Source organism: Polaromonas sp., from assembly GCF_031411155.1.
In the GTDB taxonomy this organism is placed as follows: Bacteria; Pseudomonadota; Gammaproteobacteria; order Burkholderiales; family Burkholderiaceae_C; genus Polaromonas.
In genome coordinates this window covers 1-46,080 of sequence record NZ_JANOAL010000242.1, presented here as the reverse complement: position 1 = coordinate 46,080, position 46,080 = coordinate 1, and the positions used below count along the sequence as shown (strand labels likewise).

Below are 46,080 nucleotides of genomic sequence, written 5' to 3'. Positions count from 1 at the left end.
CAGGCTAACTCGATAGCTTCTTTAGCTGGTACCTGATTTTAAAGGCACAAAGTGAACGGCTTCCAGCACGGTCTGCCTGATGCCATGAGGAGTTTTGTCCACCACCACCAGCGCCTGGGCGCCACCGGCGGTTTGCAGCGGGGCGACCAGGCGCCCGCCGATGGCCAGCTGGTCTATCCAGGCAGGCGGAATGGCCTCGCCACCGGCCGCCGCGACAATGGCGGCATAGGGCGCGCCCCTGGCATAGCCAATCATGCCATCCCCAAACAGCAGATGCAGATTGGGCAGCCGCAAAAAGCGCAAGTTCTCGCGGGCTTTGTCGTGCAGGCCGCGCAGACGCTCAATGCTGTACACCTCGGTGGCCAGGTGGCTCAGCACGGCGGCCTGGTAGCCGCAGCCGGTGCCAATCTCCAGCACGCGGCCCAACTTGCCCGCAGCCCCCTGGCACAGCAACTCCAGCATGCGCGCCACCACATTCGGCTTGGAAATGGTCTGGCCCAAGCCAATCGGCAGGCTGGTGTCCTCGTAGGCCTGGTTGACCAGGGCACTATCGACAAACCGGTGCCGCTCGACCTGCCCCATTGCCGCCAGCACCCTGGCGTCTGACACGCCCTGTGCGGCAAGTTTGTGCACCATGCGCGCGCGCACCGCCTGCGAATCAAGGCCGATCCCGATCCCGCCAATGACACCGCCGCTGCCGCCGCCAGCGGGGGCTAAAAGCGGTTTTTTAGTGTCATTTTGGCCTCTAGCCCTTTCTAAATGCGCGCTGGTAGCTATTGATTTAGTAGCAGATGGCACGCCCGTGCCAGGCTTGAGACGCACCGGAAACGCCGGACGGGCCGCCGCCGCAGGCGCTTTGGGCGTCGGGTTGAACGGCGGTTTGAGGCTAGGTTTCATGAGCTGGCCTGCCCTGCCTGGGTTAGCATGGCCGTCGTCTGCGTCCAGTAGGGCAGGCGCTCATGGTCGGTCAAATCCACCTGCAGCGGCGTGATGGAAACACAACGCTGGCTGGTGGCATGAAAGTCGGTGCCCTCGCCCGCTTCCTTGGCGGGCCCCGCGCCGCCAATCCAGTACATGGTTTCGCCGCGCGGACTGGTCTGGGTAATGACCCGCTCCGCCGCGTGGCGGCGCCCGAGCCGCGCGACCTTGTAGCCTTCGATCTGGTCGTCCGGCAGGTTGGGAATGTTGACATTGAGCAGCCAGGGCGCCAGCGCGGGATGGTTTCCTTCGGCCACCACTTCCAGAGATGGCAGCAACTGCTGAACCAGGCGACAGGCGCGCTGGGCCGCCACGTCGATGTGGGCCCAGCCCTTTTCGGTTTGCGAAAACGCCATCGCCGGAATGCCAAACAGATAGCCTTCCATCGCCGCCCCCACGGTGCCGGAATAAATCGTGTCATCGCCCATGTTGGCGCCATTGTTGATGCCCGAAACCACCAGGTCGGGCCGGTAACCGAGCAAGCCCGTCAGGGCAATGTGCACACAATCGGCCGGGGTGCCATTGATGTAACGAAAACCGTTGGCCGCCGTCTGCACATACATCGGCGAGTGCAGGGTCAGCGCGTTCGATTTGGCGCTGTTGTTGTGCTCGGGGGCCACCACCTCCACATCGGCAATGGTCTTGAGCGCTTCGTAAAGGGCAATAATGCCGGCGGCCTGGTAACCATCGTCGTTACAAATGAGGATTTTCATGACACGATTTTACGGTCACAGCTGTGACAAGGCGTGTCCATTTGGTGCCCGGAAAACCCTTGGCTGTGCCTATGATGCGGGCTTCAGCATTCTTTTCTTCCACCTTCGAAAGACCGCCATGCAAGCCTGGCTCTGTGAAAACCCCACCGGTGTCGACGCCCTGACCTGGAAAGACCTGCCGACACCGCAACCCGGCCCGGGCCAGGTGCTGATCGAGATCAAGGCGGCCAGCCTCAATTTTCCCGACCTGCTGATCGTGCAGAACAAATACCAGATCAAACCACCCCTGCCCTTTGTACCGGGCTCCGAATACGCCGGCGTGGTGCAGGCGGTGGGCGACGGGGTGAAACACCTGCAGGTCGGCCAGAGTGTGGCCTGCCTGTCGGGCACCGGCGGTTTTGGCACCCATACGCTGGCGCCCGCCGCGCTGTGCATGCCGCTGCCCGCCGGCTTCCCGCATGTCGACGCAGCCGCCTTCATCATGATTTACGCCACGTCCTGGCATGCGCTGATGGACCGGGCCCAGCTCAAGGCCGGTGAAACCGTTTTGGTGCTGGGGGCGGCGGGCGGGGTCGGCACGGCCGCCATCCAGATCGCCCGGGCAGCCGGTGCGCGAGTGATTGCCGCCGCATCAACCGATGAGAAATGCGCGCTCTGCACCTCGATAGGCGCGCAGGCCACCATCAACTACAGCCGCGAAAATCTGCGCGAAGAAATCAAGCGGCTCACCGACGGCAAGGGGCCTGACGTGATTTACGACCCGGTGGGTGGTGATTTCTCGGAAGCCGCGTTTCGCTCCATAGGCTGGCGCGGCCGCTATCTGGTGGTGGGCTTTGCGTCCGGACCGATTCCCTCCCTGCCACTGAACCTGGCCCTGCTCAAAGGAGCGTCCATCGTCGGCGTGTTCTGGGGCGACTTCGCCAAACGTGAACCCAAGGCCAATGCCGCCATGATGGCCGAACTCGCCGGCTGGTATGCCCAGGGCAAGGTCAAGCCGGTGATTGACCGCACCATGCCGATGGCCGAGCTTAAAACCGCCTATGCCCATATGGGCTCGCGCAACGTGATGGGAAAACTGGTAATGGTGAACTGAGGATTTTCAAGCCGTTTACCCGTTCACCAAGCGACTGAATGACACAAAACGCCAGGCGCTTTCAAGGTATATTCAATCATCTTTACCAAAGAGCGACCTATGACCTTACCCACGATGCTGGTGGTGGACGACAACCCTGACCACCTCGAACTCACGCTGACCACGCTGGTGGAAAATGGTCTCACACACAACATCGTGACCGCCCGCGACGGACTTGAGGCGCTCGACTACCTGTTTTGCGAGGGCATCCACCAGGACCGCAACCCGGACGATCAACCCGAACTGGTGTTGTTGGACCTTGGTATGCCAAGAATGAATGGGCTGGCGGTGATGCAGCGCATGCGGGACGATCCACGCACATTTTTTGTCCCGGTCGTCATGCTGACCTCGGCCAGCGAACAGTCGGAAGCAGTGCTGGCCTTCAAGGGCGGGCTCAACAGCTACGTCAGCAAGCCGCTGAATTTTCGCGATTTTGAGGAACGGCTGGCGCAAGTCAGGGACTACTGGCACACCTCCAACCTGGCGCCGCTTGGCTCCTGAAGATTCAAAAACTGGCTCGCAAATGAAAAAAAAGCTCCCGCAAGTGGAGCTTTTTTATTGGGCCGGCCAGTTAAAGCGTAAAACGCGGCAACTGGCAGGGTCTAGATACTGGGGTGGCTCACAGAAGTAAACGCTGATGTCGGTGGCCAATGTGAAACGCTTGTGGTCAGCCATTTCTTTGCCCCGATCCCAAGTCAACGACTTGTAGAGTTCCTGGGGCAACTTGCGAGCGTTTTTGATAAGTGCATTGATGACCGTCTGGGTATCTTTACTTGCAACCTTCACCAGCATCACGTAACGCGTCTGCCGCTCAACCAGTGTCGCAATCTGGGTGTTAAGGTTACCAAATAGCAAGTCGCCTTCCCAGTGGCCCGGTACGGCCCGATCCTCCACCGAGGCTGGACGCTCGCTGATGGACACGGCGTTGGTGATCTGCCGTGGTTGTCTGTCTTCTGGGGGTGGCGCGAACGGCGCATGGCCCTGGTGCGTCTCAAATGTTGCAGTAGTTCCTTCTTCAATGCGCCTCGGGCTTGAATGAACAGACTGCGGTAGATGGTTTCGTGTGACACGTGGTAGTCCTCGTCGCACGGGTAAGTATGCTTGAGCCATCCTGCAATTTGCTGGGGAGCCCACTGACGTTGGAGCTTGCCTGCCACGACGCGCGCCAAGATTCGGTTCTGAGCCAGCTTGCAGCGTTTGGGACGATGTGCTCTATCCCATGCAGCCTGGTCGGCCTGGGTCGCACGGTAGCTGCCTTGGCCACCGTTGCGCTTGATCTCACGGCTGACGGTTGACGGAGCTCGCCCAAGTTGGGAAGCAATTGACCGGATCGACTGTCCCGCCACCAATGCGCGTGATATCTCTTCCCGTTCGGCCAAGCTCAAAGCAAATTGGGAACGACAGCGTTGTGCCGGGCGTATGCCACCAGTCTCAGCCAGGATGCGACTGACAGATGAGTGGTTTCGATCAAACAACTGGGCAATCTGTTGAAGGGATTCGCCCTTCTTCCAGCGTTCCCACATCAGAGCCTTCTGGCCCTCTGAATAGTAAAGCCGCCATGGCCACCCAAAAAGCGAAAAAAACTGCGACATGAGCCAGAAAGCAAAAAACCCGGTCAACCGGGTTTTTTGCTTTCTGGACGAGATAGCTTCCTTCATCAGAACTGACTACCAGAAGAACACTAATGTCGCAATTCACTCTTGCGAAATGATATTACAGGCGCTATCATTAAAACCATGAACACGGCTACAAAACTACTTAATGCAATGCGCCAGAACCCGAACGATTGGGTCATGGCAAAACTGCTCACAGTAGCCAAACAGCACGGTTTAGAGGTGCGAAGCACCGGGGGCAGTCATCACGTTTTTACACATCCTTCAGTAAAAGACCCATTGTCCGTACCTGCTCACCGGCCTATCAAGGCCATTTACATCAAGCGCTTTGTGGCGCTGATCGACCAGATTCAGGAGTAAGTCATGATCGTTAAGACCATTGCCAAAGTAAAGCCCGCTTTCCCCTTCGAGGCCTACAGCCATATTGTCAGCCCCATTAATGCGGCAGACGGTGGCGGATTCATGTTCACCATACCCGACATTCCAGGCGTGATGGCAGATGGCGCAACCGAACTGGAAGCCATTGCAGATGGACGAGAGGCCTTCATTGTCACAGTCAGCGCTATGGTGGACATGGGGCAGGAAGTCCCTGCACCAGCGTTCAATGCGGATGATTTCACGCCCGCATCGGCATCCGGCAAAGTCCTTGCACGACTTCCCCGCTCCATGCACCTGCAACTGACAGCCAGGGCGAAAACTGAGGGCGTGTCACTCAATTCTTTGGTGCTGGCATTCATTGCCGAGGGTTTGGGACGACGCGGTGCAGCGCGCACCTGAATTCATTGATCTAAAAGGTGCAGAGATGCGCCTTGAAATGCGCACAAGAGGGACTTAAAACGTCCCAATGGAATACCCAAAGTCATGCTTGCCAGTGCCATCAGCTATCTCCAGACAACAAAAAGCCCGGACATGCCGGGCTCTTTAATTTTAAGAACGTGCCCGGCGCGTGCCTGGGATTCTTAAAACATCGCTAAGCTGTTGATGCTTAACGCTTTATTTGGGGTGGCTGATGGGGCTCGAACCCACGACAACAGGAATCACAATCCTGATTTTTTACTATTCCATTGTGTTGAGTAATACCCTACAATCAATATAAATCAACAGCTTACAAGCGTAGCACTGGACAAGTGAACAGCTACGGTGTTGATTGATATTCCCCAAAATGGGGCAAAAGTGGCTACATGGTGGCTACATGGAATGACCAACGGGTCAGCAAGGGGTAATGGATGGCACGACCGCCTAAAGACAAAGCGCCAGACCTGAGCGCAGCGCAGGACCTGACCGCCGGGTTAATCGAGCGCCTGACATGCCCCAGCGACAAGGCCCAAGCCTTCATGCGCGACACCAAAACGCCCGGCCTGCGTGTGCGTGTAACTGCCGCCGGCGCTAAATCGTTCGTGTTTGAAGCAAAGCTGAACCGGCAAACCATACGCCGCACGATTGGGGACGTTCGTGCCTGGAGCATTGAAGCCGCCCGAGCCGAGGCAAACCGCCTGCGCGTGACCTTGGACGCTGGCACAGACCCCCGCGAGGTAGAGCGCGACCGACAAGCCGCCGCCGTTGAAAAGAAGGCCGCAGCCGCTGCCAAGGTGGAAGCCGACAAGGTGGCCGCACTGAACGTGGGCGAAGTGTGGGCCGTGTACCTTGCAGAGCGCCGCCCGTTTTGGGGTGACCTGCACTATCGTGACCATATCGACAAGGCAAAGGCCGGGGGCTTGCCGTCTGGCCGCCGTGGTGGAGGCAAGCAATTGACCAAGCCGGGGCCGCTGGCCGCGCTGATGCCGCTGGCGCTGAAAGACCTTGACCAAGTCACGATTGAACGCTGGGCCGCCGATGAGGGCAAGACCCGTCCCTCATCGGCCCGGCTGGCCTGGCGGCTGCTGACCGTGTTTTTAACCTGGTGTGGCGAACAGCCCGCTTATGCCGCCCTGCTGCCTGCCAAAAACCCAGCCAAGACCAAAAAAGCCCGCGAAGCCTTGGGCAAGGCCGGAACTAAATCGGACGTGTTGCAGCGTGGGCAATTAGCCGCATGGTTTGCCGCAGTGCAACAGGTTCCAAATTCGGTCATCGCCACCTGCCTGCAAATGATGTTGCTGACGGGCGCAAGGCCGGGCGAAGTGCTGGCGCTGCGCTGGGAGGACGTGAACACCCAATGGAGGGGAATCAGCATCCGCGACAAGGTGGAGGGCACCCGCGAAATACCGGCCACGCCCTATATGCTGCACCTGCTGGCCGCCCTGCCCCGTCGTAACCAATGGATTTTCTCAAGCCCAACCAGTTCGACCGGCTGCCTGACCGAGCCCAACAACCCGCACACACGGGCCTGCAAAGCCGCCGGGCTGGAGGGGCTCACCCTGCATGGCCTGCGCCGTTCATTTGCCAGCCTGACCGAGTGGCTGGAAACGCCAGCCGGGGTGGTGGCGCAGATACAAGGCCACAAGCCCAGCGCCACGGCTGAAAAGCACTACAAGGTGCGCCCGCTGGAACTGCTGCGCGTACATCATGAGCGAATCGAGGCGTGGATTTTGGAGCAGGCCGGGATTGTGTTTGATGCCCAGGCCGCGCCCGGTGCGCTGCGCGTGGTGGCTGGATGACTGCATTCCCATTCAACAGCGCCCCACTTGCACAAATGGGTATTAATGTGTACCATACACACAAATGACCAGTTCCGACCTGATACGTGACATGCAGCGGGCCGGATGGCGATTGGACCGGGTGAACGGTTCGCATCACATCTTCAAGCACCCGAGCCGCCCCGGCATCGTAGTGGTGCCGCACCCCAAAAAAGACTTGGGGCAAGGGCTGGTCAAAGCCATCCGGCGGCAGGCCGGTATCTGAAAGGACCACCTATGCGCTACCCCATCACTATTGAGCCTGGAAACGACACGACCGCTTGGGGTGTGATTGTTCCAGACCTGCCCGGCTGCTTTTCCGCTGGCGACACGCTGGAAGAGGCCATGATTCAGGCGGAGGACGCCATCACCGGCTGGATTGAAACCGCCATTGATGCCGGGCAAGACATCCCCGCGCCGTCCCACATCGAAGCACTGCGCACCGCCCATCCTGAATTTGAGGGCTGGCTGTGGGCGCTGGTGAAGGTTGACCCCGCCATGCTCGACAACACACTGGAACGAGTGAATATCAGTCTGCCGCGCCGCGTACTGCACCGCCTTGATGCGCGCGCCCGCAGCGCCGGTGAAACACGCTCTGGGTTCATTGCCCGGATGGCCGTTGAAGGACGCGAGCACGCCGAGCACGCATGAAATACCCGCGAAGCCCTGGCGCGGTTTACCCGGGGCAAAAAAGACGGGGCCGGTAGGTGCGCAAACACCGCGCCAGCCCCTGACCATCAACGAAAAGGAAGTTCGAGAATGGCTGACAACACTTTAAACCATGGTTTTGAAACCCAAGCGGAGATAGAAAGCGCAATGCACATTAGCGTGCTTTTGAGCTGGATTGAACGTGCGCGAGAACTGTCCGACACTTTTGACCACCTGATTCAATATGACGAAAAGTTCAAGAAACGATGCAAAGAAAACAACTGGTTTCCCGTCCCGTGGGAAGAATCAGAATCTCGGGCGCTGGTTGAACTCGTAGGCATTCAAGAAGGTTGCATAAGAAAAGTGATTGCTTGCAACGAAACCCAAGCCTTATTAGCAAGGGCGTAGCCTACCGCCGCATAAAACGCCAGTTTTGCCCCAGCTAGTCCGGCCTCGAAGCCCGGACGAAAAGCAGGACACCTTCACCGGCCTGCTGGGGCGCCTAATTGAAGTGACACCTTGAAGGGGTGCCAATGGAAAAAGCAAACAATCCGTACAACTATTCGCCTGCAACCCTTCGGGCTCTTGAGCGATTCGGGCCGGACAAATCATCGAATAAAAGTCCAGAAAATAGGCCAGAGCCTTTGCCGCCGCCCGGTACTGATTGGGAATTGTGGGCGCACATGCCCAAGGCAACGTTGACGGAAGCTGTAGCTGTGAGCCTCGGAATTGACCCAAGCGCAATAAAGACGCGAAGTGGTTACGCTGAACCGGGGAAAGATTTCGACCGCCGCTTAAAACTGGCCTGCGCTTATGTGAGCCATGCAGGGCCGTTAAAGTCACTGGACGCATTACCGCCCATGCACTTGATGTATGGGCCCGCAACTGCAACCGTTAGCCTGCCTCAGTTTGCCGCGTGGGCGTTAAGCATGGGGTGGGAACTGCCCGATAAATTCCCCCGTTTGAAGGCTGCGCCCCCCCAGCCCGCGACAGCTAAGACCGCGCCAGTAGTGCCGACAAAGCCCCAGGCCCGGCCCGTGGTGACTGAGAGCGCACCCGATGGCATGAAGCCTACCCCCAAGGTCGGGCCGGTGAGCGAAAAGCCGTGGCTAGTGATAGACCCAAGTGACCCCAAAGCCATTCAACCCTGGTACACACCAGCACGTTATTTTGCTCGTCAACTCGTAATAGAAGATTCAACACTGCTCCAAAAAAGGAGCGTGTTAGCCGGCAAGGTCTCCAAGTCGTTAGCTGATACTGGCTTTAAAAAGCGGGGCGGGAAGCTAGCGCTTAACAGTGAGACGGTACTGAAAGCATTTTCAAACGTGTTTTTGGGATAAAGCTCTCAAACTTTCAGCGAAAGTTTTAGCATGAATCGGCTTGCAGGCCAATGACCACGGGGGTTTAGCCAAACTCTCACGGCATATTGCAAGCGTTTAACGCACGCAAAAAATTGTGAACCTCAACAGCGCAAAACGCGCAGAAAGGTTCACAAATGCAGACAGCAACGCCGCAACAGTTCCCCACGCTAGCACTGGAAACCCGCCCCGCCGTCGATACAGCCACCGCCGCCCATTGGCTTTTGAGGAAACAGCAAACCTTGAGGGGCTGGGCCTGCCTTGAGAATGGCCCGCTTCGCCCGGTGCGAGTGCATGGACGCCTGGCGTGGCCGGTGTCTGAAATACGCCGTGTGTTGCAGGTGGCAGCATGAAAAAAGCCCCCGCACCGACCAAGACGCAAGGGGCTTTTAAGAATCACGAAACGCAAGCGGAGTTTACCCCGCCTGTCCGATTCACGGGGACAGACAACCCGCGACACCTGCGCGTGATCCCGGCACTGATGACACGCCCCCGACGCCGTGAGGACGTGGACGGAATCGCAGGCTGTAGCAATGGCCCGGATCTCATCGCCGCTCTGCGCGGACTTGGGCTAGAGGTGCCATGCGAGAGGATCCGGTTTTTAGACCGTGATGGCAATGTATGCCGACCTGGCATTTATTCGTTCACTCTGCGCGACCGCCGCAAGGTGCTGGCCTGGCAGGCCCGCAAAGGGGGTGGCAAATGAGTGCAGGCCTGCACCCGACAGCCGCGCCAAAGTGTGCACGCGTGCACCAGACGGCGCAACAGATATGCGATGAAGCCGGCATATCGAGGCGAATGTTCTTCCAAGGCCAGAAGGTAAGGCGGGACGGCTGCGCGGAACTTTGGGCGCTTATCGTGTCCGGGGACGTGCCGATGAGTCTGGCGCTTGCGGTTGCCCAGTTCGACCATGCATCGCAGCGACTGATTCTGGCTGAGTTCCCCACCATCAAGTCCCGCAAACGGGCCGAGTTTTTGGAGCTCGTCAAGCTGGCGCATGCGCAGGAACTGGCCAATGGCGAACGGGCGTAATCGCGGCCAGAAGGGCGACTCAGGGCGCGATTCGGGCGGGTTCATTGCCCTGCCCTGGTCCGTGCTCGATTGCCCCGCCTACGCCCGTCTAAGCCATCCGGCAAAGGCTTTGCTGCTTGAGGTGGCGCGGCAGTTTGTGCGGGACAACAACGGGCGCATGTTGCTGTCTCGGGTTTACATGACGGCACGCGGCTGGAAGTCGGCTGACGTCATCGACCGGGCGAAACGGGAGCTGCTTGAATCGGGCTTTATTTTCCAGACTGTCATGGGCCACCGCCCGAATAAGGCGAGCTGGTTTGCGGTGACCTGGCGAGCACTCGACAAGCTGCCCGGTTATGACGCAGGCGTTGAAAAGTGCTTTGAGCGTGGCGCATACCAAAAAGGCCAGCCAATGAAAAACGCAAGCCTTAGTCCGTCTCGCGGAACAGGGAGGCCCCTGATAGCTCCGCCTCACGGAATAGGGAAGCCGCCCCCTGTTCCGCCTCACGGAGCTATCAGGCCTGTTTTACCCCTCCGCTCTGTTCCGCCACACGGACACCATCTAGAGATGCCATCTCCTGCAACTCAAACCACACACTGAAAGACAACACCATGAACGACAGCATTCCCGACTTGAAGATTGAAATGATGGATGACGGCCAAGGCGACGGCCTGATTATGCTAACCCAGGACGGCAGCGGCAACGTTGACCGCGTGGCCGTTCACCCGCTGCACCTTCGATACATGGCAGAAAAAATGGGGCTGATGGAATCGAACGACCCGCAAGCCGCAAAGACCATCGCCACACTGCAACGGCGCATGGCGCTGCTGCGTGACCGCATCGACAATCTGCACAACTACCTGGTCAACCACTCCGACCACAAGCATGCAGACCTCTCCTACGAGGTGACTTATGCCACCGCCTGCATTGACCTTGCAGATGAATTTTGCGCAGACTTCCCTTCACCGGTCAGCCCGTCCGCACTGGATGCGGACAAAGAGCCGACACCAAGCGGACAAGGCACGGACGTGACAGGGAGCCCCAGCGCATCGGCCCAATTAGCTATGGAGCTGTGAACATGACCAAGCCACAACGCAATAAGCGCCCTGGCGAGCCCATCAAGGCCGCAGCAAAAGCGCCGGCGCCAAAACCGATAGACAGGAGGGCAATCAGCATTACAGCAAGCAGTGAGGAACAAAAATATGAGGTCATTGCCAGCACCCTCACGCGGCCCGAGATTGGAGCCGCCGCTGTAATTGAGGCCTGGAGTCCGGACACCCACGATGTGAACGTTCTGGCGACTGAGCTTGCCGCCCAGGTCAAAGCGGTAAATCTGGGAGACATGCAGCGAGCCGAGGGCATTCTGATTTCACAGGCCCAAGCACTTGACGCCATATTCGTCAATCTGATGCGTAGGTCTGTGAATCAGACAAACGCAGCGCATTGGGAGATGTACATGCGAATGGGCATGAAGGCGCAAAGCCAGTGCCGTGCGACCTTGCAAGCACTGGGCGAGATGAAGAACCCGCGTCCGGTGGCCTTTGTGAAGCAGGCCAATATCAACAATGGAGGCCATCAACAGGTAAATAACGGAGTCGCTGCCGGTGACCCTGAGCGTTCCGCGCCCGCGAGGGAAATCCAGTTCGAGCAAAGCAAACTTTTAGAAGGGGTGGGTAATGGCAGCACGTACATGGACGCCGGAGCAACGGGAGCGACAGCGGGAAGCAATCAGGTCTTGGAGGCCGTGGGAGCTGTCCACAGGCCCCAAAAGCCAAGAAGGCAAAACGACGGTTAGCCGGAATGGCTGGAAAGGCGGCACGCGGCAGTTGCTGCGCGACCTGAGCCGCACGCTAAGCGACCAGCGCAGCGGTCTGGATGAGTTAGCGGAGAATAGGGGGAGCACGGGATAGCTCCGCGCGAACCAAAGGAGTCACGATGCCTAGCCAGGAGCAACTTGAGGTCTACCGGCAGCACAGCGCCACCAGCGAAAAGTACACATACTTCCTGCTGGCTGCTGTGGGAGCAGCTATCGCTCTCTGCATCAATCAGACTCAGGCCCTGAATCTATCGCCTTCCCAGACTCCTCTTGGGCTGGCAGTGGTTCTCTGGGGTCTGAGCTTCTATCTTGGATGTCGTCATGTCGGGATGGTCAAAGCGACTCTCTACACAAATGGTGCGCTTCTTCGGGTTCAAGATGGCATGGACCCGCTGGCTGGGCGGAACGTGGAAGCCATTGGCATTGCATCCGACGCGTTGAGGGAAATTATCGACACGCGCTCGAACCAGGCAAGCTTTGCAGCAGCATGGCAGTTTCGCTGTCTCGTGCTTGGTGGAATCGCATACCTCGCGTGGCATATTTACGAGATGTGGCTGCGTACCCCAATGTGAGTCTGGTTGCGACTTGGGATTGGCGGAAAGGCTTACTAGACACTTCCATTGCTGTCAGAATCTGTCAAAACTGGAGGGAAGGAAATGGCGATGGCAATTGTTCATGTGGTCGGGGCGCTCGGAGTGAGCTTCGCATTTGGCATCCTGGTGCTGGTCATCGGGACATGGGAGCAAGAGCGAGTCCGGAAGCGCCGCTTTCAAGATGCGTCCATCGCCTTAGGTGTGCCTCTAGCTTCGCTGGAGAACGACGAGGAACTCATCCCCAGACTGATTCAATACTCGTCGCAGCGTTACAGCAGCGAGTTGCTGCGCAACAGGGTCTCCGACCTTTGCGGACCATTGCGGACGGCTTGGGGCTGGCTCAGTACCCTTCTGCAAGTAGGCGTCATGGCTGGCGTCGGCTGGTCCATGTACACGGAGGGCGCGCAGAGTGCGGTTGTTATGTGGTCGGTCCTCGCGGTCGCCATCTTCTTTTGGCTCGCGAGTGTCGCGTTCTCCTTCGCATGCTTGCTGCTGACCGGCCGCTACCCCGGTGAAGCGAACATGGCCCGCAAGTCGCTTGCAGCGGTCATCGAGCAGCGGAGCTCAACGGAAGCGGCGCAAGAGACAGCGAAACCGCTCGCAACCGCCTGGGAGACTTGATGGACCGCGTGATTGAAGAAGGCGCGGCCCGGTATAAGTCGGCCCAAGAAGAAGGACAACGCCTGATTCACCAGCGTTGGGCGGCTCTGCTCGGTAGCACCAGGGAGGCACTCATCGGCAGCGGCTTCTACTCTGACCGGGGCGAGCGCCTGGAAGTGGAATACGCCACCGGGAACGCGCCCCAGGATGATTGCGAGCGGCTGGCAGTCGAGGGGGTCAAGGTGCCGGCTGTCGCTTTCGACTTGGCGGAGATGCTGCGCTGCCGGATTCAAGAGTGCGGCAGGCGTGGGGCCGTGCCTCACTACTCCGACAGCATTGCGCGGGAGTGACTGGCGTGCGGGTTTTCTTTCGTCTCTGCTGGTGGCGACACGGTACAAAACCCGGTACTGGTGGCTACATGGTGGCTACATGAGACGGAAACGAAAAAAGCCTGCTATCTTTTCAGTAGCAGGCTTTCGTTTATCTGTATGGGGTGGCTGATGGGGCTCGAACCCACGACAACAGGAATCACAATCCTGGACTCTACCAACTGAGCTACAGCCACCGAAGCCCTGCATTATAGCGGCAAAGCTGGTGCAATTTATCGCGTCACGCTTTCTTCCGCATTAACCTGGCCGGCCACCGGCTTCGCTGACAGGATTTCTGCCTTGAAGCGGGCCTTCAGGCCGTTGTAATAAGCCAGATTCTCCGCCGCCGTCCACCACTGCGCGTATTGGCTGCGTTCCTGTTTGGCAATGGCTTCGGCCGGCACGTCGCGGGGCACCACTTTGCCAACCTTGACGAGCGCATAACCCTGGGTGCCCAGGTCAACACCCACAAAAACTGGCAAGGCACTCACATCGGCACGCAGCGCCGCATCGACCACGGGCGACGGCAGTTTTTGCGTCTCCTGGCGCGACACCAGCACTGGCGCTGGCAGCACGGCAGAAGCCGGCGCAGCTTTCCAGGCGACCAGCCTGGTCATGCCATCTTTGCGCGCTTCCTCGGCACCACGCTGCGCCAGCCAGCGCTGGCGCACGGCCTCTTTAACCTCTGCAAAAGGCTGTGTGTGCGCGGGGGCGTACTGGGTAATCCGGCCCGACACCAACTGGCCGGGCGCAATTTCAATCGCCTCGGTGTTGCGCTTTTTTTCGATCGCATCGGGTGAGAACAGGGCGTTGAGGAATTTCGGATTGGCCAACACCCCGGTTGCATCGGCTGCAGGCTGGCGCGTTACCTTGCTGGCGGTCTGGATCTCCAGCTTCAGGCGATCGGCTACTGGTTTCAGGCTGTCCGACTGTTCGTACACGCCATTGGTAAAGGCCTCTGCAGTCTCGGAGAATTTCTTCTGGGCTTGCTGCTTCTTCAAATCAGCTTCCAGCTCAGGTTTCATCTCTTCAAAACTGCGTTGCTTGGGCGCCTTGATGTCGGTAAGTTTGATGATGTGGTAGCCAAACTCGGATTCCACGATATCGCTGATGTCGCCTTTCTTCATGGCGAAAGCCGCGTCTTCAAAGGGTTTGACCATGGCGCCACGTGCAAAGAAATCGAGATCGCCGCCGTTGGCGGCCGAGCCTGAATCCTGCGAATTCTTGCGGGCCAGATCGGCAAAGCTGTCAGGCGACTTTTTCACGCTGGCGAGCAATTCCTGGGCTTTGGCTTTGGCCTTCTCGCGCTCGGCAGCCGGCGCTGTCTTGGGCGCGGCAATCAGGATGTGGCTGGCGCGCCGCTCTTGCGCGCCGCTGAGCCTTTGCGCGTTTTGCTCATAATAGGTTTTGAGGTCGGCTTCGTTGATGGAGAGGGTCTTTTTGACGCCCTCCAGATTCAGCACCACATAGTCAATGCTGGCCTGCTCGGGCGCCTGGAAAAGCTTTTCATTGGCCTTGTAAAACTGTTCCAGATCGGCGTCATTGGGGCTCAGTTTGGCGGCAAAGTCAGCGGCATTGAAACGAGCCACCTGGATTTCGCGCTTTTCAAAGAAAGCGTTGAGCGCCAGGTCAGCGGACGAACTGGAAGAGAAACCACTGGCGCCAATGCCGGCCAGCACCTGGCGATTGGACAGATCGGTACGCACATTGGCTTCGAACATTTCGGGACTCATGCCCTGGCTGCCCAGCAGTTGCCGATAGCGCTCCATGTCCAGCGACCCGTCTGGCCGGCGCAACGAGGCGATTTCGGGACTTTGCTGCAACTCGCTCGCCAGGCGCTGGTCGCTGGTGCTGAGTTTGAATTTGTCGGCCGCAGCAGCGACCACGCGCTCCCGCACCAGCCGCTCCAGTGTGGCGTAACGGGCTGCCGGCGAGTCGAGCAGTTTGGCATCCAGCGTTGGCATGGAGACGCGCAGTCGCTCCACCTCAAGCTGGTGAGCGCGGTCCCATTCGGCCTGGGTGATGTCCTTGCCGTCCACTTTGGCAACGACAACGCCCTGCTCTTTTGAACGGTTGTAGCCATCGAGCCCAAACAAAATAAAGGACGGAACAATCAGCAAAAACAGCAACGCCATGGTGACTTTGGTGTGCTTGCGAATGAAATCAAACATCTGGAAATTCCTGTACGACTGTCGAATAGGTCCAACAACAAAAAAGGCGAACCTTGTTCGCCTTTTTTCAGTGGGTGGTGGGTGCTGACGGGCTCGAACCGCCGACCTACGCCGTGTAAGGGCGCTGCTCTACCAACTGAGCTAAGCACCCCACTTTAAACCTCTTGCATCAGTTCAAAGCATCCTTGAGGGCTTTGCCCGGACGAAACTTTGGAACCCTGGCAGCCTTGATTTTAATCGCATCGCCGGTGCGCGGGTTGCGACCCGTGCGGGCGGCACGTTTGCCAACAGCAAAAGTGCCAAAACCCACCAGAGACACTGAGCCTCCTTTTTTCAGGGTTGTTTTCACAGCGCCAATGGTGGATTCCAGTGCGCGGGTAGCGGCGGCTTTGGAAATATCAGCATGCTTGGCGATGTGCTCGATCAGTTCTGTCTTGTTCACAAGGATCCCCTCGTTGATAAAAGTTAATCTGGTTGTCTCTAAAAAAGATATCCCGGGACACCGTGAAAAAGGTGTCAGCGGGATCGGCGGGCGCAGTTTTTTCTGCTGACATCCATTAAAGCCATGGACTTCATATGTGTCAATACGGCATCAGTTTTTACAGCGGTCGGACGCGGATTCTAGTCGCTTTTTTCACGCTTTAACGACATAGTTGCGTGCATCGCGTGTAATTTTCACCCTTGACAAAACGCCCGTCACGCGCCGCTCAGCGCCGCCGCAACCGCCTTGCCAATGTCCGCTGTACTTGCGCTGCCGCCCAGATCGGGCGTGCGCGGCGCACCGCTCTGCGGAAGCAATACTTTCTCAATCGCGGCAAGGATCGCGTCGTGTGCATTCTTGTGCCCCAGGAACTCCAGCATCATCGCGCCGCACCAGATCTGACCGATGGGATTGGCAATGTTGCGCCCGGCAATATCGGGGGCCGAGCCATGAACCGGTTCGAACAGCGAAGGGAATTTGCGCTCCGGGTTGAGGTTGGCGCTGGGTGCAATACCAATGGTTCCGGTGCAGGCCGGTCCCAGATCGCTGAGGATGTCGCCAAACAGATTGCTCGCCACCACCACATCGAAAAAGTCAGGCCGCTGCACAAAGTGGGCCGTCAGAATGTCGATGTGAAACTTGTCGAGCTGGATGGCGGGATAGCCCTTGGCCATCTCCACCACACGCTCGTCCCAGTAAGGCATGGAGATGGAAATGCCATTGGACTTGGTCGCGCTGGTCAGATGTTTTTTGGGCCGTGACTGCGCCAGCTCAAACGCAAACTTCAGCACGCGATCCACCCCTATCCGCGTGAACACGGATTCCTGCAAGACAAACTCGCGATCAGTTCCGGGAAAGGCCTTGCCGCCAATGCTGGAATACTCGCCCTCGGTATTTTCACGGACGATGTAGAAATCAATTTCACCCGGCTGGCGCGGGCTGCCGTCGCGCCGGACCACCGGGGCAATGATGCCGGGCATCAAGCGCGCCGGACGCAGGTTGATGTACTGGTCGAACTCGCGCCTGAACAGCAGCAGCGAACCCCACAGGGACACATGGTCGGCAATTTTTTCAGGCCAGCCGACCGCACCAAAATAAATCGCGTCATGCCCGCCAATCTGGTCTTTCCAGTTGTCCGGCAGCATCTGGCCGTGCTTTTCGAAATAGTCCCAGCTGGAAAAATCGAAATGATCGAACTGCAGGTCAATGCCAAACTTGTCGGAAGCCGCCTCCAGCACGCGGATGCCCTCGGGCATCACTTCCTTGCCAATGCCGTCACCGGCGATGACCGCAATTCGTTTTTTACCGGCGTTCTTGTGCATCGCGTTCTCGGTGTTCATGTCCTCATCCTTTGTTCAGGGTTTAAAAAAATTCTGCGCCTCAGCCAGCAGCATCCTGGGTGCTTCTTCGGCAATGTAGTGACCACATGGCAGGCTGCGGCCCGACACATCCATGGCTCGCTTGCGCCACAGCGCCAGCACGTCAAAACACTGGCCCACGGCGCCATGCTCGCCCCATAGCACCCGCAGCGGTTGCGCCAGGCGAATTCCCGCCGCCACATCGGCACGGTCATGCACCAGGTCGATCGTGGCCGAGGCACGGTAGTCCTCGCAGATGCTGGCCGCCGTGCCGGGGATCTGCGCGCAGCGTTGGTATTCGGCCAGCGCATCGGGCGCAAACGCGCCAAGCCCGGCGTGGCGCTTGCCCATGACGCTGCGCACATAACGCACCGGGTCGGACTCGATCAGCGCCTCTGGCAGGGGCGCAGGCTGAATCAAAAAAAACCAGTGCCAGTAAGCGCGTGCAAAAGCATCTGTGGTGTTGTCATACATGGCCAGCGTGGGCGCGATGTCCAGCAGCATCAGCCGCTGGATCCGGCCCGGATGGTCGGCGGCCAGGCGGTGCGCAAGCCGGGCGCCGCGGTCATGGGCCAGCACCTGAAACGACTCAAAGCCGTAGTGCCGCATCACCGCCACGGCATCCAGCGCCATGGCGCGTTTGGAGTAAGGCTGGTGGCCGGCATCGCTGCCGACGCGCGCCGAATCGCCATAACCGCGCAAATCCATCATGACGATGGTGAATGTCCTGGCCAACTCTGCAGCGACCGCGTGCCACATCACATGGGTTTGCGGATGCCCGTGCAGCAGCAAAAGCGGCGCGCCGCGCCCACCGCGCAGGGTATGCAGCCTGCCGTCCGGGCCTTGCAGGTCGCAAGGCGTGAAGCCCTCAAACATCGGCTGGCCCCGGTTTGCAGTTAAAGACGAATTTGGTCAATGGCATGCGAAGGATTTTGCAGAGTGTGGTGAGCTATTACAAGCAATAATCTGGCAATTAATTATTTCTTTTGAGGAAGCAATGAATCGCAGCGATCTGGAACTGGTGTTGGCGGTACGGGACCATGGCAGCCTGGCCGGCGCGGCGCGCAGCCTGGATCTGGCCGCCCCGGCCGTGACGAAGCGGCTGGCCGCCCTGGAGGCCAAGCTGGGCCAGCGCCTTTTTCAGCGCACCACGCGCCGCGTCAGCCCGACCGCCGAGGGCGAAACCGTGTGCGAACGCGCGCTGGTGTTGCTGCAGGGCTTTACAGCACTTGAAGCCGAGCTGCAGGAACGCAAATCGGAGCCCACGGGCCTGATCCGGCTGGCCGCCACCTTCGGCTTTGGTCGTTTATGGCTGGGGCCGGCATTGGCCAGCTTTCAGGAGCGATACCCGCGCATTGAACTGCAACTGCATCTGACCGAGCAATTGCCCGACCTGGCCGTGGACGGCTTTGACGGCGCCGTCTGGCTGTGGTCGGCGCAGGGCCGGCGGGCAGCACAATGGGTGTCGCGCCGGCTGGCCCGCAACCAGCGGGTGCTGGTGGCAGCGCCGCGCTACCTCCAGCAGCGCGGCGCGCCGTCGAGCCTGGAGTCGCTGCAAGAGCACACCTGCCTGATCGTGCGCGAAAACGGCAATGCGGCGGGTCAGCGCTTTGATGTGTGGCCGCTGCACAGGGAAAAAGATAGGGCATTGAGCGCCCCGGTACGCGTGCGCGTGCAGGGGCCCCTGTCGAGCAATTCCGGCGAACTGGTGCGCGACTGGTGCCTGGAAGGTCGCGGCATCATGCTGCGCAGCCTCTGGGACATTGCGCCGCAACTGGCGGCCGGCCAGCTGGTGCGCGTACTGCCCGCCTATTGCATGCCGGATGCCGATATTCATTGGCTGGCCCCCTATCGCAAAGACTCACCCCGGCGCATTCGCCTGCTGATTGACTTTTTGCTGGCGCAATTTCAGCGCGAACCGTGGAAAACTACGCCGCCGCTGGTTTCGCGGGCCGCACCACCAGGCTCACCCCCAAGGCGGTAAGCGCCGTGCCGGCAAGGGTCGCCAGCGTGATCGCTTCATCAAACAAAACCCATGCCATCAGCGCCGTGGTCGGCGGCACCAGGTACAGCAGGCTGGTCACGGCCGTGGCAGCGCCGCGCTGGATCAGCAGGTAAAGCAGCGAGCTGCCGCCCAGGGTCAGCGCCAGCACCGACCAGGTCATGGCCCCCAGGAACTGCCGGTTCCAGACAATCGCTTCGGTTTCGAAAAGCATCAGTGGCAGGGTGACCAGCAAGGCCGCCCCCAGTTGAATCGCATTGGCACTGCGCACGTCCGTCGGCCGCACAAAGCGCTTTTGATACAGCGTGCCGGCCGTGATGCTGAACAGCGCAAACACCGCACAGGCCAGCGTCAGCGCCGTCACTTCCGTGCCCGCGCCCAGCTTGCGCGCAACGACCAGCAGCAGGCCTCCCAGGCCCAGCAACAGGCCCGCCCACTGACGCCCGGTAACTTTGGGCGTGGAGGATGCAGCCTCGCCGGTGCCGCCGGCCCACGACAGCCAGACCGCCGTCAGCACCGGCTGCAGGCCCACGATCAGCGCCGTCAGACCCGAGCCCATGCCGCCCTTGACCGCCACCCAGACACCGCCCAGGTAGGCGGCATGCATCAGGACGCCGGTCACGGCAAGGTGCAACCACTGCCCGAGCCCACGCGGCCACGCAGCGCGCGCCAGGGCGATCCAGACCAGGAAGCAGACGATGGAAAGAAAGTAACGAATCGCCAGGAAGGTCAGCGGCGGCGCGTAAGGCAGGCCGAATTTGGCGACAATAAAGCCCGTGCTCCAGATCAGCACAAATACAGCGGGCATGGCCCGGACCAGCGTACCGGCGGAAGGTGAAGAGCTCACAAACAGCCTGACTGCGAACTCATTTGGCGCGCGCGCGGATTTCCGGTATGGCTTTTTTCAGATAGTAGGCCATGGACCAGACCGTGAGGATGGCCGACAGCCAGATCAGCCAGGTGCCCCAAAGATGGGTGTTGATGAGGCCGAACAGCCGGCCGTCGAACAGCAGAAATGGAATCGCCACCATCTGCACCGTGGTTTTGACTTTGCCCAGCATGTGCACCGCCACGCTTTTGGTCGCACCAATCAGGGCCATCCATTCGCGCAAGGCTGAAATGGCAATCTCGCGGCCAATGATGATGAGGGCCACAAACACGTCGGCGCGCTGCAGATCCACCAGTACCAACAACGAAGCGCACACCAGGAATTTGTCTGCCACCGGATCGAGAAAAGCCCCGAACGAGGAGGTCTGGTTCAGCTTGCGCGCCAGAAAGCCGTCCAGCCAGTCGGTCGCCGCAAACACCACGAACATCGTGGCGGCGATCAGGTTGCGCTCGGCCAGGGGAATGTTCAGGTAGAAAACCCCGACGATCAAGGGAATCGCAACAATGCGGGTCCAGGTCATCACGGTGGGAATGGTCAGAAACATGGCCCGATTTTGGCATGAGCCGCGTGCCGCCTGCCTGTCGCGTCAACAGGGCCGGCCAAATAGAGGCCGTACGTTGCGCAAAAACGTCTTCCCTGCCCGCACCTGAACACGCAACTTTCGCTCAATGCAGGGCGCGGTAAATCTCGTCAGCAAGGTCTTTGGAGATGCCCTCGACCGTGGCAATGTCGTCGGCGCTGGCCGACGCGATGCCGCGAATGCCGCCAAAACGCTGCAGCAGGCTGGCGCGCCGCTTCGGGCCAATGCCCGCAATGTCTTCGAGCTTGCTGCCGCCCACCCGCACCTTGGCCCGCCTGGCGCGCATGCCGGTAATGGCAAAGCGGTGGGCCTCGTCCCTGATCTGCGCAATCAGCATCAGCGCCGCCGAATCACGGCCCAGGTAGACCTTGTCGCGCCCATCGGCAAACACCAGCTCCTCCAGCCCGACCTTGCGGCCCTCGCCTTTTTCCACACCGGCAATCAGCCCCAGATCCAGCCCCAGTTCCACAAACACCTCGCGCGCCATCGACACCTGGCCCTTGCCGCCATCCACCAGCACCAGATCAGGCAACCTGGCTTCGCCATTGCGGGCGGCCTCTAGCAGCTTGGTGTAGCGCCGGGTCAGCACCTGCCGCATCGCCGCATAGTCATCACCGGGGGTAATGCCTTCGATGTTGTAGCGCCGGTATTCGCTGCTTTGCATCTTGTGCCCCTGAAACACCACGCAGGATGCCTGGGTGGACTCACCAGCGGTGTGCGAAATGTCAAAGCATTCGATGCGCAGCGCGTCCAGGTTGTCCGGGTTATCGGCGTAAAGGTCCAGCGCCTCGGCCAGGGCGCGGGTGCGGGCCTGCTGCGAGCCCTGCTCGGCCAGCAGCCGGGCCAGCTGAATGGCCGCGTTGTTCTGGGCCATCTCCAGCCAGATGCGGCGCTGCTCGCGCGGCTGGTGCACCGCCGCAACCTTGCTGCCGGTCTGCTCGCTCAGCGCGGCCATCAGTTCCCTGTCCACCGGTTCGCTGCACACCAGCACCGGCGGCACGGGCACTTCTATGTAGTGCTGGGCAATAAAGGCCTCCAGGATCAGGGCCTCCAGCGACTTGGTGTTTTGTTCGGGTGCGGCCGCGGCGCCTTCAGCCGCCGCATCGCCTTGCGCATCCAGGGCAGCCGCATCGGTGGCGTTTTCCACATGGGTCGGAAAGTAGGGCCGGTCGCCCAGATGCCGGCCACCGCGCACCATGGCCAGGTTGACGCAGGCTTTGCCGCCCTGCACTTTCACCGCCAGAATGTCCACATCCACATCACCGTTTTTGCCGCCGGTTTCCATGGCCTGCTGGTGCAGCACCTTGGACAGCGACGCCATCTGGTTGCGCAGTTCGGCCGCCTGCTCAAACTCCAGCCGGTCGGCATGGGCCAGCATCTTGCGTTCCAGCTCGGTCAGAATCTGCTGCGTCTGACCCTGCAGGAAGCGCTCGGCATTGGCCACGTCCAGCGCATACTGCTCTTGCGCCACATGGCCCACACACGGAGCCGAACAACGCTTGATCTGGTACAGCAGACAAGGCCGGGTGCGGTTGCTGAACACCGTGTCTTCGCAGGTACGCAGCCTGAAGACTTTTTGCAGCAGCAAGATCGTGTCCTTGACCGCCCAGGCGCTGGGGTAGGGGCCGAAGTAGCGGTGTTTCTTTTCAACCGCGCCCCGATAGTAGGCAATGCGCGGATAGACCTGGGCCGGCGGTGCACCGCCCATGTCCTTGCCCTCTTTGCCTTCTTTGGTCTGGGTTCCGGTCAGCTTGAGGTAGGGGTAGCTCTTGTCGTCCCGAAACAGGATGTTGTATTTCGGGTGCAGCGTCTTGATCAGGTTGTTTTCAAGCAGCAGCGCCTCGGCTTCGGAGCGCACCACCGTGGTTTCCATGCGCACGATTTTGGTCACCATGTGGCCAATGCGGGTGCCGCCATGGTTTTTCTGGAAGTAGCTGCTGACCCGCTTTTTCAGGTTGCGCGCCTTGCCGACGTAAAGCACCCCGCCCTCGGCATCAAAGTACCGGTAAACGCCGGGCATGGCCGGCAGTGCGGCCACCTCGGCCAGCAGTTCGGGCGAATGGCCGGTGGGCAGGTTTTCGACGGGGCTGGACTCGGGCATGTCGCCATTTTGCCGTGTGCGCATCCGCCGCAAGACCCTTGCGGGATTAATCTGCTGTTGCTTCAGTGGTGCAGGCGCCGCGGCCCCAGCCTGACACCCGCCGGAACTCTCCCGGCGCGCCTCACAATATCCCATGCTTGAACCACGCGTCTGGGACATTTTTTGCAAGGTGATTGACAACTTTGGTGACATTGGCGTGTGCTGGCGCCTGGCCGCCGACCTGGCTTCGCGCGGCCATCAGGTGCGGCTGTGGGTCGACGATGCTTCGGCGCTGCGCTGGATGGCGCCTTCGGGGTGCGATGGCGTTCGCGTGCTGCCGTGGGACCAAGCCCCGGACCTGGCTGCGGCAGGGCTTCAAGAGCAGCCCTGCGACGTGATGATAGAGGCCTTCGGCTGCGACATTGCTCCTGAATTCATAGCTGTCTGCGCCCGTCGTCATTTGGCTGTAGGCCAAAAACCGGTCTGGATCAACCTGGAATACCTGTCCGCGGAAGGCTACGTCGAGCGCTGCCACGCCATGCCCTCGCCGGTGCAGGCCGGCCCGGCGGCGGGCTGGATCAAGTGGTTTTACTACCCGGGCTTTACCGCGCAGACCGGCGGCCTGCTGCGCGAGCCCGGCCTGCCCGCGCGCCAAGCCGGTTTTGACCGCGCCGCCTGGCTGGCGGCCCAAGGCATTGACTGGGGCGGCGAAAAACTGGTCTCGCTGTTTTGCTACGAGCCGCCCGCGCTGGCCGCCCTGCTGGCGCGGTGGGCGCAGCACGGCCTGCAGGGCCAGCCGCTGCGCCTGCTGCTGGCGGCCGGGCGTGCCCAGACGGCGGTAAAAGCCGCATTAAATGATGAAAAGTGCCTCCAGCCCATATATAACGTGCATGGTTTGCTATCAATTTCATACCTTGAGCTGCTCCCGCAAAACCAGTTCGATCATTTGCTGTGGGCCTGCGACCTGAACTTTGTGCGCGGCGAAGACTCGGTCGTGCGCGCGCTGTGGGCCGGCAAACCGTTTGTCTGGCAGATTTACCCGCAGCATGACGCGGCCCATGTAGCCAAGCTGCAGGCTTTTCTGGACATGCTGCAGGCGCCGCCTTCGCTGCGGCGTTTTCACGAGGTCTGGAACGCCCTGGACGGCGAACTGCCGACGGCCGACCTGCCCGCCTGGAGCCGCTGCGCCCTGGCAGCCCGGCAGCGCCAGCAGCAGCAGGACGACCTGGCCACGCAGCTGGTCCGCTTTGTCGCGCACAATGAACGGCAAACCCCATGAGACTGCTGCTGATTGAAGACGACACCATGATTGGCCGCGCGGTCCGCCAGGGCCTGAGCGATGCCGGCTTTGCCGTGGACTGGGTCATGGAGGGCCGCGCCGCCGAACGGGCGCTGGCCAATGGTGTGTATGACCTGGCACTGCTGGACCTGGGCCTGCCGGGGCAGGACGGCATGGCTGTGCTCAGAGGCCTGCGCGCGCGCGGCAGCGCGCTGCCGGTGCTGATCGTCACGGCGCGCGACGCGGTCTCTGACCGCATTGCCGGGCTCAATGCGGGCGCCGATGACTATGTGCTCAAACCGTTTGACCTCGACGAGCTGATCGCGCGGGTACGCGCGCTGCTGCGCCGCCACGCGGGGGGCGGCTCGCCGCTGCTGGAATGCGGCGCGTTGGCGCTGGACCCGGTGAAAAAGCAGGTCAGCCTGAACGGCGAGACCGTGAACCTGTCGGCGCGCGAGTTTGCCCTGCTGGAAACGCTGATGCAGCGCCCCGGCGCCGTGCTGTCACGCGAGCAGCTGGAAGACTCGATTTACGGCTGGACCGAGGAAATCGGCAGCAATGCGGTTGAGGTGCACCTGCACAAGCTGCGTCGCAAGCTGGGCGCCGACACCATCCGCAATGTGCGCGGCGTGGGCTACAAGGTGGTTGCCCCATGACACGGCGCGGCGTGCAGTCCATCCACCGCCGGGTGCTGGTCTGGGCCATGGGTGCGCTGTTCGTCGGCGCCAGCCTGCTGGTCGGCGGCTCTTACTGGGTGCTGGCGCACGAGATGCAGGAGGTGTTTGAAGACAACCTCAAGCAGGTGGCGCTGGCGGTAGCCAACCACCACGGCACCTATGGCATGGCGCGCACGCCGCGCATTGCCGAGCAGCTGCCCCGTGTTTACGAGGAATACGGCCCGTTCGAATTTGTCACCGCGGCCTGGAGCCTCAGCGGCGCATTGCTGCACCGGTCCGACCCCACGGTGGCGCTGCCTTTTCTCTCGCGCAGCGGCCTGAGCCGCGTGGCTATTGGCCATGAGCAGTGGCATCTGTACACCATCGTGCTGCAAGACGGCATCGTCCAGGCCGCCCAGCGCGACAGCGATCGCCAGGCACTGGCCCGCGAGACCGGCACCAAGCTGATCCTGCCTGCGCTGCTGATGCTGGTGCTGCTGGCGGGCCTGCTGACGCTGGCCCTGCGGCGCGGACTGGCGCCGCTGGCGCTGGCGGCCAGCGAAGTCACGACACGCAACGTCGAGGCGCTGCACCCGATCGCGCTATCCGCGCATCCGCCGGAGCTGCACCTGCTGATAGGCGCCATCAACGACCTGATGGCCCGGCTCGGCGGCGCGCTGGCGCTGCAGCGCCACTTTCTGGCCGATGCGGCCCACGAGCTGCGCACGCCCGTGACGGCGCTGCGGCTGCAACTGCAGCTGCTGGAGCGCGCGGATGACGCGGCGCAGCGCGATGCCGCCATGGCGCAGCTGCGCGCCGGCATTGAGCGGGCCCAGCACCTGATCGAGCAGTTGCTGCAGCTGTCCAGGCTGGCCCCCGAAACCCCGGCGCTGCGCCGCGAGCCGGTCGACCTGGCCGGCCTGGTTCGCAGCTGCGTGAGCCGCTTCAGCGCCCGCGCCGACGAGCGGCAGATCGATCTGGGCGCCGTGGTCGAAGGTGCGCCCACGGCCAGCGCGGACCCGCAACAACTCACGATCTTGCTGAACAACCTGGTCGACAACGCGCTGCGCCACACGCCAGCGGCCGGCCGGGTCGATGTGGGCGCGAGCCTGGAAGACGGCCGCCCCTGCCTGTCGGTGACCGACAGCGGGCCGGGAATATCTGCCGCCGAGCGTCAGCAGGTGTTTAACCGTTTTTACCGCGGCAGCAACCACCACAACGGCCACGCCGACAGCAGCGCGCCGCATGGCAGTGGCCTCGGGCTGGCCATTGTGCAGGCGGTGGCCGAGCGCCACGGCGCCGAGATTCGCCTGGACGATGCGCCTGGCGGCCCCGGCCTGCGGGTCAGCGTGCTGCTACCGGCGGATTGATTCGCGCCAGCGCCGGGGCCGGACGGCACGGCGCGAACAGGTCGAGCGCGCCGTTGTAAGCCTGGGTCTGCACATCGAGCACGCCCAGTACCGAATGGAACAGGTTGTCATGGCTGAGCTCGGCACCGGCGCGCGCGCGCAGGCAGTCCTGGTCGACATGAAAGCTGCGGCGAAAGCCGGGCGACAGCCACATCACCAGCGGCACCCGCTTTTGCACGTCGGGCGCAATCGGGTAGGGCACGCCGTGCAGGTAAAGCCCGTTGTCACCGAGCGACTCCCCGTGGTCCGACACATAAAGCATGGCGGTGTCGTACTTTTTCTCCGCTTGGCCCAGAAAGTCGATGAGGCCCGAGAGAAAGTAGTCGGTGTACAGCAGCGAGTTGTCATAGGCATTGACAATTTCCGCGCTGGAGCAGCCGCGCAGGTCTTCGTTCTCGCAGGCCGGCGAAAAGCGTTTGAACACCGCCGGATAGCGCTTGTAATAGGCCGGGCCATGGCTGCCCAGCTGGTGCATGACCACCAGCAGGTTGCCCTGGGCGTCGCGGGCAATGCCCTCCATGCCCTGTAGCAGCACCTCGTCCAGGCACTGCCCTTCGGCGCACAGCGCTTCGATGCTGGCGTGGTCCATCTGCTCTGTGGGCAGGCCCTCGCACACCCCCTTGCAGCCGGACTGGTTGTCGCGCCACAGCACCTTGAAACCGGCCCGCGCCAGCACATGCAGCAGCGACTCATGGGAGCGAATCTTGTCCTCGTCGTACTGGGCGCGGCCAAACGGTGAAAACATGCAGGGCAGCGATACCTCGGTCGAGGTGCCGCAGGCGGTGACATGCGAAAAGCTGATGACGTCCTGCTTGGCCAGCAAGGGGTTGGTCGGGCGCGCATAGCCATTAAGCGAAAAATTCTGAGCGCGCGCGGTCTCGCCCACCACCAGCACGAACAGCGCCGGCCGGGCGCGGCTGCTCCAGGCGGCGCCCAGCCGTGCATCCGCGCCCACGGCAATCTTGGGCTGGTCAGGCCGTTTGGCGCTGCCCCAGGCATTGCTGGCCAGCGCCACCACCACATTGCCCGGCGTCAGCAGGTAGCGCACCTCGCGATGGTTGCGCATCAGTGAGGCGAAATCGGCAAACACCAGCAGCAGGCAGGCCACGCCAATGACCAGCGCCCCCACCACCGAGGCCAGCCGCAACGCCACCGCGCGGCGCAGGCGCCGGCGCTTGAGCTGCGGCCACCATAGCAGCGCGACGGGCAGCGCGCCGAGCAGCAGCAGGTGCGGCACCATGCCCCAGACCAGCAACTCTCGGGCTTCCTGCACATTGGTGGCCAGCACATTGCGCAACATGGCGCGGTCCAGGTAAATGGCGTAATGGTCCATGTACCAGGAAGCAAAGGCGGTGCACAGCACCAGCACGGTCAGCAGCGGCTTGACACTCAGGCGCGTCGCCAGCAGCGCGACGAAAGCAAAGTAAAACGCGGAAAAAGAGACGAACAGGGCAGCGGCAAAACCCCAGGTGGCGGCCTGGTCCCAGCCGCGCCCCATCAGCGCGGCGCGCCAGAACGGCCCGTTGCCGGCCAGCAGCAAAAAGCCGACACACAGCAGGACCAGGGTTTCGGCCTGCAGCGTCGGCCGCCGTGACCGGTGGTTCAGTGGGCGGCTGGAAATCGGTAGCAAGACGGCGGGTTTGTGCATTGGGGGCGTTGCGGCGGCCCGGGGCGCCACCAAAAAGTCAGGAAAGTTTACAGCTTGCGGGCTCGACCCTTAGCGCAGCCTTAAGACCCGCAGCAGCCGGCCGGACAGTATTCACCCTTGTCGGGGCATGGATACAGGCCCGAAAAAAACGCTAAAATATGGGGCTTTGCATTCTCCGCTGTCTGGACAATGCCGCACTCCACCTCCGCGGGCGACCTTACCCGTTCTCGCCTTGGCGGCCAACACCTTACCTAGAAACTGTTATGAAAATCGCTCAAGAAATCCGCGCCGGCAATGTCATCATGCACGGCAAAGACCCGATGGTGGTGCTCAAGACCGAATACAGCCGCGGCGGGCGCAACTCCGCCACCGTGCGCATGAAGCTCAAAAGCCTGATCGCCAACTTCAACACCGAAGTCGTGTTCAAGGCCGATGACAAGATCGACCAGGTCATTCTGGACAAGAAAGACTGCACCTACTCCTACTTTGCCGATCCGATGTACATCTGCATGGACTCCGAGTACAACCAGTACGAAGTCGAAGCCGAAAACATGGGCGACTCGCTGAACTACCTGCAGGACGGCATGGAGCTTGAAGTCGTGTTTTACGACGGCAAGGCGATTTCGGTCGAAGTGCCGACCAGCGTGCAGCGCGAAATCACCTGGACCGAGCCTGCCGTCAAGGGCGATACCTCCGGCAAGGTGCTCAAACCCGCCAAGATCGCCACCGGCTTTGAAATTGGCGTGCCTATTTTTGTGGCGCAAGGCGATGTCGTTGAAATCGACACCCGCACCGGCGAATACCGCAAACGCGTCTGAACGCCGTCCTGTTTTCTATGCAATGTGCAATCAAAAGGCTCCTCACGGAGCCTTTTTTGCGTTTTTTTATGACAGCCCCAACATCCCGGCATGGCGGCGTATCGCCAATACGTCATCTCAACCGGTAAATAAAAATCATGGAACAAACACAAGATTTATCCGCAAGCCGCCTGGCAGACGCCTGGGCCGAGTTGCAGGCCTTCTCCAGCGACGCGACACCGCTGCACGCTGACGCCAATCGCCTGGCCTTCGCTGACCCCGAGTTCCTGCTCAGGCGCGAAACCCGGGGCCTGCGTATCCAGCTGGAAATGCTCAAGCCTGAAATTAGCCAGCATGAGCAAGGCATTGAAAACACCATCGTGGTGTTTGGCAGCGCGCGCTTTGAGGCGCTCGAGCAGGCCAGCGCCGCCCTGGCGGCCGCAGAAACCAACCTGGCCAAACTCAACCAGGCGGAAAGAGGCGGCCTTGAGGCAGCACAGGACGCGCTGGATTCAAAGGCCGCGCGCGATGCGCTGGCGGTGGCCAGACGCCAGATGCGCAACGCCCACTACTACGAGCAGGCCAGGCAGTTTGCGCGCCTGGTGGCGACCTACAGCCATCCGCGCCCGGCGGCCGAGCAACTCTTTATCTGCACCGGTGGCGGGCCCGGCATCATGGAGGCGGCCAACCGGGGCGCGCAGGAAATGGGTGCGCTCAACGTCGGCCTCAACATTGTGTTGCCGCACGAACAAGGTTCCAACCCCTACGTGTCACCCTCGCTGAACTTCAAGTTTCACTACTTTGCGCTGCGCAAGATGCATTTCATGATGCGGGCCAAGGCGCTGGTGGCCTTTCCGGGCGGCTTTGGAACGCTGGACGAGCTGTTTGAAGTCATCACCCTGGTGCAAACCGGCAAGGCCAAGCCGGTGCCCATCATTCTTTTTGGCTCTGATTACTGGAAGCGTCTTGTCAACTTTGAGGTGCTGATCGAAGAAGGCACGATTTCACCGGACGATCTCAAGCTGTTCCAGTATGTCGATGAGCCGCAGGTGGCGTGGGACGCCATCAGAAACTTCTACAAACTTTAAACTTTTGCAGGGTCTTGCCTGCCCTGCGGGGTCAGGCTGTCCTTGAGCAGCCAGGCCGCGCGTGAGCCGGCGCCCACCACGGCCCCGGTGACCCAAAACACGCCGGCAATCCCGATCAGCGCACCGGCCGAACCGAACAGCATGGGCATGAGCACGCTGGAGGCGTTGATCGCCATCAGCCGAAGGCCCAGCGCTTCGCCGTGGCGCGCCTCGGGCGTGATCTGGTGCAGCATGCTCATGATCATCGGCTGCACCGTCCCCAGCGCAAAACCCAGCAGCACCGAACACATCCCCATGGTCAGCGCCGAAGGCATCAAGGGATAGACGCCAAACAGCACGGCCGTGGCTAGCATGGCGCCCGCCAGCACGCGCCATTCGCGCAGGTGCGCCGCTACCAGCGGCATCAGCATCCGGATCAGGGCCGCCGCCACGGCAAATGCGCCCAGGATGGAGCCAATCACCGAGGCGCTGATGCCGCGCTCAAAACCCAGCACCGGCACCACGAAGGTGTGGACATCCCAGCAGGACGACAAAAACCAGTTCACCAGCATCAGCCGGCGAAACACCGGCTCGCGCAGCAAGTCCCAGGCCTTGGGCTGCGCCGCGCCGCCGGGCGCAATCACAGGCGGCAATTCATGGGTGCGGCGAACCAGAAACCAGCTGGCCACCGGCAACACCGCCATCAGCAAAAAAGCCGCGCGGTAGCCCGGCAGGCTGCCCGCTTCGGCACCGGCGTGGTCAATCAGCAAGCCGGCCGTGAAAGGCCCGACAAAATTGGAAACCGCCGGGCCAATCGACAGCCAGCTGAACACCTGCTTGAGTTGCAGCGCGCCGGTGGCCGAGCGCCCGACATGGCGCTGCAGCGAAATCACGGCCGCACCGGTGGCGCCACCGGTCAGCAGCGCGGCCAGGCACAGTACCGGAAACACCGGAAAAGCCACGGCAGCGCCCGCCCCCGCCACCGCCGCCACCACGCTGAAACTGAAGGGCCGCCGCAGCCCATGCCGGTCCGCAAACCGGCCGGCCGGAAGCGCCAGAAAGACCTGCGTCAGGGCAAACAGCGCCAGCAACACGCCGACCGCTGCCGGGCTGTACCCTTGACGCAGCGCCAGCAGCGGCGCGGCCATGCGGGTGCCCGCCATGCAGGCGTGCAGGCAGATCTGCGCAAGAATCAGGCGGGCGAGTTCAGGGCTCAACGCTAGTCAACGTCCTTGTCCAGCGGAATCAGCCGCGCCGAGTCGGCCTCGGGCAGTGCCTCGACATTGCGCAGCGCCTTGCCCATCACGCGGCTGCGCTGTTCGGCGCTGCTCAGGGTATTGAGCACGGTTTCGGTCTGCGATTTGACTTTGGCCAGCACATCGCCAAACTTGCCAAACTCGGTCTTGACCGCGCCCAGCACCTGCCATACCTCGCTGGAGCGCTTTTCAAGCGCCAGCGTCCGGAATCCCATCTGCAGCGAGTTGAGCATGGCCAGCAAGGTCGTGGGGCCGGCCAGCGTGATGCGGTGGTCGCGCTGCAGGCTTTCCATCAGGCCGGGGCGGCGGAGCACTTCGGCGTACAGGCCCTCCGTCGGCAAAAACAGGATTGCAAAGTCGGTGGTGTAAGGCGGCTCAATGTATTTCTCGGAAATCGATCTGGCCTCCAGCCGAATCCGAACTTCCAGCGCCTTGCCGGCGATTTCCGCACCCGGCCCGTCGGCGCGCTGCTGCGCATCGAGCAGGCGCTCGTAGTCTTCATTGGGAAACTTGGCGTCAATCGGCAACCACAGCGGCTCGCCCGAATCGGACCGGCCCGGCAGCTTGATGGCGAAGTCCACCGGGTTTTTGCCGCCCGGGCGCGTGACGACCTGCGCCGCGTACTGGTCGACGGTGAACACCTGCTCCAGCAGGGCCGAAAGCTGCGCCTCGCCAAAGATGCCGCGGGTTTTGACGTTGGTCAGCAGATGCTTGAGGTCGCCCACGCCCTGCGCCAGTGTCTGCATCTCGCCCAGGCCCTTGTGCACCTGCTCCAGCCGGTCGGCCACCTGCTTGAAGCTTTCGCCGAGACGGGTTTCCAGCGTGGTCTGCAGTTTTTCATCGACCGTCTTGCGCATCTCGTCGAGCTTCGCGGAGTTGGTTTGCTGCAGCTGGGCCAGCTGCTTTTCCAGCGTTTCCCGCACTTCCCCCATGCGCCGCGCGTTGGATTCGCTGACCGACTGCAGCTGCGTGCTCAGGGTGTCCGACAGGGTTTTCTGCAGCAGGGTCAGCTGCTGGGCAAACGCGTCGATCTGCGTGTTTTGCGTGCGTATGGCTTCTGCGCTTTGCTGCACCAGGGTTTGCTGAAAGGTGGCGAAGGTGCCGCCCAGCTCCTGCCGGCCGGCCCGGGCGCTGTCGCCAATCTCGCGGCGCAACTCGCGCTCCAGCTTGTCATGTCCGGCCGTGATGCCCAGCAGCAGCTCAGTGCGGTGTTTGTCGTCGTCGGCGCCCGCGGGCTTGCGCAGCAGCAGCCAGACCAGCAACAGCAGATTGAGCAGCAGCCCGCCAATGATCAACCAGATTTCCATGGGTAATTCGTTCGATTGCTATCTATTTAATAGCTTGTAATGGCTGGTTTAATGGGGTCAAAGGCGGTTTTCCTTCAAAAAACGCGATCAGGTTGTCGGCCGCCAGGCTGGCCATGGCCAGCCGCGTCGGCACGGTGGCGCTGGCGATGTGCGGCGTCAGCACCACATTGGGCACGGTAAGCAAATCAGGGTGCACCGCTGGCTCGCCTTCAAACACGTCCAGCCCGGCGGCCGCGATGCGCCTGGTCTTCAGCGCCGCGGCCAGCGCTGCATCGTCCACAATGCCGCCGCGCGCAATATTGATCAGCGTCGCCGTCGGCTTCATCAGCGCCAGCTCGGCCGCGCCAATGGTGTGGTGCGATGCTGCCGAATACGGCAGCACCAGCACCAGATGATCGGCAGTCCGCAGAAGCTCTTCCTTGCCGACGTAGCCGGCCTTGCATTCGGCCTCCAGCGCGGCGTCCAGCCGGGAGCGGTTGTGGTAGATCACCTTCATGCCAAAGCCGTGCGCGCCGCGTTTGGCAATGCCCTGCCCGATGCGGCCCATGCCCAGAATGCCCAGGGTGGCGCCATGAATGTCGGAGCCGGCAAACATGTCGTAGCTCCATTTGGTCCATTGGCCGGCGCGCAGGAAATGCTCGCTCTCGGTAATGCGGCGGGCCGTCGCCATCAGCAGCGCAAAGCCGAAATCGGCCGTGGTCTCGGTCAGCACATCGGGTGCGTTGGTCGCCAGCACACCGGCGGCGGTCATCGCGTCAAGGTCGAAGTTGTTGTAGCCCACGGCCATGTTGGCGCAGATTTTGAGCCGCGGGCACTGCGCCAGCACCTCGGCATCAATGCGGTCACCGCCGGTGGTGAAGGCGCCGTCCTTGTCGCTCAGGCGTTCGGCCAGTTCTGCCTTGCTCCAGCTGTCGTCGTTCTGGTTGGTCTGCAGGTCAAAGTGCTGCTCAAGCCGCGCAATCACCTCGGGGAACACGGCGCGCGCAACAAGTATCTTGGGTTTGCTCATGATGTTTAACTCGCTTTGAGAATGATGAGGGTGGGCCGGCTTACCTGAACCAGATGAAGGTCATGACAATGAACAGGGGAATCAGTACCGCCCCGGACCAGAGCATGTAGCCAAAAAAGCCCGGCATCTTGATGCCACGGTCCTCGGCCACGGCCTTGACCATCATGTTGGGGGCATTGCCGATATAGGAGTTGGCGCCCATGAAGACCGCGCCGGCGGAAATGGCCGCCAGCGTGGGCGCCATGGCCGTCATCAGCGCCGCCGGGTCACCGCCCGCCGTGTTGAAAAACACCAGGTAGGTGGGTGCGTTGTCCAGAAAGGAACTGAGCGCGCCGGTGGCCCAGAAATACATGGCCGGATCGGGCTGGCCATCGGGCCGGGTCACCGCCGCGATGATGGCGCCGAAAGGCCCTTGCGTGCCGGCCTTGAGCATGGCAATCACCGGAATAATGGTCAGAAAGATGCCGGCAAACAGCTTGGCCACTTCCTGCATCGGTCCCCACGAGAACTGGTTGTCCTGGTGCACGCTGGCCGGGGTCAGCCGCAGCGACACCAGCGTCACCACGACCAGGCCGACGTCACGCACCAGGCCCGGCAGGCCGACTTCGGTGCCGGCGAGGTTGAAGGCCACGGCCGATTTCCAGAAACCGCTGAGCAGCACCAGCGCCACCACGGCGCCCAGCAGCCAGAAGTTGATTGCCCCGTCGAAGCCGATGCGCCGGGTATCGGGCGTCGGGTCCACGGACAGAACGCCTTCCCGGCGGTAGTACCAGCAGTCCAGCGCATAAAAAATACCCAGCAGGCAGCCCGCCAGAAACAGCGTTTCCGGGAAGATATGGCTGACCGTCCAGAAGAAATCGACCCCCTTGAGGAAGCCCAGAAACAGCGGCGGGTCGCCGAGCGGCGTCAGCGAGCCACCGGCATTGGACACCAGGAAGATAAAGAACACCACCACATGCGCCTTGTGCACGCGGTTGTCGTTGGCCCGGATCAGCGGGCGGATCATCAGCATCGAGGCGCCGGTGGTGCCCATGAAGCTGGCCAGCACTGTGCCAATGGCCAGAATGGAGGTGTTGAGCGCCGGGCTGCCGTGCAGGTTGCCGCGAATGAAAATGCCACCGGACACGGTGTACAGCGCGGTCAGCAGCACGATGAAGGGAATGTATTCGGCCAGCAGCGCATGCACAAAGCTGCCGCCCGCCAGCGCCGGGCCAAACACCAGCGCAAACGGCAGAAAAAACGCCAGCGACCAGGCGGCCGCCACCTTGCCGAAATGATGGTGCCAGAACGACGCCAGCAGCAGCGGCATCAGCGCGATCGACAGCAAGATGCCGGCGAACGGAATGGCCCAGAACCCGGACAATTGGGCGCCCTGAATCTCGGCGGCCGGGGACAGGCCCGGAAACAGGCACAGCAAGGGAGTGGCAGCAAGCCAGCGAAAATTTTTCATGGAAAGGAAATGTCAGTAAATAAGTCCGAGACCGCCGGCGCGTTGCACCGGAGCATCAGGCAATCTCAAAAACCTGGCGCAGGTAGGCCAGGTACTTCTCGTCGTCACACATGTTTTTGGACGGCGTGTCCGACAGCTTGGCCACCGGCTGGCCATTGCAGCGAATCATCTTGATCACGATCTGCAGCGGCTCGTAACCGAGGTCATTGGTCAGGTTGGTGCCTATGCCGAAAGCCAGCTGGCAACGCCCCTTGAACTGCTGGTACAGCTCGATGGTGCGCGGCACCGTCAGCGCGTCACTGAAAATCAGTGTTTTGGTGATGGGGTCCACCCGGCTTTTGGCATAGTGCGCCAGCATGCGCTCGCCCCAATCAAAGGGGTCACCGCTGTCATGGCGGGCACCGTCAAACAGCTTGCAGAAATACATGTCAAAGTCGCGCAGGAACGCGCTCATGCCGTACACGTCCGACAGCGCAATGCCCAGGTCGCCCCGGTATTCCCTGGCCCAGGATTCAAAACCAAAGACCTGGCTGTCACGCAACCGCGGGCCCAGTCCCTGGCAGGCCTGCAGGTATTCATGGGCCATGGTGCCCAGCGGTGTCAGGCCCAGCTTCATCGCAAACAGCACATTGCTGCTGCCGGCCAGTTGCCCCGCCACGCCTGAACCCAGACGCGCCACCAGGGTGCGCAGCACCTCTTCGTGCCAGGCCTTGCCAAAACGTCGGCGGGTGCCGTAATCAGCAATCTTGAGCGCCCGCAAACCATCGGCCTGCAGCAGATTGATCTTGGTGTCCAGGCGCTTGCGGCCCTCGGTCAGGTCCGGCTGCTTTTGCGTGTTGCGAAAATACACCTCATTGACGATGGCCAGCACCGGGATCTCGAACAGGATGGTATGCAGCCACGGGCCCTTGATGGCGATATCAATCTCGCCCGTTGGCAGCGCCGTGACCGTCACATACTTTTCATTGAGCCGGAAAATGCCCAGAAAATCGACAAAGTCGCTCTTGATGAAACGCATGGCCTTGAGGTAAGCCAGCTCGGCATCCTGAAAGCGCAGGCTGCACAGACCGCGAATTTCTGCACGGATCTCATTAACAAAGGGCGCCAGGTCTCCGATGCCCTCAGCGCCCGCGTTGCGGCACTTGAACCGGTACTCGACCTCGGCACCCGGAAACTGGTGCAGCACCACCTGCATCATGGTGAACTTGTACAGGTCGGTATCAATCAGGCTGGTGATGATCATGGAGAAACCGGAGATGGTGGGCGCCCTGTCTTGAAACCGCTCAGGTGCCCAAGAAATCCACTTCAAACAGCAGGGTGGCATTCGGCGGAATCACGCCGCCCGCGCCGCGCGCGCCGTAGCCCAGCGCCGCCGGGATGATCAGGCGGCGCGTGCCACCCACCGACATGCCCTGCACGCCCTCGTCCCAGCCCTTGATGACCTGGCCGGCGCCGAGCGAAAACTCGAAGGGCTGGCCACGGTCCTTGCTGGAATCAAACTTGGCGCCCTGCACGCCGTCGTTGTAAAGCCAGCCGGTGTAATGCACCTTCACGTTTTGCCCGGCCTTGGCAATCGCGCCCATGCCCTGCACGGTGTCTTCGTACTGCAGGCCGGAGGCGGTGGTGATCAGGGTCGTCATGGCAATGTCTTTCTAAAATCGTGGTCAAAAAGGGAGGAAACCGAAGCGGCGGTCTTCGCGCACCTGGCTTTTTTACGAATCCCTGACTTTACCCGCAACCAGCACGAGGCGCCGGTCAGCGCTGCCCGCCAGCAACTGGTTTTGCTCGGCCACCAGTATCGGCATGCCGCTGCTTTTCAGCGCCAGCAAGGCGTTGCGAATCGACTCCACCAGCAAGGGCGCAATGCCCTCGCAGGGCTCGTCCAGCAGCAGGATTCGGGGGCTGGTCATCAGCGTACGGGCAATGGCCAGCATCTGCTGCTCGCCACCGCTCATGAGGGCCGCTGGCCGCTTCAGCATGGTTTTGAGCACCGGAAACAGATCCAGCACGCGCGCTTCCTGCGCCATGGCATCGCGTCCGGCCGCAATGCGCAGGTTCTCGCGCACCGTGAGCCCGGTAAACAGCCGGCGGTCCTCGGCCACATAGCCCAGCCCGGCGCGCGCGCGGCGGTGCGTCGCCCAGCGCTCGATGTTCGCCGCACCTGCTGCGCCCTGGTAGCCGATGCGGCCTTCAGTGCGCACCTCCAGCCCCATCAGCGCCTTGAGCAAAGTCGATTTGCCCGCGCCGTTGAGGCCTTGCAGCACGACAAATTCGCCCGCCTCGACCCGAAGCGACACCCCAAACAGCGCCTGCGCCTGGCCATAAAAGGCGTTCAGTTGCACTATCTCAAGCATGGCCCCCTCCCCCGCCGGCTTGCTCGCCCAGGTAGCGGCTGCGCACGGTGCGGTCGCGCGAAATCTCTTCAAATGAGCCCTGCGCCGCCAGCCGGCCTTCAATCAGCACCAGCACCCGGTCGGCCACACCGGCCACCGCGTCCATATTGTGTTCGGTGTAGAGCACCGCCATGCCTTGCCGCGCCAGCTGTTTGACGAGTTGCATCAACCCGCCGCGCTCCGCTTCGGCCAGACCGGCGGCGGGTTCGTCGAGCAGCAGCAACTGCGGCCTGGCCGCCAGCGCCACGGCCAGCTCCAGCCGCTTTTTGGCGCCGTAAGGCAGGCTCAGCACGTCCTGGCTTGCCAGTTCGGCCAGCCCGGTTTGTTCAAGCAGCGCAGGCGCCTCGTCGCGCCACTGCGCATCCAGCAGTTTGAAGGCAGAAATCCCTCCCGGCCCGCGCCCTGCCTGCACCGCCAGCTGCACATTTTGTAGCACCGTCAGGGCTTCAAAGACCTGCGCCACCTGAAAGGTGCGGGCCACGCCGTGCTTCAAACGCGCGGCGGGCGCCAGCGTGTCCAGCGTCTGGCCCTTCCACACGATATGCCCGGCAGTCAGCGGGTACTGGCCGGCAATGCAGGCAAAGCAGCTGGACTTGCCGGCCCCGTTCGGGCCAATCAGCGCCACGCACTCCCCGCCGGCGACCTCAAAGCTGACGCCATCGACCGCCTTGATGCCGCCAAAGTGCTTCACCAGCCCCTGCACCTGCAGTACCTGCCCTGCCTGCAGCATCAACGCGTCCTCCGGCCGGCCAGCAGCGACAGCAAGCCCGAAGGCGAGGCCACCATGATTAGCATGATGAACACGCCCAGCAACCCGCGCCAGTAGGTCACCTCACGGCCCAGCTCGGCCCCGGCATAGCTCAGCAGCGCGCTGCCCACCACCGCACCCCAGAGCTGGTGCACACCGCCCAGCAAGACCACCAGCAAGGCATCGACCGAGGTGGCGACGGCCGCCAGCGACGGGAACACCGCGCCCTTGTGCGCCGCAAACAGGCCGCCCGCCAGGCCCGCCAGCACGGCGCTCTCGACAAAAATGCGGTACTTGAGCCAGCCCACGGGCAGCCCGGATGCCGCCGCGCGCAGCGGGGCATCGCGCACCGCCTGCAGCGCCGCCCCCAGCACCGACCGGCCCAGCCAGCGCAGCGCCATGACAGCCAGCAGCGCCAGCGCCACCAGCAATAGATAAAAAACCGTCCGGCCCTCGTCGCTGACCAGCGCCAGCCCGATGATGCCGTTGTCGCCGCCGGTCAGGCTGACCCACTGCGTCGCGCCGGCCCAGATCACCTGGGCCAGCGCCAGCGACAGCATGGCCAGATAGACGCCCGAGCTGCGCACCACCGCCGCGCCAAACACTGCGGCGACCAGCAGCGCCGCCGCGCAACCCACCGCCAGTGCCAGCGGCAGCGACGCACCCCACAGGCTGTGCGACAGCGCCGCCCCATAGGCGCCAAGCGCAAAAAAAGCCGCATGGCCAAAGCTGACCAGGCCGCCCAGCGCCATCATGGCCTGCAGGCTGATGCCAAAAATCATCAGGATCAGCGCATCGGCCGCCAGTGTTTGCCAGTACGGCCCGCCCTGCCAGGCCAGGCCGGCCAGCAGCACCAGCGCCAGTGCGATGACCAGGCTAGCGGGCCAGCCGAGACGAAGGCCGTGAAACTTCTGCGCCACCTCGCGCACACTGCCGGGCACGCCGCCCATCGAGGTCGCCGACAAGCCACTGAGCCCCTGCGGGCGCAACACCAGCACCCCCGCCATGGTCAAAAACACAATCACCAGGGTGGCCTGCGGAAACACGCCAATGCCGAACGCATGCACCAGCCCGATCAGCAAGGCCGCCACAAAGGCACCGCCTATGCTGCCCAGGCCGCCGGTGACCACGACCACAAAAGTCTCGACGATGACGTTCATGTCCATCTGCAGGTGGGCCGGCTCACGCGGCAACTGCAGCGCGCCGGCCAGGCCGGCCAGCGCGCAGCCCAGCACCACCGCACCCAGCATCAGCGGCTTGGGGTTGACGCCCAGCGCCGCCAGCATTTCGCGGTCTTGCGTGGCGGCGCGCAGGCGCTGGCCAAACAGCGAGCGCCTGAGCAGCAGATGCAGGCCCAGCCACACCAGCGGGCCCAGCCCGATCATCACCAGCGGGTAAACCGGGAAGAATTCGTCGCCAATCTGGACCGAGCCCTTGAGGCCGGGAAAGCGCGGCGCAAACACCTCGTCAACGCCAAAGCCCCACTGCATCGCGTCATGCATGGCCAGGCTCAGGCCGAAAGTCGCCACCAGCTGGTACAGCTCGGGCGCGCCCGCCATCCGCCGGAGCAATAAAAATTCGGCCACAGCCCCCGCCAAACCTGCGCAGACTGCTCCTAAAAGCATAGCAATCAGGTACAGCGCAGCGCTCTCACCCCAGGCCGGAAACCAGTTGGTGACCCAGTGCGCGGCAAACAATGCGCCCAGCATGAAAAAGCTGCCGTGCGCAAAGTTGACGATACGCGTCACGCCAAAGATCAGCGACAGGCCCGCCGCCATCAGGAACAGCGTGGTGGCGTATGACAGCCCACCGAGCAGTTGCACGACGGAAAACGTCATTGCGCCAGCGGGCCGCCCCAAGCCAGGCCAGCCGCCGAGGGAGACAGCGCAGGGCACGCAGTGAAAAGCGTAGGTGCCTTTTTGCGCCGGGCGTCCTCTTCACGCCAGCAGGGGCCGCGGAACCGGCTTCGCCAGGCCGCAGGCGCAGCGCCCCCCGGGGGGGCAGCGCCGTACGCGAAGCGACAAGCGTGGGGGCTCATCAGTCCAGCCAGGTCGTGAAGTCTTTGGCGCTCACGCGCGGTGTGCGAAAGGTATTGACCAGCGCGGTCTCATCGGCATAGCCCAGCGACATGCCGCAGACCAGCATTTCGTCGGGACCGGCGCTGATGTGCGGCAGGATGATTTTGGCAAAGCCGTTCCAGGCGGCCTGCGGACAGGTGTGCAGGCCGTGGCCGCGCGCGGACACCATGATGTTCTGCAAAAACATGCCGTAATCGACCAGCGAGCCGCGCCCCATCGCCCGGTCAACCGTGAACATCAGGCCGACGGGCGCGTCAAAAAACCGGAAGTTGCGCTGGTGCTGCGCATGCATCTTGTCTTTGTCACCCTTGCCAATGCCGAGCAGGCCGTACAGGCCCCAGCCGTTTTCGCGGCGCCGGTCAATATAGGGCGACACCCATTTCTCGGGGTAATAGTCGTACTCCTCTTTGAATTCAGCGGCCAGCTCGGGGTTGGCGCGCAGGTCATCGTGCGCCTGGCAGACCTTGTTGACCAGCAGGTCGCGGCTGGCGCCCTGCAGCACATAGACCTTCCAGGGCTGGGTATTGGTGCCCGAAGCGGCCCGGCTGGACAGCGCCAGCATGTGGGCCAGCATCTCCCGGGGCACCGGCGTCGGCAGAAATTGGCGTATCGACTGGCGGCTGTCAATCGCCTGATCAACAGCATTGAGGGTTGGCTTCACTTCAAGGTCTCCAGTACACAAAGTAGTTGTGGGGGCAGGGCAATCGGCCGGCGCGTGGCGCGGTCCACATACACATGAACAAAGTGACCCCTGGCGGCGCAGGGCTGGCGCTCATCGGCCGGAAAAAGCCCCAGCTCGTAGCGCACGCTGGACGCGCCCACCTGCGCCACCCGGATGCCCGCCACCACCGCCTCGGGAAAAGCCAGCGGCGCAAAGTAGTTGCATTGCGTTTCCACCACCAGGCCAATCGTCTCGCCCGCATGGATGTCAATGGCGCCGCGCTCAATCAGCAGGCCGTTGACGGCGGTGTCAAACCAGCTGTAGTAGACGACATTGTTGACATGGCCATAGACGTCGTTGTCGGACCAGCGGGTGGCGATGGGACGAAAGGCCTTGTAGGCGCTGCGGGGTTCGGCTTGGGGGCGCATCGTTGAAGTCATCAGTCGCTATTCTGCCAGTGAAGATTGCCCCCACGCTTGTCGCTTCGCGTACTGCGCTACCCCCCGCGGGGGCCGCTGCGCCTGCGGCCCGGCAAAGCCGGTTCCGCGGCCCCTGCTGGCGTGAGAGAACTCCCGGCGCCGGTGGTCGTGGCCCCCATGCTTCTCGTTTTGCGTACTGCCCTGCCCCTGAAGGGGCTGACCGGATTATTTGGGGTTCCATCGTTGCCAATATTCCAGCGCCACGCGGTAGGTGTTCACCTGCACCTGCACGGTTTCGTCAATCTTTTCGCCGTAGCCGCCCGCCATGGAAAACGCCAGCGGAATGCGGCGCTGCCAGGCCCAGTCAAAGACGCGGCGGTCGCGCGCTTCCAGGCCGTCATAGCTGAGGGCCAGGCGGCCCAGCCGGTCGCCTTCAAACGGATCGGCGCCGGCCAGAAACAGCAGCAGCCCCGGCGCAAAGCGCCGATCCAGTTCATCCAGCGCGTGCTCCAGCGCCTGCAAATAGGGCGCGTCGCTGCAGCCGTCGGGCAGTTCCACATCCAGGTCGCTGGCTTCCTTGCGAAACGGAAAATTCTTTTGCCCATGCAGCGACAGTGTGAACACGCTCGGATCACTGGCAAAGATGCTGGCCGTGCCATTGCCCTGGTGCACGTCCAGGTCAATGATGGCCACCTGCAGGGGCTTGCGCTCAACGCGAGCATGTTCGGCCTGCATCAGCCGCGCAGCGACGGCCGCGTCGTTGTATACGCAAAACCCGCCGCCCTTGTGGGCGTACGCGTGGTGCGTGCCGCCCGCCAGATTGGCGGCAACACCCTCGCGCCGCGCACCCGCGCCCCGCCCCAGGGCCACGCGCGCAGCCGACAGCGTGGCGCCGACCGAGCGGCGCGCCCGCTCGGACATGCCAGGGCTCCAGGGAAAGCCGATCTCGCGCTGGGCCGGAGCCGGCAGCGTGCCCTCGGTGACGGCGGCGATGTAGCCGGGGGTATGCACCAGTGCCAGTTCGCCGTCACTGGCCGCCGGCGCCTGGGCCATCTGCACGGCGGACAGCTCGGCCACCAGGCGGTCCCGCAGCAGCCGGTACTTGGCCATGGGAAAGCGATGGCCGGCGGGCAGCGGCAAAACAAAGTTATCGGCGTAGAAGGCTTGCAAGATGAAGTCTGCTCAAGGCAAAAAACACAATTGTGGACGTTATGACGCGGTGATGTCCTGCCCCCCTAATAGGCCCCTAATAGGCCATTACCCCTAAAATGGTGCAGCGCAGCAAAAGAATGCTTGCAATCGTGCAGGCATACCCTATACTTCAGGTCATGTTGCAGTGCAGCAATTTAAAGCAAGGCAACTGTTTTACCGTTACCCACTATTTGGAGATTAATTATGCTGACCGCTGAACAAATCATGGCCTCCCACAAAGCCAACATCGAAACCCTGTTTGGTCTGACCCACAAAGCCTTTGAAGGCGTTGAGAAACTGGTCGAACTGAATGTGCAAGCCACCAAGGCTGCCCTGGCCGAAACCGCCAACCACACGCAAGCCGTGATGGGCGTGAAAGACGCACAAGAACTGCTGGCCCTGCAAGCCAGCATGGTTCAGCCCCTGGCTGAGAAAACCGCTGCTTACAGCCGTCACCTGTATGACATCGCTTCGGCTGCCGGTGCCGATCTGGGCAAGACCTTTGAAGGTCAAGCCGCTGAAGTCCAAAAGCAGATCGTCGGCCTGGTTGACAGCGCCGCCAAGAACGCACCGGCTGGCTCCGAGACCGCTGTGGCTGCCCTGAAAAGCGCCGTGGCTGCTGCCAACAACGCGTTTGAGTCGGTTCAAAAAGCCGTCAAGCAAGCCGGTGACATGGCCGAAGCCAACTTCAACAACGTGGCAGCCACCGCTGTCAACGCTTCGAAGACTGTCGCTAAAAAGCGTTAATTCTTTAACAACACTATTTGAAGGCGCTTAACAGGCTTTCAATACAAGTTGTCTCCTCGAGTCTTCTCCGAAATTCATTTTTCACAGACTCGTTAAAGCCTGATCGAAAGATCGGGCTTTTTTTTGGTCAAATCAATCCTTAGCCCAATATTCATGGGCGCCATCAGCTATAAAAATAGCCACTCAGGGTGCCGAAGCGGACCCTTCGGCCAGCCTGGCCCGCAACGCGGGCAGCGCCGCCAGCATGGCCGCCCGGCCCGCCTCGATGGCGCGCTGCCGGGCCGAAAAATCAGCGCTTTTCAGGCCCACCAGCGACGGCCGCACCACCACATCGGCATTCTTCAGCTCGTACTGGTTGATGCTTTTGCCCATGATGGCAAAGGTCTGCAGCAAAATCTGCAGCGTGCCGTCGGCCGGGTTGGCTTCGGGTGGGCTCGAAATATCGACCGCGACCACCACGTCGGCGCCCATCTGCCGCGCAAAACGCACCGGCACCGGCGACACCAGGCCGCCATCGACATACTCGCGACCATTGATCTTGACCGGCACAAACACCGCCGGTACCGCGCTCGACGCCCGCACCGCCGTGCCGGTGTCGCCGCGCTGAAACAACACGGCCTGGCCGCTGTTCAGGTCGGTCGCCACAATGCCCAGCGGAATCGCCATGTTCTCGATCAGCTTGCCGGCCACCAGTTCGTTGACATAACGGGCCAGCGCATCGCCGCGAAACATGCCGCGCCCCACGATCGGCAGCATCCAGTCGGTGATGGCGACCTCTTCCATGTTCAGCGCGGTCTGCTGCAGCTGGGCGCTGGTTTTGCCGCTGGCATAAATCGCCGCCACCAGGCTGCCGGCCGAGGTGCCGACCACCAGCTGCGGCCTGAGCCCGGCCTCTTCGAGCACCGCGATCACGCCGACATGGGCAAAGCCGCGCGCTGCGCCACCGCCCAAAGCAAGACCAATTTTCAGGGACTTTTTCACCGCCACCGGGGCCGGCACGGCCGGTGGCTGGCTGGCCGGGCCACCGGGCGGCGTGGCGCAGCCCGCCAGCAGCATGACGGGCAAAACCAGTCTGAAAGCTAGCCTCGACCACCTGCGGGGGCTTGAATTTTTGCACGCCCCAAAGCAATTGAGAATAATTCGCGTTTGTATTAAACTAGCCAAACTCCAACCTTTCAGGATCTGATTCACCATGACAAAAACCGCTTCGTCCCTTGCCTGCATCGCGCTGGCCGCCGCCGCCCTGCTGGGCACCGCAGTCAGCGCCAGCGCCCAGGAGCAAGTCGTCAACCTGTATTCTGCACGCCACTACCAGACCGACGAAGCCCTCTACAGCAACTTCACCAAGACCACCGGCATCAAGGTGAACCGGGTCGACGCCGACGACGCCGGCATTTTGGCGCGCCTCAAGGCCGAAGGCGCAGCCTCGCCGGCCGACGTGATTTTGCTGGTCGACGCGGCCCGCCTCTGGAAAGGCGACATCGACGGCCTGTTCAAGCCGATCAAGTCGCCCGTGCTGGAAGCGGCGATTCCGGCCAAGCTGCGCGCCCGGGAATCGGCCGAGGGCACGACCTGGTTCGGCTTTTCAACCCGCGCCCGCGTGGTGGTCTATGACAAGCTCAAGGTCAAAAAAGCCGATGTCGACACCTACGAAGAACTGGCTGACCCGAAAAACAAGGGCTTGCTGTGCACCCGCTCGGGCGCGCACCCCTACAACCTGTCGCTGTTCGGCGCCGTGACCGAGCACCTGGGCGAAGCCAAGGCGGAAACCTGGCTCAAGGGCCTCGTAGCCAACATGGCGCGCGACCCCAAGGGCGGTGACAGCGACCAGATCAAGGCCGTGGCCAGTGGCGAGTGCGGCATTGCGCTGACCAACACCTACTACCTGGCCCGCATCATGCGCTCCAGCACGCCCGAAGACAAAGCGGTTGCCGACCGCGTCGGCGTGGTCTTCCCGAACCAGGAGACCTGGGGCACGCATGTCAATATTGCCGGCGCCGCCGTGGCCAAAAACGCCAAGAACACCGCCAACGCCGTCAAGTTCATGGAATACCTGGCCAGCGCCAGCGCGCAGGAGTATTTTGCCAACGGCAACAACGAGTGGCCGGCCGTGCCCAAGCTGAAGGTCAGCAACCCGGCGCTGCAAGCCATGACGGGTTCGGCGGGCGGCAGCTTCAAGTCGGAAACCATCCCGATCAGCGCCGTCGGCAAAAACCAGATCAAGGTGCAGCAGATGCTGGACCGCGTCGGCTACAAGTAAGCTGCCGCGCCCCCGCCTGGATAAAAGCCCGGTCACCGAAAGGTGGCCGGGCTTTGTTGCATCGGTCATAATTGCATCTTACGTTTACGTCAACGTCAATCCCCTATCATTTTTCAACTTCAAGGAACAAGCATGGACATCGCAGGCAAGGTATTTATCGTCACCGGTGGCGCATCGGGTCTGGGTGAAGGCACGGCGCGCATGCTGGTGGCCAACGGCGCCAAGGTCGTGATTGCCGACATGCAGGCCGACAAGGGCGAGGCGATTGCGAAGGAGCTGGGCGCGGGCAACGCCGCTTTCGTCAAATGCGACGTGAGCCAGGAAGCCGACGGCCAGGCCGTAGTGGCCAAGGCCGTGTCCATGGGCAAGCTGATGGGCCTGGTCAACTGCGCGGGCATCGCGCCGGCCGAAAAAACCGTCGGCAAAAACGGCGCCCACAGCCTGGCCGTGTTCAGCAAGACCATCACCGTCAACCTGATCGGCAGCTTCAACATGATCCGCCTGGCGGCAGACGCCATGTGCAAGAACGAGCCCGAAGCCACCGGCGAGCGCGGCGTGATGATCTCCACCGCCTCGGTAGCCGCCTACGACGGCCAGATCGGCCAGGCCGCCTACAGCGCGTCCAAGGGCGGCATTGTCGGCATGACGCTGCCGATTGCCCGCGACCTGGCGCGCAACGGCATCCGCAACATGACGATTGC

The 46,080-nt window shown here is 61.9% G+C and carries 47 protein-coding genes, 2 tRNA genes and 1 pseudogene; 24 read left to right on the top strand and 26 right to left on the bottom strand.

Features of this window, described 5'->3' with window-relative positions; all coding sequences use genetic code 11:
- Window positions 1-21: 21 nt before the first annotated feature.
- Window positions 22-897 carry a protein-L-isoaspartate(D-aspartate) O-methyltransferase gene (locus tag RMO23_RS14765; RefSeq protein WP_309683059.1) on the bottom strand — a complete coding sequence of 292 codons (876 nt, stop codon included), beginning with the start codon at window positions 895-897 and terminating at the stop codon, window positions 22-24.
- Entirely contained in the window at window positions 894-1,691 is a 798-nt protein-coding gene (surE, locus tag RMO23_RS14760; protein WP_309683057.1) for a 5'/3'-nucleotidase SurE, read from the bottom strand. The genes RMO23_RS14765 and surE overlap by 4 nt, the downstream gene beginning before the upstream one ends.
- 118 nt (window positions 1,692-1,809) lie before the next feature.
- Here surE and RMO23_RS14755 point away from each other — a divergent pair, with 118 nt between their 5' ends.
- Complete coding sequence (locus RMO23_RS14755; RefSeq protein WP_309683054.1) at window positions 1,810-2,784, top strand: NADPH:quinone oxidoreductase family protein; 975 nt, start codon at window positions 1,810-1,812, stop codon at window positions 2,782-2,784.
- A gap of 99 nt (window positions 2,785-2,883) precedes the next feature.
- Complete coding sequence (locus RMO23_RS14750; protein ID WP_309683052.1) at window positions 2,884-3,324, top strand: response regulator; 441 nt, start codon at window positions 2,884-2,886, stop codon at window positions 3,322-3,324.
- Between the two features lie 114 nt (window positions 3,325-3,438).
- Here RMO23_RS14750 and RMO23_RS14745 read toward each other — a convergent pair.
- Window positions 3,439-4,415: pseudogene (locus RMO23_RS14745) on the bottom strand (IS30 family transposase); the annotation flags it as partial.
- Between the two features lie 144 nt (window positions 4,416-4,559).
- Here RMO23_RS14745 and RMO23_RS14740 point away from each other — a divergent pair.
- The 13 genes from RMO23_RS14740 (at window position 4,560) to RMO23_RS14680 (ending at window position 13,425) form a co-directional block, all read left to right on the top strand.
- Complete coding sequence (locus RMO23_RS14740; protein ID WP_309683050.1) at window positions 4,560-4,796, top strand: type II toxin-antitoxin system HicA family toxin; 237 nt, start codon at window positions 4,560-4,562, stop codon at window positions 4,794-4,796.
- A 3-nt stretch (window positions 4,797-4,799) separates the two neighbouring features.
- Complete coding sequence (locus RMO23_RS14735; protein WP_309683048.1) at window positions 4,800-5,213, top strand: type II toxin-antitoxin system HicB family antitoxin; 414 nt, start codon at window positions 4,800-4,802, stop codon at window positions 5,211-5,213.
- A gap of 449 nt (window positions 5,214-5,662) precedes the next feature.
- Window positions 5,663-7,030, top strand: a complete 1,368-nt coding sequence (locus RMO23_RS14730) for an integrase family protein (protein WP_309683046.1) — start codon at window positions 5,663-5,665, stop codon at window positions 7,028-7,030.
- Between the two features lie 64 nt (window positions 7,031-7,094).
- On the top strand, window positions 7,095-7,274 hold the full coding sequence (locus tag RMO23_RS14725) for a type II toxin-antitoxin system HicA family toxin (protein ID WP_309683045.1): 180 nt from the start codon (window positions 7,095-7,097) through the stop codon (window positions 7,272-7,274).
- A gap of 11 nt (window positions 7,275-7,285) precedes the next feature.
- Complete coding sequence (locus tag RMO23_RS14720; protein WP_309683043.1) at window positions 7,286-7,699, top strand: type II toxin-antitoxin system HicB family antitoxin; 414 nt, start codon at window positions 7,286-7,288, stop codon at window positions 7,697-7,699.
- A gap of 108 nt (window positions 7,700-7,807) precedes the next feature.
- Complete coding sequence (locus RMO23_RS14715) at window positions 7,808-8,104, top strand: hypothetical protein (RefSeq protein WP_309683039.1); 297 nt, start codon at window positions 7,808-7,810, stop codon at window positions 8,102-8,104.
- A gap of 125 nt (window positions 8,105-8,229) precedes the next feature.
- On the top strand, window positions 8,230-9,036 hold the full coding sequence (locus RMO23_RS14710) for a hypothetical protein (RefSeq protein WP_309683036.1): 807 nt from the start codon (window positions 8,230-8,232) through the stop codon (window positions 9,034-9,036).
- Between the two features lie 720 nt (window positions 9,037-9,756).
- Window positions 9,757-10,086 (top strand): hypothetical protein, encoded by a 330-nt coding sequence (locus RMO23_RS14705; protein WP_309683033.1) that lies wholly within the window; start codon window positions 9,757-9,759, stop codon window positions 10,084-10,086.
- Window positions 10,087-10,677: 591 nt separating this feature from the next.
- Complete coding sequence (locus RMO23_RS14700; protein ID WP_309683030.1) at window positions 10,678-11,142, top strand: hypothetical protein; 465 nt, start codon at window positions 10,678-10,680, stop codon at window positions 11,140-11,142.
- 2 nt (window positions 11,143-11,144) lie between these two features.
- Complete coding sequence (locus RMO23_RS14695) at window positions 11,145-11,861, top strand: hypothetical protein (RefSeq protein ID WP_309683027.1); 717 nt, start codon at window positions 11,145-11,147, stop codon at window positions 11,859-11,861.
- A gap of 140 nt (window positions 11,862-12,001) precedes the next feature.
- The gene (locus tag RMO23_RS14690) at window positions 12,002-12,454 is read left to right on the top strand and encodes a hypothetical protein (protein ID WP_309683024.1); all 453 of its coding nucleotides are present in this window, start codon (window positions 12,002-12,004) and stop codon (window positions 12,452-12,454) included.
- Between the two features lie 84 nt (window positions 12,455-12,538).
- Entirely contained in the window at window positions 12,539-13,096 is a 558-nt protein-coding gene (locus tag RMO23_RS14685; RefSeq protein WP_309683021.1) for a hypothetical protein, read from the top strand.
- Window positions 13,096-13,425: a hypothetical protein gene (locus RMO23_RS14680; protein ID WP_309683019.1), complete on the top strand. Its 330-nt coding sequence runs from the start codon at window positions 13,096-13,098 to the stop codon at window positions 13,423-13,425. Before RMO23_RS14685 ends, RMO23_RS14680 begins: the two co-directional genes overlap by 1 nt.
- A 139-nt stretch (window positions 13,426-13,564) precedes the next feature.
- Here RMO23_RS14680 and RMO23_RS14675 read toward each other — a convergent pair.
- The 6 genes from RMO23_RS14675 to RMO23_RS14650 form a co-directional block, all read right to left on the bottom strand.
- Window positions 13,565-13,640, bottom strand: a tRNA-His gene (locus RMO23_RS14675).
- 36 nt (window positions 13,641-13,676) lie between these two features.
- Window positions 13,677-15,614: a SurA N-terminal domain-containing protein gene (locus RMO23_RS14670; protein WP_309683017.1), complete on the bottom strand. Its 1,938-nt coding sequence runs from the start codon at window positions 15,612-15,614 to the stop codon at window positions 13,677-13,679.
- Between the two features lie 75 nt (window positions 15,615-15,689).
- Window positions 15,690-15,765, bottom strand: a tRNA-Val gene (locus tag RMO23_RS14665).
- Window positions 15,766-15,783: 18 nt separating this feature from the next.
- Window positions 15,784-16,056 (bottom strand): HU family DNA-binding protein, encoded by a 273-nt coding sequence (locus tag RMO23_RS14660; RefSeq protein WP_309683014.1) that lies wholly within the window; start codon window positions 16,054-16,056, stop codon window positions 15,784-15,786.
- 254 nt (window positions 16,057-16,310) lie between these two features.
- Complete coding sequence (locus RMO23_RS14655) at window positions 16,311-17,417, bottom strand: tartrate dehydrogenase (protein WP_309683064.1); 1,107 nt, start codon at window positions 17,415-17,417, stop codon at window positions 16,311-16,313.
- 33 nt (window positions 17,418-17,450) lie between these two features.
- Window positions 17,451-18,329, bottom strand: coding sequence for an alpha/beta hydrolase (locus RMO23_RS14650; protein ID WP_309683011.1), 879 nt, complete (start codon window positions 18,327-18,329; stop codon window positions 17,451-17,453).
- 121 nt (window positions 18,330-18,450) lie between these two features.
- On the opposite strand from RMO23_RS14650, the gene RMO23_RS14645 reads away from it, so the two are divergent.
- Window positions 18,451-19,437 carry a LysR family transcriptional regulator gene (locus tag RMO23_RS14645; protein WP_309683008.1) on the top strand — a complete coding sequence of 329 codons (987 nt, stop codon included), beginning with the start codon at window positions 18,451-18,453 and terminating at the stop codon, window positions 19,435-19,437.
- On the opposite strand, the gene RMO23_RS14640 is transcribed toward RMO23_RS14645, so the two are convergent.
- From RMO23_RS14640 to uvrC, 3 genes are all read right to left on the bottom strand, one after another.
- Window positions 19,382-20,263 (bottom strand): DMT family transporter, encoded by an 882-nt coding sequence (locus RMO23_RS14640; protein WP_309683006.1) that lies wholly within the window; start codon window positions 20,261-20,263, stop codon window positions 19,382-19,384. The genes RMO23_RS14645 and RMO23_RS14640 overlap by 56 nt on opposite strands.
- Before the next feature lie 58 nt (window positions 20,264-20,321).
- Complete coding sequence (gene pgsA / locus RMO23_RS14635; RefSeq protein ID WP_309683005.1) at window positions 20,322-20,888, bottom strand: CDP-diacylglycerol--glycerol-3-phosphate 3-phosphatidyltransferase; 567 nt, start codon at window positions 20,886-20,888, stop codon at window positions 20,322-20,324.
- 121 nt (window positions 20,889-21,009) lie between these two features.
- Window positions 21,010-23,025 carry an excinuclease ABC subunit UvrC gene (gene uvrC, locus RMO23_RS14630; protein ID WP_309683003.1) on the bottom strand — a complete coding sequence of 672 codons (2,016 nt, stop codon included), beginning with the start codon at window positions 23,023-23,025 and terminating at the stop codon, window positions 21,010-21,012.
- A gap of 133 nt (window positions 23,026-23,158) precedes the next feature.
- Here uvrC and earP point away from each other — a divergent pair, with 133 nt between their 5' ends.
- Genes earP through RMO23_RS14615 form a run of 3 tightly spaced genes read left to right on the top strand, consistent with a single transcriptional unit; the run spans window position 23,159 to window position 26,309 of the window.
- Window positions 23,159-24,283 (top strand): elongation factor P maturation arginine rhamnosyltransferase EarP, encoded by a 1,125-nt coding sequence (gene earP / locus RMO23_RS14625; protein ID WP_309682999.1) that lies wholly within the window; start codon window positions 23,159-23,161, stop codon window positions 24,281-24,283.
- The gene (locus tag RMO23_RS14620) at window positions 24,280-24,939 is read left to right on the top strand and encodes a response regulator (RefSeq protein WP_309682997.1); all 660 of its coding nucleotides are present in this window, start codon (window positions 24,280-24,282) and stop codon (window positions 24,937-24,939) included. Before earP ends, RMO23_RS14620 begins: the two co-directional genes overlap by 4 nt.
- Window positions 24,936-26,309 carry a HAMP domain-containing sensor histidine kinase gene (locus RMO23_RS14615; RefSeq protein WP_309682995.1) on the top strand — a complete coding sequence of 458 codons (1,374 nt, stop codon included), beginning with the start codon at window positions 24,936-24,938 and terminating at the stop codon, window positions 26,307-26,309. Before RMO23_RS14620 ends, RMO23_RS14615 begins: the two co-directional genes overlap by 4 nt.
- On the opposite strand, the gene RMO23_RS14610 is transcribed toward RMO23_RS14615, so the two are convergent.
- Window positions 26,284-27,996, bottom strand: coding sequence for a phosphoethanolamine--lipid A transferase (locus RMO23_RS14610; protein WP_309682991.1), 1,713 nt, complete (start codon window positions 27,994-27,996; stop codon window positions 26,284-26,286). The two genes, RMO23_RS14615 and RMO23_RS14610, sit on opposite strands and share 26 nt — an antisense overlap.
- A 263-nt stretch (window positions 27,997-28,259) precedes the next feature.
- On the opposite strand from RMO23_RS14610, the gene efp reads away from it, so the two are divergent.
- Window positions 28,260-28,814 carry an elongation factor P gene (efp, locus tag RMO23_RS14605; protein ID WP_309682988.1) on the top strand — a complete coding sequence of 185 codons (555 nt, stop codon included), beginning with the start codon at window positions 28,260-28,262 and terminating at the stop codon, window positions 28,812-28,814.
- Between the two features lie 137 nt (window positions 28,815-28,951).
- Window positions 28,952-29,881: a TIGR00730 family Rossman fold protein gene (locus tag RMO23_RS14600; protein ID WP_309682986.1), complete on the top strand. Its 930-nt coding sequence runs from the start codon at window positions 28,952-28,954 to the stop codon at window positions 29,879-29,881.
- Here the strand turns inward: RMO23_RS14600 and RMO23_RS14595 are convergent.
- The 12 genes from RMO23_RS14595 to RMO23_RS14540 all read right to left on the bottom strand — a co-directional run bounded on the left by RMO23_RS14595 (window position 29,878) and on the right by RMO23_RS14540 (window position 42,351).
- Complete coding sequence (locus RMO23_RS14595; RefSeq protein WP_309682984.1) at window positions 29,878-31,077, bottom strand: MFS transporter; 1,200 nt, start codon at window positions 31,075-31,077, stop codon at window positions 29,878-29,880. The genes RMO23_RS14600 and RMO23_RS14595 overlap by 4 nt on opposite strands.
- Before the next feature lie 2 nt (window positions 31,078-31,079).
- The gene (gene rmuC / locus RMO23_RS14590; RefSeq protein ID WP_309682981.1) at window positions 31,080-32,423 is read right to left on the bottom strand and encodes a DNA recombination protein RmuC; all 1,344 of its coding nucleotides are present in this window, start codon (window positions 32,421-32,423) and stop codon (window positions 31,080-31,082) included.
- A 22-nt stretch (window positions 32,424-32,445) separates the two neighbouring features.
- Entirely contained in the window at window positions 32,446-33,432 is a 987-nt protein-coding gene (locus RMO23_RS14585; RefSeq protein WP_309682978.1) for a D-glycerate dehydrogenase, read from the bottom strand.
- A gap of 40 nt (window positions 33,433-33,472) precedes the next feature.
- Complete coding sequence (locus tag RMO23_RS14580) at window positions 33,473-34,882, bottom strand: sodium:proton antiporter (protein WP_309682974.1); 1,410 nt, start codon at window positions 34,880-34,882, stop codon at window positions 33,473-33,475.
- A gap of 55 nt (window positions 34,883-34,937) precedes the next feature.
- Window positions 34,938-36,125 carry a nicotinate phosphoribosyltransferase gene (pncB, locus tag RMO23_RS14575; RefSeq protein WP_309682971.1) on the bottom strand — a complete coding sequence of 396 codons (1,188 nt, stop codon included), beginning with the start codon at window positions 36,123-36,125 and terminating at the stop codon, window positions 34,938-34,940.
- 40 nt (window positions 36,126-36,165) lie between these two features.
- Window positions 36,166-36,522 carry an FKBP-type peptidyl-prolyl cis-trans isomerase gene (locus tag RMO23_RS14570; protein ID WP_309682969.1) on the bottom strand — a complete coding sequence of 119 codons (357 nt, stop codon included), beginning with the start codon at window positions 36,520-36,522 and terminating at the stop codon, window positions 36,166-36,168.
- A 72-nt stretch (window positions 36,523-36,594) separates the two neighbouring features.
- A complete protein-coding gene (locus RMO23_RS14565; RefSeq protein ID WP_309682967.1) occupies window positions 36,595-37,236 on the bottom strand; it encodes an ABC transporter ATP-binding protein in 642 nt (213 codons plus the stop codon).
- Window positions 37,229-38,005, bottom strand: coding sequence for an ABC transporter ATP-binding protein (locus tag RMO23_RS14560; RefSeq protein WP_309682964.1), 777 nt, complete (start codon window positions 38,003-38,005; stop codon window positions 37,229-37,231). Before RMO23_RS14560 ends, RMO23_RS14565 begins: the two co-directional genes overlap by 8 nt.
- A complete protein-coding gene (locus RMO23_RS14555; protein ID WP_309682960.1) occupies window positions 38,005-39,861 on the bottom strand; it encodes an ABC transporter permease in 1,857 nt (618 codons plus the stop codon). The genes RMO23_RS14560 and RMO23_RS14555 overlap by 1 nt, the downstream gene beginning before the upstream one ends.
- 199 nt (window positions 39,862-40,060) lie before the next feature.
- Window positions 40,061-40,762 carry a nitroreductase gene (locus RMO23_RS14550; RefSeq protein WP_309682957.1) on the bottom strand — a complete coding sequence of 234 codons (702 nt, stop codon included), beginning with the start codon at window positions 40,760-40,762 and terminating at the stop codon, window positions 40,061-40,063.
- Complete coding sequence (locus RMO23_RS14545; protein WP_309682955.1) at window positions 40,759-41,202, bottom strand: thioesterase family protein; 444 nt, start codon at window positions 41,200-41,202, stop codon at window positions 40,759-40,761. The genes RMO23_RS14550 and RMO23_RS14545 overlap by 4 nt, the downstream gene beginning before the upstream one ends.
- Before the next feature lie 204 nt (window positions 41,203-41,406).
- Window positions 41,407-42,351 carry a histone deacetylase gene (locus RMO23_RS14540; RefSeq protein WP_309682951.1) on the bottom strand — a complete coding sequence of 315 codons (945 nt, stop codon included), beginning with the start codon at window positions 42,349-42,351 and terminating at the stop codon, window positions 41,407-41,409.
- A 222-nt stretch (window positions 42,352-42,573) separates the two neighbouring features.
- Here RMO23_RS14540 and RMO23_RS14535 point away from each other — a divergent pair, with 222 nt between their 5' ends.
- The gene (locus RMO23_RS14535; RefSeq protein WP_309683061.1) at window positions 42,574-43,119 is read left to right on the top strand and encodes a phasin family protein; all 546 of its coding nucleotides are present in this window, start codon (window positions 42,574-42,576) and stop codon (window positions 43,117-43,119) included.
- A gap of 183 nt (window positions 43,120-43,302) precedes the next feature.
- Here the strand turns inward: RMO23_RS14535 and RMO23_RS14530 are convergent, their stop codons facing one another.
- The gene (locus tag RMO23_RS14530; RefSeq protein ID WP_309682948.1) at window positions 43,303-44,175 is read right to left on the bottom strand and encodes a patatin-like phospholipase family protein; all 873 of its coding nucleotides are present in this window, start codon (window positions 44,173-44,175) and stop codon (window positions 43,303-43,305) included.
- A 136-nt stretch (window positions 44,176-44,311) separates the two neighbouring features.
- Between RMO23_RS14530 and RMO23_RS14525 the strand changes: the two genes are divergently transcribed.
- A complete protein-coding gene (locus RMO23_RS14525; RefSeq protein ID WP_309682945.1) occupies window positions 44,312-45,379 on the top strand; it encodes an extracellular solute-binding protein in 1,068 nt (355 codons plus the stop codon).
- A gap of 132 nt (window positions 45,380-45,511) precedes the next feature.
- A partial coding sequence (locus RMO23_RS14520) for an SDR family NAD(P)-dependent oxidoreductase (RefSeq protein ID WP_309682942.1) occupies window positions 45,512-46,080 on the top strand: 569 nt, incomplete at its 3' end.

Bases quoted from the DNA above. Each gene is read 5' to 3' on its own strand.
- RMO23_RS14765 (WP_309683059.1), bottom strand. From the start codon at position 897: ATGAAACCTAGCCTCAAACCGCCGTTCAACCCGACGCCCAAAGCGCCT.
- surE (WP_309683057.1), bottom strand. From the start codon at position 1,691: ATGAAAATCCTCATTTGTAACGACGATGGTTACCAGGCCGCCGGCATT.
- RMO23_RS14755 (WP_309683054.1), top strand. From the start codon at position 1,810: ATGCAAGCCTGGCTCTGTGAAAACCCCACCGGTGTCGACGCCCTGACC.
- RMO23_RS14750 (WP_309683052.1), top strand. From the start codon at position 2,884: ATGACCTTACCCACGATGCTGGTGGTGGACGACAACCCTGACCACCTC.
- RMO23_RS14740 (WP_309683050.1), top strand. From the start codon at position 4,560: ATGAACACGGCTACAAAACTACTTAATGCAATGCGCCAGAACCCGAAC.
- RMO23_RS14735 (WP_309683048.1), top strand. From the start codon at position 4,800: ATGATCGTTAAGACCATTGCCAAAGTAAAGCCCGCTTTCCCCTTCGAG.
- RMO23_RS14730 (WP_309683046.1), top strand. From the start codon at position 5,663: ATGGCACGACCGCCTAAAGACAAAGCGCCAGACCTGAGCGCAGCGCAG.
- RMO23_RS14725 (WP_309683045.1), top strand. From the start codon at position 7,095: ATGACCAGTTCCGACCTGATACGTGACATGCAGCGGGCCGGATGGCGA.
- RMO23_RS14720 (WP_309683043.1), top strand. From the start codon at position 7,286: ATGCGCTACCCCATCACTATTGAGCCTGGAAACGACACGACCGCTTGG.
- RMO23_RS14715 (WP_309683039.1), top strand. From the start codon at position 7,808: ATGGCTGACAACACTTTAAACCATGGTTTTGAAACCCAAGCGGAGATA.
- RMO23_RS14710 (WP_309683036.1), top strand. From the start codon at position 8,230: ATGGAAAAAGCAAACAATCCGTACAACTATTCGCCTGCAACCCTTCGG.
- RMO23_RS14705 (WP_309683033.1), top strand. From the start codon at position 9,757: ATGAGTGCAGGCCTGCACCCGACAGCCGCGCCAAAGTGTGCACGCGTG.
- RMO23_RS14700 (WP_309683030.1), top strand. From the start codon at position 10,678: ATGAACGACAGCATTCCCGACTTGAAGATTGAAATGATGGATGACGGC.
- RMO23_RS14695 (WP_309683027.1), top strand. From the start codon at position 11,145: ATGACCAAGCCACAACGCAATAAGCGCCCTGGCGAGCCCATCAAGGCC.
- RMO23_RS14690 (WP_309683024.1), top strand. From the start codon at position 12,002: ATGCCTAGCCAGGAGCAACTTGAGGTCTACCGGCAGCACAGCGCCACC.
- RMO23_RS14685 (WP_309683021.1), top strand. From the start codon at position 12,539: ATGGCGATGGCAATTGTTCATGTGGTCGGGGCGCTCGGAGTGAGCTTC.
- RMO23_RS14680 (WP_309683019.1), top strand. From the start codon at position 13,096: ATGGACCGCGTGATTGAAGAAGGCGCGGCCCGGTATAAGTCGGCCCAA.
- RMO23_RS14670 (WP_309683017.1), bottom strand. From the start codon at position 15,614: ATGTTTGATTTCATTCGCAAGCACACCAAAGTCACCATGGCGTTGCTG.
- RMO23_RS14655 (WP_309683064.1), bottom strand. From the start codon at position 17,417: ATGCACAAGAACGCCGGTAAAAAACGAATTGCGGTCATCGCCGGTGAC.
- RMO23_RS14650 (WP_309683011.1), bottom strand. From the start codon at position 18,329: ATGTTTGAGGGCTTCACGCCTTGCGACCTGCAAGGCCCGGACGGCAGG.
- RMO23_RS14645 (WP_309683008.1), top strand. From the start codon at position 18,451: ATGAATCGCAGCGATCTGGAACTGGTGTTGGCGGTACGGGACCATGGC.
- RMO23_RS14640 (WP_309683006.1), bottom strand. From the start codon at position 20,263: ATGCCCGCTGTATTTGTGCTGATCTGGAGCACGGGCTTTATTGTCGCC.
- pgsA (WP_309683005.1), bottom strand. From the start codon at position 20,888: ATGTTTCTGACCATTCCCACCGTGATGACCTGGACCCGCATTGTTGCG.
- uvrC (WP_309683003.1), bottom strand. From the start codon at position 23,025: ATGCCCGAGTCCAGCCCCGTCGAAAACCTGCCCACCGGCCATTCGCCC.
- earP (WP_309682999.1), top strand. From the start codon at position 23,159: ATGCTTGAACCACGCGTCTGGGACATTTTTTGCAAGGTGATTGACAAC.
- RMO23_RS14620 (WP_309682997.1), top strand. From the start codon at position 24,280: ATGAGACTGCTGCTGATTGAAGACGACACCATGATTGGCCGCGCGGTC.
- RMO23_RS14615 (WP_309682995.1), top strand. From the start codon at position 24,936: ATGACACGGCGCGGCGTGCAGTCCATCCACCGCCGGGTGCTGGTCTGG.
- RMO23_RS14610 (WP_309682991.1), bottom strand. From the start codon at position 27,996: ATGCACAAACCCGCCGTCTTGCTACCGATTTCCAGCCGCCCACTGAAC.
- efp (WP_309682988.1), top strand. From the start codon at position 28,260: ATGAAAATCGCTCAAGAAATCCGCGCCGGCAATGTCATCATGCACGGC.
- RMO23_RS14600 (WP_309682986.1), top strand. From the start codon at position 28,952: ATGGAACAAACACAAGATTTATCCGCAAGCCGCCTGGCAGACGCCTGG.
- rmuC (WP_309682981.1), bottom strand. From the start codon at position 32,423: ATGGAAATCTGGTTGATCATTGGCGGGCTGCTGCTCAATCTGCTGTTG.
- RMO23_RS14585 (WP_309682978.1), bottom strand. From the start codon at position 33,432: ATGAGCAAACCCAAGATACTTGTTGCGCGCGCCGTGTTCCCCGAGGTG.
- RMO23_RS14580 (WP_309682974.1), bottom strand. From the start codon at position 34,882: ATGAAAAATTTTCGCTGGCTTGCTGCCACTCCCTTGCTGTGCCTGTTT.
- pncB (WP_309682971.1), bottom strand. From the start codon at position 36,125: ATGATCATCACCAGCCTGATTGATACCGACCTGTACAAGTTCACCATG.
- RMO23_RS14570 (WP_309682969.1), bottom strand. From the start codon at position 36,522: ATGACGACCCTGATCACCACCGCCTCCGGCCTGCAGTACGAAGACACC.
- RMO23_RS14565 (WP_309682967.1), bottom strand. From the start codon at position 37,236: ATGCTTGAGATAGTGCAACTGAACGCCTTTTATGGCCAGGCGCAGGCG.
- RMO23_RS14560 (WP_309682964.1), bottom strand. From the start codon at position 38,005: ATGCTGCAGGCAGGGCAGGTACTGCAGGTGCAGGGGCTGGTGAAGCAC.
- RMO23_RS14555 (WP_309682960.1), bottom strand. From the start codon at position 39,861: ATGACGTTTTCCGTCGTGCAACTGCTCGGTGGGCTGTCATACGCCACC.
- RMO23_RS14545 (WP_309682955.1), bottom strand. From the start codon at position 41,202: ATGACTTCAACGATGCGCCCCCAAGCCGAACCCCGCAGCGCCTACAAG.
- RMO23_RS14530 (WP_309682948.1), bottom strand. From the start codon at position 44,175: ATGCTGCTGGCGGGCTGCGCCACGCCGCCCGGTGGCCCGGCCAGCCAG.
- RMO23_RS14525 (WP_309682945.1), top strand. From the start codon at position 44,312: ATGACAAAAACCGCTTCGTCCCTTGCCTGCATCGCGCTGGCCGCCGCC.